The sequence below is a fragment of the Streptomyces sp. NPDC029169 genome (assembly GCF_055563935.1).
On sequence record NZ_JBVHXA010000002.1, the window covers coordinates 1 to 57,671 of the forward strand.

Annotated in this window: 48 protein-coding genes and 1 pseudogene (1 of these 49 running past the window's edge); 19 read left to right on the top strand and 30 right to left on the bottom strand. The window is 69.4% G+C overall.

Annotation, left to right across the window (positions count from 1 at the left end):
• Window positions 1–108: 108 nt before the first annotated feature.
• The 3 genes from guaB to ACZ4VI_RS03655 all read right to left on the bottom strand — a co-directional run bounded on the left by guaB (window position 109) and on the right by ACZ4VI_RS03655 (window position 3,345).
• Complete coding sequence (gene guaB / locus ACZ4VI_RS03645; RefSeq protein WP_467996304.1) at window positions 109–1,611, bottom strand: IMP dehydrogenase; 1,503 nt, start codon at window positions 1,609–1,611, stop codon at window positions 109–111.
• Window positions 1,612–1,751: 140 nt separating this feature from the next.
• Window positions 1,752–2,354 carry a sigma-70 family RNA polymerase sigma factor gene (locus ACZ4VI_RS03650; RefSeq protein WP_467467759.1) on the bottom strand — a complete coding sequence of 201 codons (603 nt, stop codon included), beginning with the start codon at window positions 2,352–2,354 and terminating at the stop codon, window positions 1,752–1,754.
• A 379-nt stretch (window positions 2,355–2,733) separates the two neighbouring features.
• Window positions 2,734–3,345, bottom strand: a complete 612-nt coding sequence (locus tag ACZ4VI_RS03655; RefSeq protein WP_003948568.1) for a response regulator transcription factor — start codon at window positions 3,343–3,345, stop codon at window positions 2,734–2,736.
• A gap of 453 nt (window positions 3,346–3,798) precedes the next feature.
• Between ACZ4VI_RS03655 and ACZ4VI_RS03660 the strand changes: the two genes are divergently transcribed.
• Complete coding sequence (locus ACZ4VI_RS03660; protein ID WP_467996306.1) at window positions 3,799–4,164, top strand: WhiB family transcriptional regulator; 366 nt, start codon at window positions 3,799–3,801, stop codon at window positions 4,162–4,164.
• 211 nt (window positions 4,165–4,375) lie between these two features.
• Here ACZ4VI_RS03660 and ACZ4VI_RS03665 read toward each other — a convergent pair whose 3' ends face one another.
• Window positions 4,376–5,281, bottom strand: coding sequence for a LysR family transcriptional regulator (locus ACZ4VI_RS03665; RefSeq protein ID WP_467996308.1), 906 nt, complete (start codon window positions 5,279–5,281; stop codon window positions 4,376–4,378).
• A gap of 140 nt (window positions 5,282–5,421) precedes the next feature.
• Between ACZ4VI_RS03665 and ACZ4VI_RS03670 the strand changes: the two genes are divergently transcribed.
• Complete coding sequence (locus ACZ4VI_RS03670) at window positions 5,422–6,195, top strand: SDR family NAD(P)-dependent oxidoreductase (RefSeq protein ID WP_467996310.1); 774 nt, start codon at window positions 5,422–5,424, stop codon at window positions 6,193–6,195.
• A gap of 31 nt (window positions 6,196–6,226) precedes the next feature.
• On the opposite strand, the gene ACZ4VI_RS03675 is transcribed toward ACZ4VI_RS03670, so the two are convergent.
• Window positions 6,227–8,059: a DUF2264 domain-containing protein gene (locus ACZ4VI_RS03675; RefSeq protein WP_467996312.1), complete on the bottom strand. Its 1,833-nt coding sequence runs from the start codon at window positions 8,057–8,059 to the stop codon at window positions 6,227–6,229.
• A 172-nt stretch (window positions 8,060–8,231) separates the two neighbouring features.
• Between ACZ4VI_RS03675 and ACZ4VI_RS03680 the strand changes: the two genes are divergently transcribed.
• The 6 genes from ACZ4VI_RS03680 (at window position 8,232) to ACZ4VI_RS03705 (ending at window position 14,389) form a co-directional block, all read left to right on the top strand.
• The gene (locus ACZ4VI_RS03680; RefSeq protein ID WP_467996314.1) at window positions 8,232–9,353 is read left to right on the top strand and encodes a LacI family DNA-binding transcriptional regulator; all 1,122 of its coding nucleotides are present in this window, start codon (window positions 8,232–8,234) and stop codon (window positions 9,351–9,353) included.
• Between the two features lie 108 nt (window positions 9,354–9,461).
• Window positions 9,462–10,778 carry an ABC transporter substrate-binding protein gene (locus tag ACZ4VI_RS03685; RefSeq protein ID WP_467996316.1) on the top strand — a complete coding sequence of 439 codons (1,317 nt, stop codon included), beginning with the start codon at window positions 9,462–9,464 and terminating at the stop codon, window positions 10,776–10,778.
• A gap of 4 nt (window positions 10,779–10,782) precedes the next feature.
• Complete coding sequence (locus tag ACZ4VI_RS03690; protein ID WP_467996318.1) at window positions 10,783–11,673, top strand: carbohydrate ABC transporter permease; 891 nt, start codon at window positions 10,783–10,785, stop codon at window positions 11,671–11,673.
• Window positions 11,670–12,578, top strand: a complete 909-nt coding sequence (locus tag ACZ4VI_RS03695) for a carbohydrate ABC transporter permease (protein WP_467996320.1) — start codon at window positions 11,670–11,672, stop codon at window positions 12,576–12,578. The genes ACZ4VI_RS03690 and ACZ4VI_RS03695 overlap by 4 nt, the downstream gene beginning before the upstream one ends.
• Window positions 12,579–12,604: 26 nt before the next feature.
• Window positions 12,605–13,633: a hydroxyacid dehydrogenase gene (locus ACZ4VI_RS03700; protein ID WP_467996322.1), complete on the top strand. Its 1,029-nt coding sequence runs from the start codon at window positions 12,605–12,607 to the stop codon at window positions 13,631–13,633.
• Between the two features lie 57 nt (window positions 13,634–13,690).
• Entirely contained in the window at window positions 13,691–14,389 is a 699-nt protein-coding gene (locus tag ACZ4VI_RS03705; protein WP_467996324.1) for an ester cyclase, read from the top strand.
• Between the two features lie 91 nt (window positions 14,390–14,480).
• Here the strand turns inward: ACZ4VI_RS03705 and groL are convergent, their stop codons facing one another.
• The 3 genes from groL to ACZ4VI_RS03720 form a co-directional block, all read right to left on the bottom strand.
• Window positions 14,481–16,109, bottom strand: coding sequence for a chaperonin GroEL (gene groL, locus ACZ4VI_RS03710; protein ID WP_467996326.1), 1,629 nt, complete (start codon window positions 16,107–16,109; stop codon window positions 14,481–14,483).
• A gap of 117 nt (window positions 16,110–16,226) precedes the next feature.
• Window positions 16,227–16,535: a co-chaperone GroES gene (groES, locus tag ACZ4VI_RS03715; protein ID WP_016434667.1), complete on the bottom strand. Its 309-nt coding sequence runs from the start codon at window positions 16,533–16,535 to the stop codon at window positions 16,227–16,229.
• 204 nt (window positions 16,536–16,739) lie between these two features.
• On the bottom strand, window positions 16,740–17,690 hold the full coding sequence (locus ACZ4VI_RS03720) for a polysaccharide deacetylase family protein (protein WP_467996328.1): 951 nt from the start codon (window positions 17,688–17,690) through the stop codon (window positions 16,740–16,742).
• A gap of 99 nt (window positions 17,691–17,789) precedes the next feature.
• Here ACZ4VI_RS03720 and ACZ4VI_RS03725 point away from each other — a divergent pair, with 99 nt between their 5' ends.
• From ACZ4VI_RS03725 to ACZ4VI_RS03735, 3 genes are read left to right on the top strand one after another with little or no spacing between them, the layout of a single operon-like run.
• Window positions 17,790–18,974, top strand: coding sequence for a THUMP-like domain-containing protein (locus ACZ4VI_RS03725; RefSeq protein WP_467996330.1), 1,185 nt, complete (start codon window positions 17,790–17,792; stop codon window positions 18,972–18,974).
• A gap of 28 nt (window positions 18,975–19,002) precedes the next feature.
• A complete protein-coding gene (locus tag ACZ4VI_RS03730; RefSeq protein WP_467996332.1) occupies window positions 19,003–19,653 on the top strand; it encodes a hypothetical protein in 651 nt (216 codons plus the stop codon).
• Complete coding sequence (locus tag ACZ4VI_RS03735; RefSeq protein WP_467996334.1) at window positions 19,646–21,118, top strand: outer membrane protein assembly factor BamB family protein; 1,473 nt, start codon at window positions 19,646–19,648, stop codon at window positions 21,116–21,118. Before ACZ4VI_RS03730 ends, ACZ4VI_RS03735 begins: the two co-directional genes overlap by 8 nt.
• On the opposite strand, the gene ACZ4VI_RS03740 is transcribed toward ACZ4VI_RS03735, so the two are convergent.
• The 7 genes from ACZ4VI_RS03740 to tsaB form a co-directional block, all read right to left on the bottom strand.
• Window positions 21,112–22,383, bottom strand: coding sequence for an RNA polymerase sigma factor (locus ACZ4VI_RS03740; protein WP_467996336.1), 1,272 nt, complete (start codon window positions 22,381–22,383; stop codon window positions 21,112–21,114). The two genes, ACZ4VI_RS03735 and ACZ4VI_RS03740, sit on opposite strands and share 7 nt — an antisense overlap.
• Before the next feature lie 34 nt (window positions 22,384–22,417).
• Window positions 22,418–22,774 (bottom strand): YciI family protein, encoded by a 357-nt coding sequence (locus ACZ4VI_RS03745; protein ID WP_467996338.1) that lies wholly within the window; start codon window positions 22,772–22,774, stop codon window positions 22,418–22,420.
• A gap of 99 nt (window positions 22,775–22,873) precedes the next feature.
• Window positions 22,874–23,674, bottom strand: coding sequence for a polysaccharide deacetylase family protein (locus ACZ4VI_RS03750; RefSeq protein ID WP_467997246.1), 801 nt, complete (start codon window positions 23,672–23,674; stop codon window positions 22,874–22,876).
• Between the two features lie 99 nt (window positions 23,675–23,773).
• Window positions 23,774–24,028, bottom strand: a complete 255-nt coding sequence (locus ACZ4VI_RS03755) for a hypothetical protein (protein ID WP_467996340.1) — start codon at window positions 24,026–24,028, stop codon at window positions 23,774–23,776.
• Complete coding sequence (gene tsaD / locus ACZ4VI_RS03760) at window positions 24,025–25,116, bottom strand: tRNA (adenosine(37)-N6)-threonylcarbamoyltransferase complex transferase subunit TsaD (RefSeq protein WP_467996342.1); 1,092 nt, start codon at window positions 25,114–25,116, stop codon at window positions 24,025–24,027. The genes ACZ4VI_RS03755 and tsaD overlap by 4 nt, the downstream gene beginning before the upstream one ends.
• A complete protein-coding gene (gene rimI / locus ACZ4VI_RS03765; RefSeq protein ID WP_467997247.1) occupies window positions 25,106–25,591 on the bottom strand; it encodes a ribosomal protein S18-alanine N-acetyltransferase in 486 nt (161 codons plus the stop codon). The genes tsaD and rimI overlap by 11 nt, the downstream gene beginning before the upstream one ends.
• 32 nt (window positions 25,592–25,623) lie before the next feature.
• The gene (gene tsaB / locus ACZ4VI_RS03770; protein ID WP_467996344.1) at window positions 25,624–26,277 is read right to left on the bottom strand and encodes a tRNA (adenosine(37)-N6)-threonylcarbamoyltransferase complex dimerization subunit type 1 TsaB; all 654 of its coding nucleotides are present in this window, start codon (window positions 26,275–26,277) and stop codon (window positions 25,624–25,626) included.
• A 130-nt stretch (window positions 26,278–26,407) separates the two neighbouring features.
• Between tsaB and ACZ4VI_RS03775 the strand changes: the two genes are divergently transcribed.
• Complete coding sequence (locus tag ACZ4VI_RS03775) at window positions 26,408–26,947, top strand: hypothetical protein (protein WP_467997249.1); 540 nt, start codon at window positions 26,408–26,410, stop codon at window positions 26,945–26,947.
• A 115-nt stretch (window positions 26,948–27,062) separates the two neighbouring features.
• Here ACZ4VI_RS03775 and ACZ4VI_RS03780 read toward each other — a convergent pair whose 3' ends face one another.
• From ACZ4VI_RS03780 to ACZ4VI_RS03835, 12 genes are all read right to left on the bottom strand, one after another.
• Window positions 27,063–27,254: a hypothetical protein gene (locus tag ACZ4VI_RS03780; protein ID WP_467996345.1), complete on the bottom strand. Its 192-nt coding sequence runs from the start codon at window positions 27,252–27,254 to the stop codon at window positions 27,063–27,065.
• A 110-nt stretch (window positions 27,255–27,364) separates the two neighbouring features.
• The gene (tsaE, locus tag ACZ4VI_RS03785; protein ID WP_467996347.1) at window positions 27,365–27,856 is read right to left on the bottom strand and encodes a tRNA (adenosine(37)-N6)-threonylcarbamoyltransferase complex ATPase subunit type 1 TsaE; all 492 of its coding nucleotides are present in this window, start codon (window positions 27,854–27,856) and stop codon (window positions 27,365–27,367) included.
• A 10-nt stretch (window positions 27,857–27,866) separates the two neighbouring features.
• Entirely contained in the window at window positions 27,867–29,042 is a 1,176-nt protein-coding gene (locus ACZ4VI_RS03790) for an alpha/beta fold hydrolase (RefSeq protein WP_467996349.1), read from the bottom strand.
• A 23-nt stretch (window positions 29,043–29,065) separates the two neighbouring features.
• Window positions 29,066–30,214 (bottom strand): alanine racemase, encoded by a 1,149-nt coding sequence (alr, locus tag ACZ4VI_RS03795; protein ID WP_467996350.1) that lies wholly within the window; start codon window positions 30,212–30,214, stop codon window positions 29,066–29,068.
• Between the two features lie 81 nt (window positions 30,215–30,295).
• Window positions 30,296–31,738 (bottom strand): NAD(P)H-hydrate dehydratase, encoded by a 1,443-nt coding sequence (locus ACZ4VI_RS03800; RefSeq protein WP_467996352.1) that lies wholly within the window; start codon window positions 31,736–31,738, stop codon window positions 30,296–30,298.
• A gap of 149 nt (window positions 31,739–31,887) precedes the next feature.
• Entirely contained in the window at window positions 31,888–32,256 is a 369-nt protein-coding gene (locus ACZ4VI_RS03805) for a holo-ACP synthase (protein WP_467996354.1), read from the bottom strand.
• A gap of 10 nt (window positions 32,257–32,266) precedes the next feature.
• Complete coding sequence (gene glmS / locus ACZ4VI_RS03810) at window positions 32,267–34,114, bottom strand: glutamine--fructose-6-phosphate transaminase (isomerizing) (protein ID WP_467996356.1); 1,848 nt, start codon at window positions 34,112–34,114, stop codon at window positions 32,267–32,269.
• Between the two features lie 39 nt (window positions 34,115–34,153).
• Entirely contained in the window at window positions 34,154–34,873 is a 720-nt protein-coding gene (locus ACZ4VI_RS03815; RefSeq protein ID WP_467996357.1) for a hypothetical protein, read from the bottom strand.
• A 108-nt stretch (window positions 34,874–34,981) separates the two neighbouring features.
• Window positions 34,982–35,746: a hypothetical protein gene (locus ACZ4VI_RS03820; RefSeq protein ID WP_467996358.1), complete on the bottom strand. Its 765-nt coding sequence runs from the start codon at window positions 35,744–35,746 to the stop codon at window positions 34,982–34,984.
• A gap of 132 nt (window positions 35,747–35,878) precedes the next feature.
• Entirely contained in the window at window positions 35,879–36,634 is a 756-nt protein-coding gene (locus ACZ4VI_RS03825; RefSeq protein ID WP_467996360.1) for a hypothetical protein, read from the bottom strand.
• 63 nt (window positions 36,635–36,697) lie between these two features.
• Window positions 36,698–36,898, bottom strand: a complete 201-nt coding sequence (locus ACZ4VI_RS03830; protein WP_467996362.1) for a DUF397 domain-containing protein — start codon at window positions 36,896–36,898, stop codon at window positions 36,698–36,700.
• A 3-nt stretch (window positions 36,899–36,901) separates the two neighbouring features.
• A complete protein-coding gene (locus tag ACZ4VI_RS03835) occupies window positions 36,902–37,753 on the bottom strand; it encodes a helix-turn-helix domain-containing protein (RefSeq protein WP_467996364.1) in 852 nt (283 codons plus the stop codon).
• Between the two features lie 190 nt (window positions 37,754–37,943).
• On the opposite strand from ACZ4VI_RS03835, the gene ACZ4VI_RS03840 reads away from it, so the two are divergent.
• The 3 genes and pseudogenes from ACZ4VI_RS03840 to ACZ4VI_RS03850 all read left to right on the top strand — a co-directional run.
• A complete protein-coding gene (locus ACZ4VI_RS03840; RefSeq protein WP_467996366.1) occupies window positions 37,944–38,417 on the top strand; it encodes an ATP-binding protein in 474 nt (157 codons plus the stop codon).
• A gap of 65 nt (window positions 38,418–38,482) precedes the next feature.
• Window positions 38,483–39,079: a Uma2 family endonuclease gene (locus tag ACZ4VI_RS03845; RefSeq protein ID WP_467996367.1), complete on the top strand. Its 597-nt coding sequence runs from the start codon at window positions 38,483–38,485 to the stop codon at window positions 39,077–39,079.
• A gap of 490 nt (window positions 39,080–39,569) precedes the next feature.
• Window positions 39,570–40,008, top strand: a pseudogene (locus tag ACZ4VI_RS03850) (tyrosine-type recombinase/integrase); the annotation flags it as partial.
• Window positions 40,009–40,057: 49 nt separating this feature from the next.
• On the opposite strand, the gene ACZ4VI_RS03855 reads toward ACZ4VI_RS03850, so the two are convergent.
• The gene (locus ACZ4VI_RS03855) at window positions 40,058–40,711 is read right to left on the bottom strand and encodes a hypothetical protein (protein WP_467996369.1); all 654 of its coding nucleotides are present in this window, start codon (window positions 40,709–40,711) and stop codon (window positions 40,058–40,060) included.
• Window positions 40,712–40,727: 16 nt separating this feature from the next.
• The gene (locus ACZ4VI_RS03860; protein ID WP_467996371.1) at window positions 40,728–47,492 is read right to left on the bottom strand and encodes a polymorphic toxin-type HINT domain-containing protein; all 6,765 of its coding nucleotides are present in this window, start codon (window positions 47,490–47,492) and stop codon (window positions 40,728–40,730) included.
• 452 nt (window positions 47,493–47,944) lie between these two features.
• Between ACZ4VI_RS03860 and ACZ4VI_RS03865 the strand changes: the two genes are divergently transcribed.
• The 4 genes from ACZ4VI_RS03865 (at window position 47,945) to ACZ4VI_RS03880 (ending at window position 57,081) form a co-directional block, all read left to right on the top strand.
• Window positions 47,945–52,273 (top strand): FG-GAP-like repeat-containing protein, encoded by a 4,329-nt coding sequence (locus ACZ4VI_RS03865; protein WP_467996373.1) that lies wholly within the window; start codon window positions 47,945–47,947, stop codon window positions 52,271–52,273.
• Between the two features lie 272 nt (window positions 52,274–52,545).
• Window positions 52,546–54,768 carry an FG-GAP repeat domain-containing protein gene (locus ACZ4VI_RS03870; protein ID WP_467996375.1) on the top strand — a complete coding sequence of 741 codons (2,223 nt, stop codon included), beginning with the start codon at window positions 52,546–52,548 and terminating at the stop codon, window positions 54,766–54,768.
• 318 nt (window positions 54,769–55,086) lie between these two features.
• Window positions 55,087–56,103, top strand: coding sequence for a type I pantothenate kinase (gene coaA, locus ACZ4VI_RS03875; protein WP_467996376.1), 1,017 nt, complete (start codon window positions 55,087–55,089; stop codon window positions 56,101–56,103).
• Between the two features lie 18 nt (window positions 56,104–56,121).
• Window positions 56,122–57,081, top strand: coding sequence for a DUF389 domain-containing protein (locus tag ACZ4VI_RS03880; RefSeq protein WP_467996377.1), 960 nt, complete (start codon window positions 56,122–56,124; stop codon window positions 57,079–57,081).
• A 72-nt stretch (window positions 57,082–57,153) separates the two neighbouring features.
• On the opposite strand, the gene glmM is transcribed toward ACZ4VI_RS03880, so the two are convergent.
• Window positions 57,154–57,671, bottom strand: the end of a protein-coding gene (gene glmM, locus ACZ4VI_RS03885; RefSeq protein WP_467996379.1) for a phosphoglucosamine mutase. 841 nt of this gene lie beyond the right edge of the window; the window shows 518 of its 1,359 coding nt (coding positions 842–1,359); the start codon falls outside the window, past its right edge — the gene reads right to left on this strand; the stop codon is at window positions 57,154–57,156.

The window sequence follows — 57,671 nt, forward strand, 5'->3', positions numbered from 1 at the left end:
CCCCCCCCCCCCCCCCCCCCCCCCCCCCCCCCCCCCCCCCCCCCCCCCCCCCCCCCCCCCCCCCCCCCCCCCCCCCCCCCCCCCCCCCCCCCCACGCGTCGGGCCGCGCTACTTCCTGCTGTAGTTCGGCGCCTCGACCGTCATCTGGATGTCGTGCGGGTGGCTCTCCTTGAGGCCCGCGGAGGTGATCCGGACGAAGCGGCCCTTGGACTCCATCTCGTCGATGGTGGCGGCGCCCACATAGCCCATGGTCTGGCGCAGACCGCCGACGAGCTGGTGCAGCACGTTGGCGAGCGGGCCGCGGTAGGGCACCTGCCCCTCGATGCCCTCGGGCACGAGCTTGTCGTCGGAGGCGACCTCCGCCTGGAAGTAGCGGTCCTTCGAGTACGACCGGCCCTGGCCGCGGGACTGCATGGCGCCGAGCGAGCCCATGCCGCGGTACGACTTGAACTGCTTGCCGTTGATGAACTGGAGCTCGCCGGGCGACTCCTCGCAGCCCGCGAGCAGGCTGCCCAGCATCACCGTGCTGGCACCGGCGGCGAGCGCCTTGCCGATGTCGCCCGAGTACTGCAGGCCGCCGTCGCCGATGACCGGGACCCCGGCCGCGCGGGCCGCGAGCGCCGCCTCGTAGATGGCGGTGACCTGCGGAACACCGATACCGGCGACCACCCGCGTGGTGCAGATCGAGCCGGGCCCGACGCCGACCTTGACGCCGTCGACACCGGCGTCGATGAGGGCCTGGGCGCCGTCACGGGTCGCCACGTTGCCGCCGATGACGTCGACGTTCACGCTGGACTTGATCTTCGCCATCCAGCTCAGGGCGTTGCTGTTGTGGCCGTGGGAGGTGTCCACGACCAGGAAGTCCACGCCGGCGCCGGCCAGCGCCTGGGCGCGCTCCAGGGCCTCCGGGCTGGCGCCCACCGCGGCACCGACGATCAGCCGGCCCTCGGCGTCCTTGGCCGCGTGCGGGTACTGCTCGGCCTTCACGAAGTCCTTGACGGTGATGAGCCCCTTGAGCACACCGGCTTCGTCGACGAGAGGCAGCTTCTCGATCTTATGGCGGCGCAGCAGCTCCATGGCGTCCACACCACTGATGCCGACCGTGCCGGTCACGAGCGGCATCGGCGTCATGACCTCGCGGACCTGACGGCTGCGGTCGGACTCGAAGGCCATGTCGCGGTTGGTGACGATGCCGAGCAGCTTGCCCGAGCCGTCCGTGACCGGGACACCGCTGATCCGGAACTTGGCGCACAGCGCGTCCGCCTCGGCGAGCGTGGCGTCCGGGTTCACGGTGATCGGGTCGGTGACCATGCCGGACTCGGAGCGCTTCACGAGGTCGACCTGGTTGACCTGGTCCTCGATGGACAGGTTGCGGTGCAGCACGCCCACGCCGCCCTGCCGCGCCATGGCGATGGCCATGCGGGACTCGGTGACCTTGTCCATCGCGGCGGAGAGCAGGGGGATGTTCACCCGGACGTTGCGCGAGATACGGGACGAGGTGTCGACCGCGTTCGGCAGCACTTCCGACGCGCCCGGCAGCAGCAGCACGTCGTCGTAGGTCAGCCCGAGTGTCGCGAATTTCTCGGGCACTCCGTCGACGTTGGCAGTCATGACACCTTCCCCAAATGGCCTTGATCGGTGCGGATGTCCATGCTAACGGGCCTCGACGGTGTCTCATTCCACGATCAAGATCAGAGAGCAGCTTTGGACGTTCCTACGTGTACGTGAGGGCCACCCGCCCTCTTCGACCCTTACTGCTCGGCCAGTGCCCGCAGCCGGCTGAGCGCGCGGTGCTGCGCGACCCGTACCGCCCCCGGGGACATCCCGAGCATCTGGCCGGTCTCCTCGGCCGTGAGGCCGACCGCCACCCGCAGCACCAGCAGCTCCCGCTGGTTCTCCGGAAGGTTGGCGAGCAGCCTCTTGGCCCATTCGGCATCGTCGCTGAGCAGCGCGCGTTCCTCGGGGCCGAGTGAGTCGTCGGGCCGCTCGGGCATCTCGTCGGACGGCACGGCCGTCGACCCCGGGTGCCGCATCGCGGCCCGCTGAAGATCGGCGACCTTGTGGCCGGCGATGGCGAAGACGAAGGCCTCGAAGGGCCTGCCCGTGTCCTTGTAGCGCGGCAGCGCCATCAGGACGGCGACGCAGACCTCCTGTGCGAGGTCCTCGACGAAGTGGCGAGCATCACCGGGCAGCCGGTTCAGTCGCGTGCGGCAGTAGCGCAGGGCGAGGGGGTGCACGCGCGCCAGAAGGTCGTGCGTGGCCTGCTCGTCGCCCTCGACGGCACGGTGGACGAGCGCACCGATCTCCCCTGGCCCTACGGGCATGGGTGACCCCATGGTCTCGTCGTCGCGCATCGCTCCATGGTGCCTTGACGCCTGAGGATCCGTAGCACCGCGTCCATAGTTGTGCACCGAAGCGTTATGAGCAGGTGCGCCGGAACTCATCCCCTGCGCCCTCCCCTTCCGCTCGATCGACTCGTCCCCGAGGAACTCCACACCTCAAGGATGCGGCATCCCGCGCGGAAGTGACACAAGCCGCCGCATCGGAGACCCGGGCCGGCCGCCGCCGCGGGACCCGGGGCACCGCGGTGACGGGCCCGAGCTGCCACCCCGTCCGCGCTCGGCGGACGGGCTCGGCGGACGGGGATGCGGCCGGTCGGCGCCGCCTGGCGGACCAGGCCCCGGCGGACCGGGCCCCAGCGGAACGGGCGCCGACGGACCAGGCGTCGGCGGCCTAGCGGACCAGGCCCCAGCGGAAGCCGAGGGCGACGGCGTGCGCCCGGTCGGATGCGCCCAGCTTCTTGAACAGCCGCCGCGCGTGCGTCTTCACCGTGTCCTCGGAGAGGAAGAGCTCGCGCCCGATCTCCGCGTTGGACCGGCCGTGGCTCATACCTTCGAGGACCTGGATCTCACGCGCCGTCAGTGTCGGCGCCGCGCCCATCTCGGCCGACCGCAGCCGGCGCGGGGCGAGCCGCCACGTCGGGTCGGCGAGGGCCTGGGTGACCGTGGCCCGCAGCTCGGCGCGCGAGGCGTCCTTGTGCAGATAGCCACGGGCACCGGCGGCGACCGCAAGGGCGACACCGTCCAGGTCCTCGGCGACGGTGAGCATGATGATGCGGGCGCCGGGGTCCGCGGAGAGCAGCCGGCGGACGGTCTCCACGCCGCCCAGACCGGGCATGCGTACGTCCATCAGAATCAGGTCCGAGCGGTCCGCGCCCCAGCGGCGGAGGACTTCCTCGCCGTTGGCCGCGGTGGTCACGCGCTCCACGCCGGGCACGGTCGCGACCGCGCGGCGAAGCGCCTCTCGGGCAAGCGGGGAGTCGTCGCAGACGAGGACGGATGTCATGGTCGCCCTCCGCAGCTGATGCGCGTCACCTTGAGCCTCCAGGGCTGGTACGTATCGTCACCTGTGCGGTTGACGCTCTCGGACACCTGCCCGAGCGCTTGTTCCTTCAACCGCCTCCGCACTCTCAACGACGGTCACTCGAAAGAGTTACGGGTCGGACGGCCGCCTTCGGCACTCTACGTGAGGAGCCGTGCGCGGAGGAGAGCGCCGCAGGTCATCCGTCCGTTGCCTGGAAGCTATGCCCCATTTAGCGGGATTTCTTCCCTTTTTGCGGTGTCTGTGGCTAGATTCGCAATGAGTCATATTTACATCTACTTAGACAGTAGTTGTAGCGTCGGGTCGGACCCGCGAGAGCGGGTACGCGCGACGCACGGGGGGTGAAGGGCCCCCGGTTCATCAGCCATCAACCCGCCCAACCAATCCGTTCGACACGGTTTCAAGGGGACAAGCGCAATGGCAGATTTCTCCCGCCTTCCCGGACCCAACGCCGATCTGTGGGACTGGCAGCTGCTCGCGGCCTGCCGCGGAGTCGACAGTTCCCTGTTCTTCCACCCCGAGGGAGAGCGCGGCGCGGCACGGAGTGCGCGTGAGAACTCGGCGAAAGAGGTCTGCATGCGGTGCCCGGTACGCGCGGAGTGTGCGGCACACGCACTCGCGGTACGCGAGCCCTACGGCGTGTGGGGCGGCCTCACCGAGGACGAACGCGAAGAACTCATGGGACGAGCCCGCAATCGCCTGATCACGGCTTCGGCCCCCGCATCGGCGTCGGCATCGGCATCGGCATCGGCATCGGGTTCGGCAGGCGTGGGGCGCGCCTGAAGGTCCGGACTCCCGAAGGCATGAAGGAACGTTTCTGCCCGTGAGGGGAAGGGGGCCGGGACCGCCTCCCACCCGGCCCCACGGGGCCGCGCCGCACGCGGCCCGGGGGCGTGCGGCGCGGAAGGGTCCGCCTGCGCCCGCGCATGAACGCCCGCCCGGCCGCCCGTGGGCGCCACGCGCGCCCGGCCGCCCGCCTTGCCGCTCGTGGACGCTACGCGCGCGTGGCCGCCCGCCCGGCCGCCCGGGTCAGTTCGTCCAAGGTCGCCGCGACCGCCGGAACCTGAGCCAGGTCCGGCAGCGTCAGGGCCACGATCTCGCGCTCCACGGCCGGTTCCACGACCACCGTCCGCGCCCCCTTGGGACGTACGGACTCGATGGCGAGCTGCGGCAGGACCGCAACGCCCAGGCCGGCGCCGACGAGCCCGACCACCGCCGGGTAGTCGTCGGTCGCGAAGTCGATGCGCGGGGTGAACCCCGCCTCCTCGCACACGTCCACCAACTGGCGCCGGCAGCGCGGGCAGCCCGCGATCCAGGACTCGTCGGCCAGTTCGGCGATGCCCACCGCCTCCGCGTCGGCGAGGCGGTGCCCCTCGGGCACGAGGCCCACCAGCCGGTCGGCGAGCAGCGGCCGGACGATCAGGTCGTCCCACTCCGCCTGCCCCGCGCCATATCGGAAGGCCAGGGCCACGTCGCAGTCGCCCTCCCGCAGCATCTCGATCGAGCGCGGAGGCTCCGCCTCCACCAGCGAGACCCGCGTGCCCGGGTGGGCGGCGCGCAGGGCGGCGAGGGCCGTGGGGACCAGCGTCGAGCTGCCGCTGGGGAAGGAGACGAGCCGGACGCGGCCGGCGCGCAGCCCCGCGATCGCGGCCACCTCCTCCTCGGCGGCGGTGAGGCCCGCGAGGATGCCCGAGGCGTGCCGGACCAGGGCCTCGCCCGCCTGCGTCAGCCGCATCTCGCGGCCGGTCCGGATCAGCAGGGGCGTTCCGGCGGAGGACTCCAGCGCCTTCATCTGCTGGCTCACCGCGGGCTGGGTGCAGCCGAGTTCGCGCGCGGCGGCGGAGAAGGAGCCGGTCGCGGCGACGGCGCGCAGGACGCGGAGATGGCGGGCCTCGATCATGCCGTCGAGCATAAGCGAGGCTTGGGTCTTTCCGCGAATAGCCCGCCGCCGCTTTGAGATCGGCTCCGTCGGGCGCCGTTGCCGCAGCTGCTCGGCTCCTGATCGCCGGTGCGGCCGCACGGGGCACTAACGTGCCGCGTATGACGACTGCACTGATTACGGGCGCGACGGCGGGGATCGGGGCCGCGTTCGCGCGGAAGCTGGCGGCGGACGGACACGATGTCGTGCTCGTGGCCCGCGATGTGAAGCGGCTGCGGGAGCAGGCGACCGAACTGCACGACCGGCACGGCATCGAGGCCGAGGTGCTGGCCGCGGACCTGGCCGAGGAGAAGGGCATCGCGGCCGTGGAGGCCCGGCTCTCGGACCCGAAGCAGCCGGTGGACCTGCTGGTGAACAACGCCGGGTTCGGCAACAAGGGCCGGTTCCTGGAAGTGTCCATGGCCGACGAGTTGAAGATGCTGACGGTGCACTGCGAGGCGGTGCTCCGGCTGACGTCGGCGGCGGCGGAGTCCATGCGCGCGCGGGGCCGGGGCGGTGTCGTGAACGTGGCCTCGGTGGCGGCGTTCGTCCCGCGGGGCACGTACGGGGCGTCGAAGGCGTGGGTGGTGCAGTTCACGCAGGGCGCGGCGCGGGACCTGGCGGGCAGCGGGGTACGGCTCATGGCGCTGTGCCCCGGCTTCGTACGGACGGAGTTCCACGAGCGCGCCGGGATGGGGACGGACAACATCCCTGGCTGGCTGTGGCTCGACGCGGACAAGCTGGTGGCCGCGGCGCTGAGCGATCTGGCGCGCGGAAAGACGCTGTCCGTCCCCGACCCCCGCTACAAGGCGCTGATGGGTGTGGTGAAGCTGGCGCCTCGCGGCCTGCTCGGCGGGGTGTCCTCCAAGGCGGGCCGCAAGTACGGACCGAAGTAGCGGGCGGCGGCCGTGGCTGGTCCGCGGTTGCTCACAGGTCCGCCAGGTCGAGGGCTTCGAGGTCGAGGGCTTCGAGGTCGAGTCGGGCCGTGGTGCCGTTCTGCCAGGTCACGTGGATCGTGTGGTCGGTGACCTGGACGGTCGCGAGGGTGGTGACGGGGGCTGGGGCCGGTTCGGCCGTGAGGGAGGCGAGGGCGACGAAGAGGGTGACCGGTCCGTTCGTGGTGCCGTGGAGGGCGAGCATGCGGTTCGCCGCTCCCTGAAGGGTTTCCCCCGTGGCGAGTTCGACGGTCCCGGCGGCTCGCGGGTAGCCGTGGACGGCGTGGAGCTGGGCGGTCGGTCCGTCCGGCGTGGTGGCCCAGCCCGTCTGGCGTACGGGTGTCCCTTCAGGGGCGCCGAGGACGAGGTGGGCGCGGACCTCGGCGCGGCCGTGGGCCAGGGTCGCGGAGAGGACCCGGATCCCGGGGAGCGGGGTGTGGAGGGAGGCGGCCCAGCCGGGGCCCGTGCCGGCCGGGGTCGCCGGGCCGCGCCGGGTGACGCGGCCGTCGACGACCAGGGCGAAGTGGTTGTCGGGGTGGTCGGGCGGGGCCGTGGGGCCGGTGCGGGTGGAGTACGCGTAGCGGGCGTAGCCGGAGTCGTCCTCGCCGGCCGGGTCACTGGCCACGTGGTTGCTGCCGTGGTTGTGGAGGCGTACGAGTCCGTCGGCGGCGGTGGTCTGGATGAGCAGCGCGGCCGGGGCTACGGGGCGCACGGTGTCGGCGCGCTCGGCGGGGAGGGGTTCCTCGGGGTCGGTCCAGGCCGGGTGGCCGGCGGGCAGGAGGAGGCCGAGGAAGCCCTTGGACGCCCAGTACGGCGAGGCGGGTCCCGAGTAGCTCTGGACGACCGGCGCGTACGGGCCGTGCCAGCCGAGCGTGAGCAGCCCGCGCTCGTCGCACGCGCCCCGGTCGAGGAAGTACCGGAGCGTGCCGGAGGCGAGGCGGCGGGTGGCTCCCGGGGTGAGCGGGGTGTGTCCGGTGAGGGCGCCGAGCCAGGGGGCGGAGGCCGCGGCGAAGCGGTAGGTGAGGGACCGGCCGTACGGGAGCGGGGCGCCGTTGGCGTCGAAGAGGTGGACGTAGTCGTCGAGGTGGGCGCGCAGCCGGGGGCCGTAGCGGGCGAGGAGGTCCTGGTCGCCGGAGAGGTGGGCGTGCAGGACGGGGTAGAAGTGCAGGGCCCAGGCGTTGTAGTGGTCGAAGGCGCGGTTGTCGCCGTCGCTGTACCAGCCGTCGCCGAGGTACCACTTCTCCAGGCGTTCGAGAGAGCGGTGGATCGTGGCGGCCGCGCGGTCCGGCTCGATACCGGCGTCCTGGAGGAAGCCGGCGACGGTGAGGCCGAAGAGCCACCAGTTGTTGTCGACCGGGGAGGGTTCGAGGGCGGGCAGCAGCCAGTCGACGGTGCGCTGCCGGGTGCGGTCGTCGAGGGTGCCCCAGAGCCAGGGGCGGGTCAGCCGGAGCGCGAGGGCGACGGAGGCGGATTCGACGACGGCCTGGCGTACGTCGGTGAGGAGCGGCCAGGCGTCGGGGCCGTCGCCACCCGCGGTCCCGGCGGCGAGGCCCTCGGCGTAGAAGGCCAGGTGACCGTGGGGGTCTGCGCCCGCCGCGCCCGCGACGCGGAGGGCGGCGAGCAGGAACGTACGGGCATGGCCTTCGAGGCCGTCGGAGCGGACGCCGGACCAGCCGGGGCGGGGGCCGGGGAGGTCGAGGCGTCCGTGGCGGGGTGAGGCGTACGGCCGTACGGCGAGGAGGAGTCGGTCGGCGGCGTCCTCCCAGTGGGCGCGGGTCCAGCCGGTGAACGGACTGAGCTCACGGTTCTCGGGCGGCGTGGGCATGATGCTCCCTGAGGCGGACGTCGTCGTCCCCCGGAATCATGAACAGGCTTCGATCGAACGTCAATGACATCGGAGCGAATGATCGAAACTCCCGCCGTTCGATCATTCTGACGTAGGCTCCGATCCTGGGTCCGACGTCCCGCCGGACCCACAGACCGCGAGGGGATGCACCGTGCGCGAGAGTGCCGCCGAACGACACGACCGACTGCTGGCCCTGGTGCGCGAGCGCGGCACCGCCCGCGTCGCCGAACTGGCCGACCGGCTCGGCGTCTCCCCGGTGACCGCCCGCCGCGACGTCGAGGCGCTGGCCGCCAAGGGCCTGCTCGACCGGGTGCACGGGCAGGTCTCCTGGCCGGAGCGGCAGGCGGCCCCGGGCCTCGGCGCAGGCGCCATGCGCTCGGGCGAGGGCCTGGTCCTAGGGCTGCTCGCGCCCTCCGCCACGTACTACTTCGCCGAGGTCATCCGGGGTGCGCACGAGGCGGCGGCGCGGGCGGGGGCCCGGCTGATCCTGCGGATCTCGGACTACCGCCCCGAGGAGGACCGCGCGCGCACCGAGGGCCTGCTCGCGGCCGGCGCCGAGGGCGTGCTCGTCGCGCCCGGCTGGCGGGGGCCCGAGGACCGGCCCGCGTACGGGAACTGGCTGGCCGAACTCCCCGTACCCGCCGTGCTCCTGGAGCGCAGGGCCGACCCCGGCAGCCCGCTCGACGCCCTCGACCGGGTGGTCTCCGACCACGGCCACGGCGTCCTGCTCGCCCTGCGCCACCTGCTCGGCCTCGGCCACGCCACCCCACTGCTCGTGGCCCGGGCCGACAGCCCGACCGCGCTCGCGGTGCGCGCCGGGTACGCGGAGGCGCTGGTCACGCTGGGCCTGACGGCGCCCGGACCGGTGATCGACTCCGTACCGGCCGACCAGAATCCGGAGGGGTTCGAGCGTGCCGTGCGGGCGCTGTACGAGGCGGTGAGCTCGGACCGGGCGAGCGCGGCCCTGGTCCACAACGACGTGGATGCGATCGAGATCGTGCAGCGCCTGGCGGAGCTGGGCGTGAAGGTGCCGGAGGACCTGGCCCTGATCGCGTACGACGACGAGGTCGCCGCGCTCGCCGACACCCCGCTGACGGCGGTCGCCCCGCCGAAGCGCCAGGTGGGGCGCCACGCCACGGAGTTGCTGGTGGAGCGGCTGACGGAGATCCAGGAGGCTCCGGACGAGGAGCCTGCCCGCCGCCATCTGAGCCTGCTGCCGCGGCTGCGGGTGCGGGCCTCGTGCGGGGCGCCCGAAGGAGCCCGCCCCGCCTGATCGATCTGATCTTTTTTCGATCAATCAATCTTTCGCTCTTGACTTCGGTCATGAACGGTCACAGGATCACGGCCACACCCCCCGTGCCGCCGTCCCAGGAGCCGTGCCGTGAGCCGTACTTGGAACAGAACATCCCGTGCCATAGCCGGCACCGCCACCGCCCTCGCCGTCCTCACGGCCTGCGGCGGGGGCGGTGACAGTGCCGAAACGTCATCGAAGGGGCCCGTGACCATCACCTTCTGGGGCTGGGCCAAGGGCTCCAAGGATGTGGTGGACGCGTTCAACGCCTCCCACACCGACATCCAGGTGACGTTCGAGGAGATCCCCTCCGGCACCGCCGGCGGCTACGCCAAGATCTCCAACGCCGTGAAGGCGGGCAACGCGCCCGACCTGGTCTCCATCGAGTACTCCTCGCTCCCCGAGTTCGTCAGCTCCGGCGCCCTGCAGGACATCGGCGGCGAGTTCACCGAGCAGGACCGGGGCAAGCTGCTGCCGCAGAGCGTCGAGCTCACCACCCTCGGCGGCAAGACCTGGGCCGTGCCCTTCGACGCCGCCCCGCAGGCCTTCTTCTACCGCAAGGACCTCTTCGCGAAGTACCAGGTCGAAGTCCCCCGCACCTGGGACGAGTTCGGGGCCGCGGCCGAGAAGGTGAGGAAGGCCGACGCCAAGGCCCGGATCGCCACCTTCTTCCCCGACGACCCGACCACCTTCGAGGCGATGGCCTGGCAGGCCGGCGCCCAGTGGTTCAAGGCCGAGAACGACACCTGGAAGATCAACACCACGGACCCGGCCACCACCAAGGTCGCCGCCTACTGGCAGGGCCTCGTCGACGCCGACCTCGTCCACAAGAACGCCTCGTTCAGCCCCGAGTGGACGGGCTCGCTCAAGAACGGCACGACCATCGGCTACCTCGGCGCGTCCTGGGGCGCGGGCGTCCTCAAGGGCACGCTGCCCGAGCAGAACGGCAAGTGGGCGGTCGCGCCCATGCCGAGCTGGGACGGCAGGGCTGCGAGCGGAATGCTCGGCGGCACGTCCTTCGCCGTGACCAAGGACAGCAGGAAGAAGGCGGCGGCCGTCGAGTTCGCCGAGTGGATGTCCACCACCGAGGCCGGCGTCAAGGCCCGTATCGCCTCCGGCACCTCCAGCGCCTTCCCCGCCGCGAGCGCCCTGCGCCCGGTCGCCAAGGCGGCCTTCGACGCGAGCTACTACGGCGGCCAGGACATCTACGCCCTGTTCGAGGAGGCCGGTGCCTCCATCAACCAGAACTGGGCGTGGGGCCCGACCACCGGCACCACCAACACCGCCATCAAGGACCAGTTCGGCAAGATCACCAAGGGCGGTCCGACGATCACCGACGCGATCAGGACCGGGCACGACGCGACCGTCGCCGAGCTGACCAAGCGCGGTCTGAAGGTCGAGGGCTGACCGGATGAACGCCCGCACCCGCGCCGCAGCGTTCCTGCTGACCCCCTTCTTCGCCCTGTTCACCGCGGTGATGGTGGTGCCGATCGGTTACGCGGTCTGGCTCAGCCTCTTCACCGAGAAACAGTCCGGACTGGGCTTCGGCGGCACCGAGTCCGTCTTCACGGGACTCGACAACTACACCGCGGCGCTGGGTGACCGGGCCTTCCGCGAGGGCTTCGGCGTGCTGCTCGGATACTGCCTGTTCTACATTCCGCTGCTGCTCGCCGGGGCCCTCGGCCTCGCGCTGCTGCTCGACTCGGCGCTCGCCCGTGCCCGCCGCTTCTTCCAGCTCGCGCTCTTCCTGCCGCACGCCGTTCCCGGCATCATCGCCGCGCTGATCTGGGTCTACCTCTATACGCCCCAACTCAGCCCGGTCGTGCAGGTGATGGAGGCGGGCGGCGTCGGCTTCAACTTCTTCTCGCCCGAGGGCGCGCTCCCCTCCGTGGTGAACATCGCGCTGTGGGAGTGGCTCGGCTACAACATGGTGATCTTCTACGCGGCCCTTCAGGCCATCGACCGCTCGGTCCTGGAGGCGGCCACCGTCGACGGCGCCGGCTCCTGGCGCGTCGCGTTCAGCATCAAGGTCCCACTGATCCGCGCCTCGCTCGTGATGGTCGGCCTCTTCACCGTCATCGGCTCGCTCCAGCTCTTCACCGAGCCGCTGATCCTCAACAAGGGCACGGGCTCCGCCGTCACCTCCACCTGGACACCCAACATGTACGCGTACACCGCGGCCTTCGACCGCAACGACTACGGCCTCGCCGCGGCGGCCTCCGTCCTGCTCGCACTGACGGCGGCACTGCTCTCCTTCGCCGTCACCCGGCTCACCGGCCGCCGGAAGGGGAAGCGCGCATGAGCAGCCCCCGGTCCCGCCCCACGTCCCGCCCCTCGTCCCGCCCCACCTCCCGCCCCACCTCCCGCCCCACGAACGTCTGGCTCTCGAAGACCGCCGTCAACGGCGCGCTCGTCCTCGCCGTCGTCTACATGCTCTTCCCGCTCGCCTGGCTGCTGACCGCCGCCACCAAGGACGCGGGCGGTCTGCTGGCCGGCAACGCCTTCTCCTTCGAGGGATTCGACCTCGGCGGGAACCTCTCCCGGCTCGCCGCGTACAACGACGGCGTCTACTTCCACTGGTACGCCAACAGCCTCCTCTACGCAGGCCTTGGCGCCCTCGCCTGCTCGCTGGTCAGCGTCGCCGCGGGGTACGCCTTCGACAAGTACCACTTCCGGGGCAAGGAGAAGCTCTTCGGCATCGTCCTCCTGGGCGTGCTCGTCCCCACCACGGCGCTCGCCCTGCCCATGTACCTCCTCGCCAGCGAGGTGGGCATCGTCAACACGTACGCGGCCGTGCTGATCCCCGTCCTGGTCAACCCGTTCGGGGTCTACCTCTCGCGGGTCTTCAGCGCCGGCTACATCCCCGACGAGGCCCTGGAGGCCGCCCGTATCGACGGCGCCGGAGAGCTGCGCACCTTCTGGTCGATCGGTCTGCGCATGATCATGCCGGGCTTCGTGACCGTCTTCCTCTTCCAGTTCACCGCGATCTGGAACAACTTCTTCCTCCCCCTGGTGATGCTCTCGGACCAGAAGCTCTTCCCGCTGAGCCTCGGTCTGTACGCGTGGAACAGCAACGCCCACGCGGAACCCGACTTCTACCCCCTCGTCGTCACCGGGTCCCTGCTCGCCGTCGTCCCCCTCGTCGTCGCCTTCGTCTCCCTCCAGCGCCACTGGAAGGCCGGTCTGGCCGCCGGCAGCGTCAAGTGAGGAGCCCGCGACCCACGATGTCCACCATGCACCCCGCCACTGACAATCGCCCGTCCCTCCTCCTGGCCATGGGCCCGGGCGTCGCCGAGCGCCTGCTCACCGACGCCCACCGGACGGGCCTGGCCGCCCTCACCCGTACCGACCCGCACCTCGTCGCCCACGACCTGAACGCCCCCACCCCCCTCGTCGCCGAGGCCCTCGCGGAGGCCGAACTCCTCCTCACCTGCTGGGGCGCGCCAGCGCTGACCGCCGACGTCCTGGACCGCGCCCCGCGCCTTCGGGCCGTCGTCCACGCGGCCGGCTCGGTGAAGCACCACATCACGGAGGCCTGTTGGGAGCGCGGCCTCGCCGTCACCTCCGCCGCGGCGGCCAACGCGCTGCCCGTCGCCGAGTACACGCTCGCCGCGATCCTCTTCGCCGGGAAGCGGATCCTCCCCTCGGCCCTGCGGTACGGCGAGGTCCGCACCGACGGCGTGTGGACGGCCGAGTCGGCGGGCTGGGGCAACTACCGGCGCACGGTCGGCATCGTCGGCGCCTCCCGGATCGGCCGCCGGGTCGTCGAACTGCTGCGCCCCTTCGACTTCGAGGTGCTGCTGTACGACCCGTACGTGACGGCCGGCGAGGCCCACGCGCTCGGCGTGGAGACGGTGGGCCTCGACGAGCTGTGCGCCCGCAGCACGATCGTCTCCGTGCACGCCCCCCAACTCCCCGCCACGTACCGGATGATCGGCGCGCGGCAGCTCGCGCTGATGCCGGAGGGCACGACGCTGATCAACACCTCACGCGGCTCCCTGATCGACGAGCCCGCCCTCCTCCCCCACCTCCGCACGGCCCGCCTCCACGCGGTCCTCGACGTCACGGACCCGGACGTCCCCGCGCCGGACTCCCCGCTCTGGACGCTCCCGAACGTCCTGCTGACCCCGCACGTGGCCGGCTCGCTCGGCAACGAGCTGCACCGGATGGCGGACCAGGCGCTGGCGGAGGTGGAGCGGTACGGGCGGGGGGAGCCGTTCGCGGATCCGGTACGGCCGTCGGACCTGACGCGCTCCGCATAGGGCGGCCCGGGGCCCCGGACCTAGACTGGAGGTGTCCCACCCGGTCCGGGAGGCGCCATGACATTCGTACAGATAATCGATTGCAAGACCAGTCGGTTCGACGATCTGAACCGGCTCATGGACAAGTGGGTCGAACAGACCAAGGGCAAGCGAACGGCCACCCACAGCGTCATCGGCAAGGACCGTTCCGACTCGGCCCACCTCGTGGAGATCGTCGAGTTCCCCTCCTACGAGGTGGCGATGACCAACTCGCAGCTCCCCGAGACGGATCGCATCTTCCGGGAGATGGTCGCGCTCTGTGACGAGATGCCGACGTTCACCGACCTGGACATCGTGCGGGACATCCAGCTGTACAAGGCCAACTCCCGCCGGTACTTCGAGCTCATCTCCGCCGAGGGCGAGCTTCCGCCTCTCGACGAGGTCCTCGCGGAGGGCTACCACGACCACGATCCGACGAACGCGCAGGACGTCATCGGCATGGACGCGGTCCGCCGCGAGGCCGAGATGTGGCGGAGCGGGTTCGACTTCGACGTCACCGTCAACGACCAGATCGCCGAGGGCGACCGGGTGTGCACACGGTGGACCTGGGTGGGGACGCACACCGGCGACTTCATGGGGCTCCAGCCCACCGGCATGAAGGTCACCATGACCGGCACGACCATCCACCAGTTCCGTCAGGACGGCAAGATCGCGGAGGGGTGGTGGCAGTACGACATGCTCGGGCTGATGGGGCAGCTCGGCGCCGTGGAGGCGTAAACACTGAGGTCCGAGGCGTAAACACTGAGGTCCGGTGTCCCCTCCTCGGGGACACCGGACCTCAGTGATCAGCTACGCGGCTACAAGCGCGTCAGTGCGAGTGACCGTGGCCGTGGCCGTGGCCCGCGTCCGTCGGCTCCTCTTCCTTCTTCTCCACCACGAGGGTCTCGGTGGTGAGGAGGAGGGAGGCGATCGAGGCGGCGTTCTCCAGCGCGGAGCGCGTCACCTTCACCGGGTCGATGACGCCGGCCTTGACCAGGTCGCCGTACTCGCCGGTCGCGGCGTTGAAGCCGTTGCCCTTGTCGAGCTCCGCCACCTTCGAGGTGATGACGTAGCCCTCGAGGCCGGCGTTCTCGGCGATCCAGCGCAGCGGCTCGACGACCGCGCGGCGGACGACGGCGACACCGGTGGCCTCGTCGCCGGTCTTGCCGAGGCCGCCCTCGAGCACCTTCGCGGCGTGGACCAGAGCGGAGCCACCACCGGAGACGATGCCCTCCTCGACCGCGGCGCGGGTCGCGGAGATGGCGTCCTCCAGACGGTGCTTCTTCTCCTTCAGCTCCACCTCGGTGGCGGCGCCGACCTTGATCACGCACACGCCGCCGGCCAGCTTCGCGAGGCGCTCCTGGAGCTTCTCGCGGTCCCAGTCGGAGTCGGTGGACTCGATCTCGGCCTTGATCTGGTTGACGCGGCCCGCGACGTCCTCGGACTTGCCGCCACCGTCGACGATGGTGGTGTCGTCCTTGGTGATCGTCACGCGGCGGGCGGTGCCGAGCACGTCCAGACCGGCCTGGTCGAGCTTGAGGCCGACCTCCTCGGCGATGACGGTGGCACCGGTGAGGGTGGCCATGTCGCCGAGCATCGCCTTGCGGCGGTCGCCGAAGCCCGGGGCCTTGACGGCCACGGCGTTGAAGGTGCCACGGATCTTGTTGACGACCAGGGTCGACAGGGCCTCGCCCTCGACGTCCTCGGCGATGATCAGCAGCGGCTTGGAGGAGCCGGCCTGGATGACCTTCTCCAGGAGCGGCAGCATGTCCTGGATCGAGGAGATCTTGCCCTGGTGGATCAGGATGTACGGGTCGTCGAGGACGGCCTCCATACGCTCCTGGTCGGTCACCATGTACGGGGACAGGTAGCCCTTGTCGAAGGCCATGCCCTCGGTGAAGTCGAGCTCCAGGCCGAAGGTGTTGGACTCCTCGACGGTGATGACACCGTCCTTGCCGACCTTGTCCATCGCCTCGGCGATGAGCTCGCCGACCTGCTGGTCCTGCGCGGAGAGCGCGGCGACGGCGGCGATGTCGGACTTGTCCTCGATCGGACGGGCGGTCGCGAGCAGCTCGTCGGAGACGGCCTTGACCGCGGCGTCGATGCCCTTCTTCAGGGCGGCCGGGGAGGCACCGGCGGCGACGTTCTTCAGGCCCTCGCGGACGAGCGCCTGGGCGAGCACGGTGGCGGTGGTGGTGCCGTCACCCGCGATGTCGTTGGTCTTGGTCGCCACCTCCTTCACCAGCTGGGCACCGAGGTTCTCGTACGGGTCATCGATCTCGACCTCGCGGGCGATCGTGACACCGTCGTTGGTGATGGTGGGGGCGCCGAACTTCTTGTCGATGACGACGTTGCGACCCTTGGGGCCGATCGTCACCTTCACCGTGTCGGCAAGCTTGTTGACGCCGCGCTCAAGGGCGCGACGGGCGTCCTCGTCGAACTTCAGGATCTTCGCCATGGGAGCGGTTCAGCCCTCTCGGAAATCGGGTGGAACGAACCGCGCCCCGAGGCGCCCGGAAGGGGCCTCGGGGCGCAGCTCAAAGCATCTGCTTCAGTACTTCGGTACTTCGGTGAACTACTTCTCGACGATCGCGAGCACGTCGCGAGCCGAGAGGACGAGGTACTCCTCGCCGTTGTACTTCACCTCGGTGCCGCCGTACTTGCTGTACAGCACGATGTCGCCGGTCTTCACGTCGAGCGGCAGGCGCTCGCCGTTCTCGAAGCGGCCCGGGCCCACAGCGAGGACGACGCCCTCCTGGGGCTTCTCCTTCGCGGTGTCCGGGATGACCAGGCCAGAGGCCGTGGTCTGCTCGGCGTCGAGCGGCTGGACCACGATGCGGTCCTCGAGCGGCTTGATGGCAACCTTGGAGCTGGCGGTCGTCACGATCCGACCTCCCCCTTCGGAGATCTCACGGGGTTAACTGTCTGAGGTGGCGACCAGGTGGATCCGTCGTCGCGGGTGCCGGACCTGCCCGTCGCTGTGTTGGCACTCTCCAGTGGGGAGTGCCAGAGCCGAGACTATGACTGCGATTAGCACTCGGTCAAGCGGAGTGCCAATTCAGTGCGACGTGGCGCGCCCGGGAGCCGCTCACACGTAGTCCTCGAGCTTCGCGACCGCGTACCCCTTGGCCGTGATCGTCTTCATCACCTGGCGGATCATGTCCGGCATCGTGCCCTTCCACTCCCCCTTGCCCCGGAAATGCGTGAGCACGATGTCGCCGGGGTGCAGGTCCCGGTCCCACTCGCGCCACTCCATCCGGTCCGGGAACGCCTCCGCGGCCCACAGCGGGACCGCCTTCACCCCGCACGCCTCGGCCGCGCGCAGCGTGTCCTCGTTGTAGCTGCCGTACGGCGGGCGGAAGAGCGGGGGCCGCTTCCCGTACCGCTTCTCGATGGTGTCCTGCATCCCGCAGATCTCCCGCTTCTGCGCGGCGTACGAGAGCCCGCGCATATAGCGGTGATTGAGGGTGTGGTTGTGCAGGGAGACACCGCGGTCCTGCATCTTCTCGAAGTACCCGTAGTCCTCCTTGACGAGGTAGTCGCTCAGGAAGGCGCTGTACGGGATCTGGAGGTCGTTCATCATCCGCAGCAGTTCGGGGTCCTTCTCCGCGCCGTCGTCGATCGTCAGGAAGACGACCTTCTGCTTGGTCGGCACGGTGGTGAAGACCGGTGGCAGGCCCTCGCCGTCGGTCTCGAAGCCCTTGCGGGTGGTGATCTTCGGCTTCACGGCGGGCGGCGCCGGGGCTTCGAGAGGAGGCCGGTCGAGGCCCCACTTCTTGGCGGCGCGCACCCGAGCGGCGCGCCGCTCGCGGACCTTCTTGACGTAGGCGTCGAGCGCGGCGGACGCGCCCTCGGCCTGTTGCTGACCGGCGGCGGGCCGCGCGGGGCCCTTCTTCCCGCCCCCGCCGCCGGAGCTCTCGCCCGAGGGGCCCGCACAGGCGGATCCGAGCGCGGCGACGACCAGCGCCGCGCCCACCGACCGACGGATGAGCACGGCCTTCTTCGACAGGATCTGTTCCTCTTGTCGTACTAGCTGCATGGCGCCGCATCCTGTCAGCGCCGAGCCCCGCACGGACGTCGACACCGCCGTCCGGCGGCCACCATCCCCCGGCCGGCCCACACCGGACCAGGGCCCACAATGGGACGGGTGACCGACCTCGCCGCCTTCACCGCCCTGCTCTCCCCCGAGGGCCAGGCCCTGCTCGCCGCCCTGCGCGACTACGACCCCGCCCAGGAGCTGGCGGTCGCCTCCCGGCTCCGCCGCGAGCATCCCGCCGAGCTGGTCTCGGCCGCCCTCGGACAGGCGCGGCTGCGCCAGCGGGCGGTGGCGAAGTTCGGCGCCGAGGACGCGTACCGGATGTACTTCACCCCCCACGGCGTCGAGCAGTCGACCCGGGCGACGGTCGGGGCGTACCGCGCGGAACAGCTGCGCGGGCTCGGGGTGCGGAGCGTGGCCGATCTGTGCGGCGGCATCGGCGGGGACGCCCTCGCGTTCGCCCGGGCCGGGATCGCCGTCCTGGCCGTGGACCGCGACCCGCTGACGGCCGAGGTCGCCCGCGCCAACGCCACCGCGCTCGGGCTCGCCGACCTGATCGAGGTGCGGTGCGCGGACGTGACGGAGATCGACACGAGCCCGTACGACGCCGTCTTCGTGGACCCGGCGCGGCGCGGCGGCCGGGGCAGGATCTTCGACCCCGAGGCGTACTCGCCGCCGCTCTCCTGGGCCGTCGAGGCCGCCCGCAAGGCCCCGCACGCGGCGCTGAAGATCGCCCCCGGCATCCCGCACGAGGCGGTGCCGGAGGAGGCCGAGGCGGAGTGGATCTCGGACGGCGGGGACGTGAAGGAGGCCGTCCTCTGGTTCCGCACCTCCCCCGGCACCCGCCGCGCCACGCTCCTGCCCTCCGGCGCGAGCCTGACGGGCCGCGGCCTGCCCGACCCCCCGGTCCGCCCGGTCGGCCGCTACCTCTACGAGCCGGACGGCGCGGTCATCCGCGCGCACCTGGTCGCCGAGGTCGCCGAGGAGCTGGCGGGCGGCCTGATCGACGAGACGATCGCCTACGTCACGGCGGACACGCTCCGGGAGACCCCCTACGCCACCGCCTATGAGATCACCGACGAACTCCCCTTCAACCTCAAGAAGTTGAAGGCCCTGCTGCGCGAGCGCGCGGTCGGGACGCTGACGGTGAAGAAGCGCGGCTCGGCGGTCGAACCCGAGGAGATCCGCCGCCGGGTCAAACCGAAGGGCCCGAACGCCGCCACGGTCTTCCTCACCCGGGTCGCGGGCGCCCCGACCATGCTGATCGGGGCCCCGGCCTCTGGCTAAAGTGCCAGGAGCGACAAGGGGGGAGATCATGGCGCTGCACCCGGAAGGCATGTTCACCAGCGGTCCGCTCGCGCACCTCGTCGGACTGGCCGCCGACGGGCCGGACCCGCTGGAGTGGGAGGTCCTGCGGCTCGCGAGGGGCATGCGGATCAACCACTGGGACGCGGCCTGGCGGAGCACTCCGCAGACGCTCGCCTCCCAATTGGACTACCTGGCCGTCGCGTTCACCGAGGAGTTCTTCGCGACCTGCCCCGAGTCGGCCCGCCGTTCCTGGCGGGCGGCGGCCGGAGCGAAGAGCGTGCCCGCGTTCATGACCGAGCTGGCGATGCTGCTGCGGCTCGCGGACCGCCAGGGGGACGCCTCGTACGAGGACGTGCCGCTCGCCGCGTGGGAGGTGCGGGCGCAGTTCCCGCTGCTGCTTGCGCTGGACACCTGGGCGTACGACGGCGAGTACGCCTCGTACGAGGAGAGCCTGCGCGCCTTCATCGAGGCCGAGCACCCGTACTGCTTCTACGAGTTGATACCGCGGCTCACCCAGGCCCTGGAAGTCCGGGCGCTCCGCACCGAGTCGGAGGCCTTCGCCGCGTCCTTCCGGACCCTCGTACCGGAGGCGACCCCGGAGGTCCTGGACACCCTCGCCCGCATCACCTTCGCCCACATGACGGAGCACCATGGCTGAGCAGACGACCGCGCGAACCCCGTTCCACGACGAGCCCTTTCCCGAACTGCGTGGCGGCAGCACGGACCAGGTGGCCGTCAGCGCCGACGAGCAGTGGATCGCGGTCAGTTCGGTGATGTACCGCCTGAGCCGGGTGGCCGTCTTCCGTGCCGACGACCTCTCCTGCGCGCACCTGATGACGTTCACAGAGGAAGCCGAGTCGATCTCCTTCCACCCCACGCTCACCCTGCTCGCCGTCGGCCTCGACAACGGCGACGAGTTCAACCGCGCGGGCGGCCTCACCCTCCTCGAACCCGGTACGGGCCACCGCGTCGACTTCGCCGACCCCGAGTGGGGCATCTATCCGGTCCGCTGGCTGGACGCCAGTACCCTCGAACTCACCGGCCTCAGCGTGGACCCGCACGACGAGTACACGCACTACGTGTCCCGGGCCACCGTCGTACGCGACGACTGGCTGGGCCTCACCCCCGACGCCCTCGACCTGACCACCCTCGACCGGCAACCGCTCGACCCGGACGCCCCGAACCTGTACCCCGACCCTGGGCTCGCGCGGCCGGTGCTACAGGCGATCGCCGAGCGGGCGGGCCGGAGCTACAGCGGCCACGGCCACGTCCGTAACGTGGCCGGGCTGAGCGACGGCCGGGTGCTCGCCACCCGCGCCCACACGGCGGTGGAGTGCTGGGCCCCCGACGGATCGCTGCTGTGGAGCGTGCCCGCGCCGTCGGCGATCGGGGGTACGCGGATCGAGGTCGCCGCCGACGAGCGGACGGTACGGGTCGCCGTCCCCGGCCACGACAGACGCACCCGCACCGACTTCCCGCTCGTCGCCACCTCCGACGGCACGGTCCTCGACCGCCCGTCGGTGCCCTTCTCGGCCGCGCTGTCGGCCCGTACGGACGGGGTCTGGGCGATCCGGGACACGTACGACCGCAGCTCGGAGGCCGAACCCCCCGCCCCGCCCAACACCCGGATCTTCGCCGCTGACGGCACCCCGCTCGGCACGGTCCACGAGCCGGACCGCTACGACCTCGTCCCGCTCGACGTCCGCCGCTGCCCCGAGCTGCTGTACGCGCGGCGGCGCCGCGAAGTGATCGCCCTCGACCCCCGCTCGGGCGCCGAGACAGTGCTCTTCGCCGTCGACGCGCCGCTCGGCCCGGCGGTGTACGTCACCGACGCCGCGGGCCCCGCGCTCCTGCACGGCCGCACGGAGCTGGTCCGCCGGACGTTCCCCGCCGGGGACGTCGTCTGGACCCTGCCCCTGGACGCCGTGGTCGCCGACGTCGACGCGCACGACGGTGTCCTGCACGCCGTGTGCGCCGACGACACCCTCGTCTCGGTCGACACCGCCGACGGCGCCGTCCTCGACCGGCGCCCCCTGCCCCCGTACGGACCGCAGTCGCTGCATGTGGCCCCCGACGGCACGGTCCTCGTCGGCACGGCGGCCGGCCAGATTCTGCGCTACTGAGCCCCTGTCTCCCGTGCGCGGCCGAGAAGCAATTCCCGCTCCCGCTCATTCCGGGTCAGCGACGCCGCCCGCTCGAACTCCGCCCGCGCCTCCGCCGTCCGCCCCAGCCTGGCCAGCAGGTCCCCGCGGACGCTCGGCAGCAAGTGGTACCCCGCCAGGGCGCGTTCGTCGGCCAGGGCGTCGACGAGGGCGAGGCCTGCCTCCGGGCCCTCGGCCATCGACACGGCGACCGCGCGGTTCAACTCGACCACCGGGGAGGGCGCGACGGCCGCAAGGCGTGCGTACAGCGCGGCGATCGTCCGCCAGTCCGTGTCCTCGTACGTGGGCGCCTTCGCGTGGCAGGCGGCGATGGCGGCCTGGAGGACGTACGGGCCGTACGTACCGCCCTCGCCCGCCCCCGCCGACGCCCCCGCCAGCGCGAGTTCCAGCGCGTCGAAGCCGCGGCGGATCAGCCGCCGGTCCCAGCGCCTCCGGTTCTGGTCGGCGAGCAGGACCGGCCGCCCGTCCGGACCGGTCCGGGCCGCCGCCCGGGAGGCCTGGATCTCCAACAGGGCCGCCAGACCGTGGACTTCGCCCTCCTTCGGCATGAGCCCCGCGAGCACGCGGGCCAGCCGCAGCGCGTCCTCGCACAGCGCCGGCCGCAACAGGTCGTCGCCCGCCGTCGCCGCGTACCCCTCGTTGAAGATCAGGTAGATGACGTCCAGGACCGAGCCGAGCCGGGCCGCCCGATCCTCCCCGTACGGCACCTCGAACTCCACGCCCGCCTTCGCCAGCGTCCGCTTCGCCCGCACGATCCGCTGCGCGACCGTCGCCTCCGGTACGAGGAAGGCGCGGGCGATCTCATCCGTGCGCAGCCCGCCGACAAGCCGCAGGGTCAGCGCCGTCCGCGCCTCCGCGGAGAGCACCGGATGGCAGGCGGTGAAGATCAGCCGCAGCAGGTCGTCGTCGATGTCGCCGGGCCCGGACGGCTCGGGGTCGTACGACTCCTCCGTCAGCTCACGCCCGACCTCGGCCAGCTTGCGCGCGTACGTCTCGCGCCGTCGTACGAGGTCGACCGCGCGGTTCTTGGCGGCGGCCGTCAGCCAGGCCCCCGGCCGGTCCGGCACGCCCGTCTCCGGCCACTGCTCCAGGGCGGCGACGAGCGCGTCCTGGGCGATCTCCTCCGCGATGCCGACGTCACGCACGATCCGCGCGACGGCCGCGATGATCCGCGGCGACTCCATCCGGAAGACCGTCTCGACGGCGGCAGGGGCGGGTGCGGTCATGGATCCACCATGACAGCACCCGCCCCGGCGGTGCCTACATCTCTTCGATCTCGCGGACCTCGCAGGTCACCTTCCACTGCGGCGGGTGAATCTCCAGGAACCGCTTCGACCACTCGATGGCCTCGGCCATGTCCTTGCACTGGGTGATCGAGTAGCCGCCGACGACCTCCTTGGTCTCGGTGAACGGCCCGTCGGTGTAGGAGATCTTCCCGCCCTCCCAGACCACGCGGGTGGACTCGGAGGTCGGCTTGAGCCCGGCCGTCTCCAGCATCACGCCGGCCTTGGTGATCTCCTCGAACAGCGCGGCCATGCGCGTGTCGAAGCCGGGGTCGGCGTCCTCCAGCTGGAAGGCGCCCTCTTCGATGCGGATCAGGGTCATATAGCGGGGCACGGTCTGTCTCCCTTGCGTGGCGGGCGGGGCCGTTCCCCGCCTTTCACTCATACGTCGAACGGGCGCGGCCCGCATCGACACGAGAGTCAGAGAATTTCTCTAGACGTAGTCCTCCAGGCGGGCCACCGTGAAGCCCTGCTCCTGGATGTGGCGGAGCATGTTGGCCGTCATCTCAGTCATCGTCGTGCCCTTGAGCTCGGACGGGCCGCGGAAGTGGGCCAGGATGATGTCGCCGGGGTGCAGCTTCCGGTCCCCGCGCTGGTACTGCATGTTCTTGATCTGCATCGACTCGCGCCACAGCACGATCGCGTCCACGCCGCACTCCCCGGCCGCCGCGCGGGTGTCCTCGTTCCAGTTGCCGTACGGCGGGCGGAAGAGGCGCGGGGTCGTCCCGTACTGCTTCGCCAGCTTCGTCTGCTGGCCGCATATCTCCTGGCGCTGGGCGGACCGGCCGAGGGTGCGCAGGTTGGGGTGGGTGAGGGTGTGGTTGGCGACGCCGTTGCCGAGGGCGGCGAGCGGCTTGAAGTAGCCGTAGTCGGTACGTATGGCGGAGTCGGTGAGGAACATCGTCACCGGGACCTTGAGCTCCTCCATCATCGTCACGAACTCCGGGTCCTTCTCGGCCCCGTCGTCGATCGTGATGAAGACGATCTTCTCCGTCGTCGGTATCTCGCTGATGACCGGGACGGGTCCGCCGACCGCCCGTCGTACCGGCTTCGTCCTCGGCGGGGCGGGCGGCGCGGCGAAGGGCTTCAGGCCCCACTTCCGGTACGCCGCCGAGGCCTCGGCGGCCTGGTCAGGGGCCTGGTCAGGGGCCTGGTCGGGGGCCTTCGGCGCCTCGGGGGCAGGCGCCGCCGTAGGAGCGCTGTCCGCCCCCGCCGTACCGCCGCATCCCGTCATCAGCAGAGCCGCGACGGTCAGCGCCGCCCACGCCACGATCTTCTTGTCCACGCCGAATGTCACGCCGTGGATGATGCGACAAACAGACCGGAGGTTGCCTCAGTCCACGGACTCGAAGCGCCAGCGGTGCACCGGACGGGTGACCAGGTCCGCCGCCGGCTCGGGCAGTTCGGGCAGCTCGGCGTCGAGAGACTCGGCGTCCCACCAGGTCAGCACGAGGACGCGGTCCTGCGGCGCGCGGAAGGTCTCGCGCCGCAGCGGCTCGTACGGCAGGATCTGCGCCCGCGCCCACTCCAGGAGCTCGGTGCCCCGGCCATGGACCGCGCGCGCCTCCCACATCAGGGCGACCCTCATGAGTAGAGGTTCTCCTTGCTGACCTCGTGGACGTGATCGTGGTTGCCCGGCACGTGCGGGTCGGTGACCGGCAGCGAGGAGTCCGCCGACAGCTCCAGGTCGGAGGCCGCCCTGCCCCGCGCGACCATCTCCGCGCCAAGGGCCGCCACCATCGCGCCGTTGTCCGTGCACAGCCCCGGCCGCGGCACCCGCAGCCGGATGCCGGCCCGCTCGCACCGCTCCTCGGCCAGCGCCCGCAGCCGCGAGTTGGCCGCGACTCCGCCGCCGATCATCAGGTGGTCGACGCCCTCGTCCTTGCAGGCGCGCACGGCCTTCCGGGTGAGCACGTCGACGACGGCCTCCTGGAAGGACGCCGCCACGTCCCGTACCGGCACCTCCTCGCCCGCCGCCCGCTTGGCCTCGATCCAGCGGGCGACCGCGGTCTTCAGGCCGGAGAAGGAGAAGTCGTACGCGGGGTCCTTGGAGCCGCTCAGCCCGCGCGGGAAGGCGATCGCCTTCGGGTCGCCCTCCCGGGCGAGCCGGTCGATGACCGGGCCGCCGGGGAAGCCGAGGTCGAGCACGCGCGCGATCTTGTCGAAGGCCTCGCCGGCCGCGTCGTCGATGGTGGCGCCCATCGGCCGGACGTCGGCGGTGATGTCGGGCGCGAGGAGCAGGGAGGAGTGGCCGCCGGAGACGAGGAGCGCCATCGTCGGCTCGGGCAGCGGGCCGTGCTCCAGCTGGTCGACGCAGATGTGCGAGGCGAGGTGGTTGACGCCGTACAGCGGCTTGCCGAGCGCGTATGCGTACGCCTTCGCCGCCGAGACGCCGACGAGCAGCGCGCCTGCGAGCCCGGGCCCTGCGGTCACGGCGATGCCGTCGAGGTCGCGGGCGGAGATCCCGGCGTCCTTCAGGGCACGTTCGATGGTCGGGACCATCGCCTCCAGGTGGGCGCGGGAGGCGATCTCGGGGACGACGCCTCCGTAGCGGGCGTGGGTGTCGACGCTGGAGGCGACGGCGTCGGCGAGCAGCGTCGTGCCCCGGACGATGCCGACTCCGGTCTCGTCGCAGGAGGTCTCGATACCGAGTACGAGCGGTTCGTCAGCAGCCATCGGGATCAGTCTCAGTTTCAGTTTCGGTCTCGGTTGCTTGCACGGTCAGTCGCATCACGAGCGCGTCGACGTTGCCCGGCTGGTAGTAGCCGCGCCGGAAGCCGATGGGCTCGAAGCCGAAGCGCTCGTACAGCTTCTGGGCCCGGGTGTTGTCCACCCGTACCTCAAGGAGCACTTCCTCGCACTCGAACGCGGTGGCGTGCTGGAGGAGGTCGGTGAGCAGCCGGGCGCCGAGCCCGGTGCCCCACTGGTCGCGGGCGACGGCGATCGTCTGGACGTCGCCGAGGCCGCCGGCGGAGGCGAGTCCGGCGTAGCCGACGAGCTTCCCGTCGGCCTCCGCGACGACGTACCGGCGGGTGGCCCGGGGCCCGCGGGCGTGGGCCAGCTCGGACCAGAACATCCCCTCGGACCAGGCGTCCTCGGGGAACAGCTCGTGTTCGAGGGCGAGCACGGGCTCGATGTCCCACCAGCGCATCTCGCGCAGGGTCGCGGCGGTGGTCACGGCGGTCACTTGGGGGTGACCACCTTGTAGTTCTTCGGCACCTGGGCGTCGGGGCGGCGCAGGTACATCGGCAGCGGGTCGAGGAACTCCGCCCCGGCGGCGAGCCGTTCCGCCGCGAGGGCGGCCAGAGCGCCTGCCGACTGGTGCTCGGGGTCGCGGGCGTCCGGGAAGACCTCGGGGTACAGCCGCGCGCCGGCGCCGACGACGGGGAGTCCGGCGACGTCCCCGGCGATCTCGGCGGGCCTGTCGACGGCCGCATCGGTGACGCGCGTACGGAAGTTCTCGTACCGCGCCCAGTAGACCTCCTTGCGGCGCGCGTCCGTCGCGACGACGAACGGCTCCTCGATCCCGGAGGCGTACGCGAGCCCGTCCAGGGTGCACAGGCCGTGCACGGGAACGCCCAGGGCGGAGGCGAAGGTCGAGGCGGTGACGAGCCCGACCCGCAGACCGGTGTACGGCCCCGGTCCGACGCCGACCACGACGCCGGTGACCGCGTCGAGCTTCAGCCCGGCCTCCTTGAGGACCCGGTCGACGGCGGGCAGCAGCAGCTCCCCGTGACGGCGGGCGTCGACCTGCCGCGACTCGGCGACGAGGGAGTCGCCGTCGTGGAGGGCGACGGTGACGGCGGGTGTGGCGGTATCCATGGCGAGCAAGAGCACGCAAACAGCCTACGGCTCCCGGCCGCAAGGCACGGCGCCCCGTCCCGCGCCCGCACGGCTGCTACCGTCACCATCCGATACGTACGTACGAGAGGTGGGCGGCAGGGTGGCACGGAGCAGCTCGGGATTCGTGGCCGGGCTCACGGCGGCGGCGGTCGCCGCGGTCGCCTTCCTCGCCTACCAGGCGTCGGCGAACGCGCCGGCCGATGTCTCGGCCAAGCCGCGGACCCCCAGCACGGCCCCTTCCGCCGCCGCGACCGGTGGCCCCGCGAAGCCGGTCAGGGACCCGCTCGCCGTCCCGGCGAACTCGGGCAGCGGGGCGCGCGTCGTGTACGCCCTGGCCGAGCGCCGGGTGTGGCTGGTGGACGCGAAGGGCCAGGCCACGCACACCTTCTCGGTCCAGCCGAGCACGGTCCACCCGGTACCGGGGGCGTACAGGGTGACGTCCCGCTCGGGCACGGTGAAGGGTTCGGACGGCGTGCAGATCGAGCACGTGGTGCGGTTCACGACCGTGCAGGACGTCTCGATCGGCTTCAGCGCGGCGGTCGACGGCACGCTCCCAACGCCGGACCCGACGCGGAAGACGGGCGGCATCCGGATGAAGCGGGCGGACGGGGACGCGATGTGGACGTTCGCGTCGATCGGCGCGAAGGTCGTGGTGGTCGCGTAGGAACGGGCGCGGGCGTGTAGTACAGGCGCCTGTACGGGCCCTCCGCACATGGGCGCGCCCACGCCCACGGGGGTCTCGTGCGCGGCGCGCACCATCCCTCGTACGGGCTACAGGGCTACGCGGCCTCGCGGCGCTCGGCGTCGTACGGCGCCGCTTCCGGCCGCACCGCCCCCGCCACGTCCGCCTCCTCGGCCTCCGGTTGCGTCTCGCGCGGGGGTGTCGACACCGCGTTCGCCGCGGCACAGGACGCCAGCAGCTCACTCATCGAGATCCGCGCTTCCGCGCGCTCGCGCTCTGGCGTCGCCATGCATGCCTCCCGTAGGTTAGGTACACCTAACCAGCTCGTGCATCCATGTCACCACGTCCCGTACGGCCGATGCAACATCTTCCCGACACCTTGTCGGAATCTACGTACGGTCAGCTCAGCGCGAGGTTCTCGTCGGCCCACCGCGCGCCGATCCCGTGGAGCAGGACCGTGCGCCGGTCGTCGTCCGTGTCGCCCGCGACGCGGTGGATCAGGACGTGCAGCCGGTCGTCCGTGAGGTCCTCGACCTTGCCGTCGCCCCACTCCACGACGACCACCGACTCGGGCAGCGAGACGTCCAGGTCGAGGTCCTCCATCTCGTCGAGGCCGCCACCGAGGCGGTACGCGTCGACGTGGACAAGGGCCGGCCCGCCGACGAGCGACGGGTGGACGCGGGCGATGACGAAGGTCGGGGAGGTGACGGCGCCGCGCACGCCGAGGCCCTCGCCCAGGCCGCGGGTGAGCGTCGTCTTCCCGGCGCCGAGCTCGCCGGTGAGCATGACGAGGTCGCCGGGGCGGAGCAGCTTGGCAAGCCGACGGCCGAGCTCCTGCATCTCCTCGGGAGAGTCGATGGCAAGGCTGGCGGAGGAGTGCGGTTCTTCCATACAGCCCAACCTAACCGCTGCCGGCCCCCTCCTTCGAAGCCGCCGTCGCGGGCACCGCTCCGACTTTCGCGAGCAGGTCGGCGAGCCGGTCCGTGACGGCCTCGGGGTGCTCCAGCATCACCAGGTGCCCGGCGTCGGGCACGATGACCAGCTCCGCCTCCGGCAGCAGATCGGCGATCGCCTCGGTGTGCGCGCTGGGGGTGACGAGGTCGCGGTCGCCGGCCAGCGCGAGCACGGGCAGCTCGCGGAGGACGGCGAGTGCCGCCGCCTTGTCGTGCTCGGCGAAGGCCGGGTAGAACTCCGCCACCACGTCGATCGGGGTGGACTCGATCATCCGTTCCGCGAAGCGGGCGACGGCAGGGTCCACGTCCCGGGACGAGAACGAGTACTTCTTGATCAGCCCGGCGAACAGGTCGGCGGTGGCTCTGCGGCCGCGCTCGACGAGCTCCGCCTGCGCGCCGAGCGCCTTCAGGACGCCCGGCAGGACCCGCCGCACCACGTTGACCCCGGCCGTCGGCAGCCCGTAGTTCACCTCGCCCAGCTTCCCCGCCGACGTACCGACGAAGGCGACGCCGACGACGCGCTCGCGGACGAGTTCCGGGTACCGGTCGGCGAGGGCCATGATCGTCATGCCGCCCATCGAGTGCCCGACCAGGACCAGCGGACCCTCGGGCGCGGCCGCGTCGATGACGGCCTTGAGGTCGCGGCCGAGCTGGTCGATGGAGACGGGCACGCCGTCCGGCCCCGACTGGGCGACCCCGCGCCCGGACCGTCCGTGGCTGCGCTGGTCCCAGTACACGGTACGGACCAGTCCGCGCAGCGCCGCCCGCTGGAAGTGCCAGGAGTCCTGGCCGAGGCAGTAGCCGTGGCTGAAGACGACGGTGACGGGCGCGGGCGCCTTGCGGCCGAAGAGCCTGCGGCGGCGGGGCGCGGGCGCGTCCGACTCGACCTCGTCGGTCTCGTAGTAGAGCTCGGTGCCGTCGTCGGCGGGCGCCTTGCCGGGGGTGCCGCGCAGGGAGCCGTAGGGCGCGGAGGCGTCGATGGCGAGCCGCGCCCTCTGGCGCATGCCGCGGCCGACGGTGAGCCGCTCGACGGCGACACCGGCCGCCGCACCGGCGGCCAGGACACCTATCGCGGCACCGGCGAGCCCGGCACGCCGCCAGTTGTCGGTGCTGGACTCGCTCACTGCCGCTCCCCTGTGGGTCGTGCCTACTCGTTGATGTAGACGCGCGGGACGCGCGCGCCGATGCGGGTGACGATCTCGTACGCGATGGTGTCGGCGGCCTCGGCCCAGTCCTCGGCGGTCGGCTCGCCCCGGTCGCCGGGCCCGAAGAGCAGCGCTTCGGCGCCGGGCTCGACGGTGTCGCCGCCGAGGTCGACGACGAACTGGTCCATGGCGACCCGTCCGGCCACCCGCCGGACCCGGTCACCGACGAGGACGGGACCGCGGCCGGAGGCGTGGCGCGGGATGCCGTCGGCGTAACCGAGGGGGATGAGGCCGAGGGTGGTCTCGCCCTCGGTGACGTAGTGGTGTCCGTAACTGACGCCGTGCCCGCCGGGGACCTGCTTGACGAGCGCGACGCCTGCGACGAGGGACATGACGGGCCGCAGACCGAAGTCGGCGGGGGCGCCGAGCTCGGGGCTGGGCGAGACGCCGTACATGGCGATACCGGGACGGACCAGGTCGAAGTGGGTCTCGGGGAGGGTGAGGGTGGCCGGGGAGTTGGCGATGTGCCGGACCTCGGGCTCGACGCCGGCCTTCTCGGCGTAGTCGAGCATCGTGCGGAAGACGTCGAGCTGGGAGGCGATGGAGGGGTGGCCGGGCTCGTCGGCGCAGGCGAAGTGCGACCAGAGCCCGGTGATCTTCAGCAGGCCTTGGCTCTCGGCCTTGAGGGCCTCGCCGACGAGTTCGGGCCAGTCGGCGGGCTGGCAGCCGTTGCGCCCGAGCCCGGTGTCGCCCTTGAGCTGGACACGGGCGGTGAGCCCAGTCTCTCTGGCCGCCTGGACGACCTCGCGGAGGGCCCACAGGCCACTGACGGTCATGTCGAGATCGGCCCGGATGCCGTCCGCCCAGGGGTCGCCGGGGGTCCAGAGCCAGCACAGGATCCGCGCGTCCGTGATCCCGGCGGCGCGCAGGGCGAGCGCCTCGTGCGGGGTGGCGGTGCCGAGCCAGCCGGCGCCCGCCTCGAGCGCGGCGCGGGCACAGCGGACGGCGCCGTGTCCGTACGCGTCCGCCTTGACCACGGCCATGACCTGGGCGTGGGGCGCGACGCGGGCGCGCAGCGTGCGGACGTTCGCACGCAGCGCACCGAGGTCGATCTCGGCGCGGGCTCTGCGGGGCGGCGGTGTCTCAGTCATCGCGCCCAGTCTCTCAGGTGTCAGCTCCCCGGCCGCTCTCCGGCCGCTCTCCGGCCGCCGACTGGGGTGAGATGGGGGAATTCAACGCCCGGCGACAGACGTCACGTCGCGCCACGCGCCCGGCAGGGCCGACGCCACATCCCCCGCCGCGATCGGCGCGCCCCCCGACGCCCGCCGCGCCGCAAGCCCGTGGAGGTACGCGGCCACAGAGCCCGCGTCCCGCGCCGGCAGCCCCGCCGCCAACAGCGACCCCGCGAGGCCCGACAGCACGTCCCCGCTCCCCGCCGTCGCCAGCCACGACGTGCCCGTCGGGTTCACCCGTACCGGCCCCGAGCCCTCCGCCACCAGCGTCGTCGAGCCCTTCAGGAGCACCGTCGCCCCGAACCGCGCCGCCAGTTCCCGTACCGCCGTGAGCCGCTCCGCCTCCACCGACTCCCGCGAGGCGCCGAGCAGCGCCGCCGCCTCCCCGGCGTGCGGGGTGAGCAGGGTCGGCGCCCCCCGCCCCCGTACCGCCGACGCCGACAAGTCCCGCAGCCCGTCCGCGTCCACCAGGACCGGTACGTCCGAGGCGAGGACGTCCGCGACCGCCGCACGTTCGTCGCCGAGGCCCGGCCCGACGACCCACGCCTGCACCCGGCCCGCCTTCCCGGGCGGCCCCGCGTGCACCAGCGTCTCCGGGTGGCTCGCGATCACCGCGTCCCCGGCCGGCCCCACGTACCGCACCGCACCCGCCCCGCCCCGCAGCGCGCCCGTCACCGCGAGCACCGCCGCGCCCGGGTAGCGCGCGGAGCCGGCCACGACGCCCACCACACCCCGCCGGTACTTGTCGCTCTCCGCGCCCGGCACGGGCAACATCCGTGCCACGTCCTCGTGTTGCAGCGCCTCGATGTCCGGTACGGACGGCAGGACATCACCGAGCCCGATGTCGACGAGCCGCAGCGCCCCCGCGTACTCGCGCGCCGGGTCGATGAGCAGCCCCGGCTTGTACGTCCCGAACGTCACCGTCGCGTCCGCCCGCAGCGCCTCCCCCGTGACCTGCCCCGAGTCCGCGTCCACCCCGCTCGGCAGGTCGACGGCGACCACGACCGCGTCCGAGCCGCGCGCCGCCCGCGCGACCGGGACCGCGTCCGCACGCAGACCGCCCCGCCCGCCGATCCCGGTGATCCCGTCCAGGACGAGGTCGGCCACGGCGAGCGCCTCGTACGGGTCCTCCGCCACCCGCCCGCCGGCCGCCCGGAACGCCGCGAGCCCGCCCTCGTGGGCCCGCGAGCCGAGCAGGACGGCCGTCACACCCGCCCCGCGCCGCGCGAGCCGCACCCCCGCGTAGAGGGCGTCGCCCCCGTTGTCCCCGCTGCCGACGAGCAGGACGACCCTCGCCCCGTACACATGGCCCCGGCCCAGCAGCGAGAAACAGGCGGCGGCGAGCCCGGCGGCCGCCCGCTGCATGAGCGCGCCCTCGGGCAGCACCGCCATCAGCTCGGCCTCGGCGGCCCGTACGGTCTCCACGCGGTAAGCGGTACGCATGTCCCGCAGTCTGCCGCACGACTCAAGCGACGGCCCGCAGGCGAGGGCTGACGCCCTTTCATCACCCCACGAAGGGAACGCGCCCGAAGGGCCGCCGTCCCACTGGGCGGTGGGCCCGCCCCGGCCTACCCCTCCCGGGCCACCCCGGTCTACCCCTCCGCGATCACCACCGCCGACGCCACCCCCGCGTCGTGGCTCAGCGACACATGCCAGTGCCGGACGCCCAACTCCGCGGCCCGGGCCGCCACCGTGCCGCGCACCCGGAGGCGCGGCTGGCCGGTGTCCTCCACGTACACCTCCGCGTCCGTCCAGTGCAGTCCGCCCGGCGCGCCGAGCGCCTTGGCCACCGCCTCCTTCGCCGCGAACCGCACCGCGAGGGAGGCGGTGCCGCGCCGCTCGCCGCTGGGCAGCAGCAGCTCGCGCTCGATGAAGAGACGCTGGAGCAGCCCCGGCGTACGTTCGATCGACTCGGCGAAGCGGTCGATCTCCGCCACGTCGATCCCCACCCCGATGATCATTCGCTCATCCTTACTCCACGGTCACGGATTTCGCCAGGTTCCGCGGCTGGTCCACCTCGTTGCCCCGCGCCGTCGCCAGTTCGCAGGCGAACACCTGGAGCGGCACGGTGGAGACCAGCGGCTGGAGCAGCGTAGGCGTTGCCGGGATGCGGATCAGATGATCGGCGTACGGGACGACCGTCTCGTCGCCCTCCTCCGCGATCACGATCGTCCGCGCCCCGCGCGCCCGGATCTCCTGAATGTTCGACACGATCTTGTCGTGCAGGACCGACCGCCCGCGCGGCGACGGCACGACCACCACCACCGGCAGGTCCTCCTCGATGAGCGCGATCGGCCCGTGCTTCAGCTCGCCGGCGGCGAAGCCCTCGGCGTGCATGTACGCGAGTTCCTTGAGCTTGAGGGCCCCCTCCAGAGCCACCGGATACCCCACGTGCCGCCCCAGGAACAACACCGTGTCCTTGTCGGCGAGCGAGCGGGCAAGGGCCCGCACCGGCTCCATCGTCTCCAGGACCCGCTCGACGTCGTCGGCGATCCGGGCGAGGTCCCGGATGACGGCGTGGATCTCGTCGCCCCACTTGGTCCCGCGCACCTGCCCGAGGTACAGCGCCAACACATAGCAAGCCACGAGCTGCGTCAGAAAGGCCTTGGTGGACGCGACGGCGACCTCAGGCCCGGCGTGCGTGTAGAGAACGGCATCGGACTCCCGCGGAATGGTCGACCCGTTCGTGTTGCAGACGGCAAGCACCTTCGCGCCCTGCTCGCGCGCGTGCCGCAGCGCCATCAGGGTGTCCATCGTCTCGCCGGACTGCGAGATCGCGATGACCAGCGTCCTCTGGCCGAGGATGGGATCGCGGTAGCGGAACTCGCTGGCGAGCTCCACCTCGCAGGGGATCCGCGCCCAGTGCTCGATGGCGTACTTGGCGATCATCCCCGCGTGGAAGGCCGTACCGCACGCGATGATCACGATCTTGTCGGCTTCACGCAGCACGGCGTCGGGAATACGTACCTCGTCGAGCCGGAGGCGCCCCTCGGCGTCGATCCGCCCAAGAAGAGTGTCGGCAACAGCCTTCGGCTGCTCGGCGATCTCCTTGAGCATGAAGTAGTCGTAGCCGCCCTTCTCGGCGGCCGAGGCGTCCCAGTCCACGTGGTACGCGCGGACGTCGGCGGGGGTGCCGTCGAAATCGGTGACGACGACGCCCTCGCGGGACAACTCGACGACCTGATCCTGCCCCAGCTCGATCGCGGACCGGGTGTGCGCGATGAACGCGGCGACGTCGGAGGCAAGAAAGAACTCTCCCTCCCCCACCCCCACCACGAGCGGCGAGTTCCGCCGGGCACCGACCACCACATCGGGCTGATCGGCGTGTACGGCGACCAGCGTGAACGCCCCTTCGAGCCGCCGGCACACCAGCCGCATCGCCTCCGCCAGGTCGCCGCAGGGGGAGAACTCCTCGGCGAGCAGATGGGCCACGACCTCGGTGTCCGTCTCGGACGCGAGATCGTGCCCCCGCTCTTCGAGTTCACTTCTCAGGGCGGCGAAGTTCTCGATGATCCCGTTGTGGACGACGGCCACGCGCCCCGCGTTGTCGATGTGCGGGTGCGCGTTGGCGTCGGTCGGCCCGCCGTGGGTGGCCCAGCGGGTGTGTCCGATGCCGGTGAAGCCGCTCGGCAGCGGCCGGTCCACCAGCTCCTTCTCCAGGTTGACGAGCTTGCCCGCCTTCTTCGCCGCGGCCAGTCCCCCATCGGAGAGCACCGCGACGCCGGCCGAGTCGTAGCCCCGGTACTCGAGCCGCTTGAGGCCCGCGATCACCACATCAAGCGCCGACTGCCCGCCGACGTAACCCACGATTCCGCACATGGCGGCAGCCTACGACCGAACCCGCGCCGCGGCCCGGACTCAGCCCAGCTTGGCGACCTGCGCGTCGATGACGGCCTTGGGGTGCTCCTTGACGTCGCCGACGCGGCTGACGGTGGCGAAGACCGCCATGTTGTTGTCCTTGCGGAACACCGCGAGCCGCGTGGTCACCGGCGCTCCCTTCACGTCCGCAGTGATGCTCCACGCGAGCGCCTCGTCACCGGCGGTCAGGCTCTCCGGTACGACCTTCGAGACCTTCGTCTTCTCGGTCGCCTCGGTCGCCGTGAACCCGTTCCCGCACGCGGCCCCCGCCGCCTTCAGCGAGCCGAACCACTCCTTGGCTCCACGACCGTCGTACGTCCCGAGCGAGACGGCCGTGGTCGGCGCACCCGTTGCCTCGGCCACCACCATCCGTCGCCAGGTGGTCGTCGCACCAGTCGGCACGGCGGACATGGCATCGGCGATCGGCTTGCAGGCGGGGTTGTCGGTGCTGATGGCGGTCGCCGCCAGCACCTCCAGGTCCACGTCCCCGAGAGTCCGGTACCCCGTGCCCTTGAGGTCGCTCTCGCCCACGAGAAGCTCGGCGAGCTCCTCGGCGCCCAGCGCCTTCGCCTCGGGTGAGGCGGCCGTGGTCGCGGACGCCTTGGGAGCGTCCGTGCCCGTGCCCTTGGCCCCTCGCTCCTCCACGGCGCCCCCACAGGCTGTCACGAGCACAGCCATGGTGAGGGCGAGGGCGGTACGGCGAAGGGCGGTGGCTCTCATGTTCAACTCTCTGTCAACGACACGTGATTTCGCCGCATCGTACGCACACGATCAACCCGCTGATCAGGCCCTTTACCCATCGGTACGTGATCGCAACGTCAACCCCGCTCAGCCCAGCTTGGCGACCTGCGCGTCGATGACGGCCTTGGGGTGCTCCTTGACCTTGCCGGCCAGGCTGATGGTGGAGAAGGAGGCCAGCGTGTTGCCCTTGCGGAAGGCGACGACATTGCTGATCCACGGCGACCCGTCCACGTCAGTGGTGATGGTGAAGGCGACCGCCTCCTCGCCGGCCGTCACGGTCTCCGGGGCAACCTTGACGATCTTCGTCTTCTCGCCGCCGCCGATGAGCGTGAAGCCGCCCGCGCACTCCGTACCGGCCGTCTTCAGCGAGGCCAGCGCGGCCTGCGCGCCACCGCCGTCGTACGAGCCGAGCGTGACGCCCGTGACCGGGTTCTCCAGCATGCCGAGGGCCTCCTCCGGCGACGCCGTCGCGCCCTTCGTCTTCGGCACCTCGATGACCTTGCGCTGCGCGCTGGCGGCCGGGCTGCCGGTCGCGAGGTACGACATGGCCTCGGCGAGCGGCGTGCAGGCGGGCTTGTCCGCGGAAACCGAACCCGGCTTCACGACGTCCGCACCCTCGACCTTCTGAACCAGGTAGCCCTTGAGGTCCACCTGCTCCACGATCAGCTTCTCCAGCTCGGCGGCCGACAGCGCCTTCGCGTCGGGAGCGGCGGAGGCGGACGCGGACGCCTTGGGCGCGTCCTTGCCCTTGTCCCCGCTCTCCTCCTTCGCACCGCTACAGGCGGTGACGAGCAGCGCCAGAGACACGGCGGTGGCGGCGACGACGGAACGGCGAAGGGCGGGGGCTCTCATAGTTCAACTCACTTCTCAGGCAGACGAATCTGTGAGCACCCTATGCACAGGTCAGCCCGGTGATCACGACATTTTCAACCGGTACGCGATCGCAACCTGCGAACAGCGCCTCGTCGGCGCGCCGGCCCGGACTCAGCCCAGCTTGGCGACCTGCGCGTCGATGACGGCCTTGGGGAGCGCCTTGACCTGACCGCCGAGGCTGATGGTGGAGAGGGACGCCAGCGTGTTGCCCTTGCGGAAGACGACGAGCTTGGTGACGAACGGCTCGCCCTCCATGTCGACGGTGACGGTCCAGGCCTGCGCCTCCTCACCGGCGGCCACGGCCTCCGGGGCGACCTTGGTGACCTTGGTCTTCTCACCGCTCGCGCTGACCGTGAACCCGGCGGCACACTCGGTCCCGGCGGCCTTGAGGGAGGCGAACGCCTTCTGGGCGCCCTGACCACCGTACGAACCGAGGGTCACGGAAGTCACCGGGGCCGCGAGCGCGCCCATGACGTCGTCCGGCGAAGCCGACGCCTCCTTGCGCGCCTCGATCGCCTTGCGGTGCACGCTGACGCCCGGGTCTCCCGGAGCGACGGACGACACGGCCTCGGCGAGCGGCTCACAGGCCGCCTTGTCGGCACCGACGTCCCCGGTGTTCAGGACCTCGGCCGCCTTGACCTTCTGCACCTGGTGGCCCTTGAGGTCGGCCTGCTCCACGATCAGCTTCTCCAACTCCGCGGCGGAGAGCGCCTTCACATCGGGAGCCGCGGCGGCGGACGCGGAGGCGTCGTTCTCGCCCTTCGGCTTGCCGTCGTTCGTGTCCCCGCTACAGGCGCTGACGAGCAGCGCCAGGGACACGGCGGTGGCAGCGGCGACGGCGGTACGGCGAAGGACGGTGACTCTCATGGTTCATCTCTCTGCTCGGGCACACGAATCTGTGTGCACCCTATGCGCAGGCCATCCCGGCGATCACGGAGTCCTCAACCGTCCCTCCCCCACGGCCTGGACAAACTCCCGCAGAGCGACGCGACTGGCGGCGACCACGACCGCGGGGACCTTGCTGTCGCGGAGCCGTACGGTCCCGTCGGGGGCGAGGGCGACGCAGACGCAGTTGGCGGCCTCGGCGCTGTACGAGGACTTCCACCAGTCGAGCTCGGCTGCCATGGACATCCCTTACACCTCTTGAGCGATACGGCGGATGAGATCACGCGACTTCCCAGGGGTGAGCGCACGCGCCTCCATCCGGTCCAGTACAGACCGATAGCGCTCCAACTGAGCCTCCGCGTCCAGAAACTCACACCCGTGATCGGTGTCGAGCACCACGGTGTCGAGCTGCGCCACGGGCCCTGAGGCGTAGGTGATCGACTGCCCGGAGGACGGGAACGACGCCTCACCGAAGGGCACCACCAGGATGTTCACGTTGTCGCGTTCCCCGTTCTCCAACAGGGCGTCGAGCTGCTCGCGGACGACCGCAGTGCCGCCGAAGCCCATCCGCAGCGCCGCTTCGTGAACGATGGCCGTGTACGGAGTCGGACTCTCCTCGTAGAGGACACCCTGCCGCTTGATCCGGTACGAGACCCGGTGCTCGATCTCGTACGGCCGCAAGGGCGGAACGCTCTCCGCCATCACGGCGCGCGCATGGGCGGTCGTCTGGAGCAGGCCAGGCATGTGGATCACGACGGCGACCCGCAGAGCGGCGGCATGGTGCTCCATCTCGGCAAGGTCGAGCAGCCCGGGTGCGAGCTGATCCTGGTACTCGTCCCACCAACCCCGAATGCGGGCCCCTGTCATGGAGGCGAGGGCCTCGACGTACGCCTCATCCGCACAGGCGTAGTTGTGCGCCATCGTGCGTACTCGCTCGGCGCTCACGGCGTACCGACCGGCCTCGATGTTGCTGATCCGGGACTGCGGCCCGCCGAGCAGAGCGGCGGCCTGGGTGGAGGTTAGCCCCGCCCGCTCACGCAACTTGCGCAACTCGACGCCGAGGCGCTGCTGTCGCAGGGTCAGGGATGGGCGAGCAGACATCGGATTCGCTCCAAGGGTCACCCACACGGGTGGAGATGTAATAGCTTCCCGGATTCGATGTAAGACCTTACAACTGAGCCGCTACGGTGTGACTCACGCCAAGCCGGAAGCGCACCGCGTTCGCGCGGCAATGCCACCGCACGGTCTCGTAGTCGAGTGATCCAACTCCACCTCCCCGCAGGAGACTTCCTTGACCACCGTATCCCCGCACGCCCCCTGGTCGTACGTCCTCCACCTCCCCCACGACCCCCGCGCACCCCGCGTCGCCCGCATGACCCTGCGCGCGACCCTCGCCAGCCACGGCATGGCCGACCGCCTCGACACAGCCGAACTCCTCACCAGCGAGCTGCTCACCAACGCCTACCGGCACTCCCACGGCCCGGCGATGCTCCGCCTGCGCCACATGGACGGCGGCTGGCTCCGCATCAGCGTCTGGGACACGAACCCACTGATCCCGCCCCCGTTCGACCGCCCTCCGGGCGCACTACGGGCGGTCCCCACCCACCCCCCGACCGACATCGCCACCGGCCGCGGCCTCCACCTCGTCCAACACTGCGCCGACAACTGGGGCGGCTACCCCCTGGCCGACGACCTCTTCGGCCGCGGCGGCAAACTCCTCTGGTGCGAACTCGCACCCCCATCGGACCTCACCCAGGCGGCCTGAGCCACGGGCCCGGTACGGCTGCCGTCGGCTCGCTACGCTGGCAGGGGCCTACCTGGAGGACACCCATGACTGACCTCACCCCCGACGAGAAGCGTCGCCTGCACGACTTGACGGAGCAGATCGCGGAGCTCGCCGAGCACCACGAAGGCCAGTGGAAGGTACAGACGACCGACGGCATGATCCTCGTGGCGATGATGAGCCCCACGGCCCCCCACGGACTCAACGTGGTACGGCTGCGGCGCCAGATCGAGGCCCAGGCGCCCGAGGTCATCGCGCTCAATGACACCAACATGCACGACCCGGTGAGCGGCCTGACCAAAATCCCGGATCTCATGGTCATCACGGAGGCGGACGCCGACGACACGGCGAAGGTCGTGAACGCACGCGACGTCCTCATGACCGTCGAAGTCGTCTCGCCCAGCAACTCTCTGGACGACATCCACAAGAAGCTGAAGGACTACCCGAAGATGGGAATCCCGGTCTACGTCGTCGTGGACCCCAGGGAGAAGAAGCAGACCATCACCGTCCACTCCGAGCCGACAGAGGGCCCCGACGGAACGAAGTACCGCCGCTCCGTCCCGTACGCGTTCGGCGACACCGTCACCGCCGGCCGCTGGACACTCGCCACCAACACCCTCAAGAGCTACCCCGCCAACTGGTAACCCCTCGCGCCCCTCGACCGCCCGCCCGCATGACCGTGCGAACCGGAAGGGTAGCGCCGTGATGCAGGTCCTCGACCAGGCGGTTCCTGCTGGTCGCACGGCCCTGCCCGCTGCTAGCCACTACCTGCGGCCGCCTGCGCGAAGCCAGACCAGCCGGACCGCCGCCGACCAGCCCACACAGCCGGAGCCAAGCGTCACCGCGTGACTCACGGTCATGAGCCGTGACGGCGAAGGCCCGGCCAATCACCGCATTTGAACAGCAGATCCCGCACGAGTGAGTGCACCAACAAATCCGGGTACTCCCGCTCCAACGCTCGAATCTCGCGTCGCGCGAACGAGCGCAATTCGAGCGAGGACTCTTCAACCAGAACCGTCACGACAGCCCTTGCGAAGCTACATTCAATACGCAGGACATCGCCATCTCTTTGGAAGAGTATGCGATCGTCAGTCTCCGTAAGATTGTACGTGCACGTCGATTTAGGGTGTGGAGCCAGGGCGTGTCTGGCCGCTCACCGCCGACGAGGCGCCTCAGTTCCTGGCCGCTGACCACGGCCACCGGCTTCAGGCGCTGTTCGAACTCGCCCCACACACTGGGCTCCGCAAGGGCGAACTCCTCGGCCTGCGCTGGGAAGACCTGGATCTCGCAGGCGGCACTGCCAGCATCTGCAGCGCACTAACACACTGGTGGCCTAATCCCTCTTCCGACGAAGACCCAGAGCTCCGAGCGGCGGATCGCTCTGCCGAGCCCGTGCCTGCTCTCACTCATACGCCACCGTTACCAGCAGCGCCAGGAACGCGAGACGGCGGACCCGAGCTGGCTGAACAGCGGCTACCTATTCACCCGGCCCAACGGGGCCCCCATCGAAGGGGCCACACTCACCCGGCACTTCACCGCCCTGCTCCGCCGGGCCGGGCTCCGCCGGATCCGCATTACATGACCTCCGCGTAGCGCCTCGGGGGAATATCGGAGGTCGCCAATTAGGCCTTTTGGAGGCCCTCAAGATACGAGAAAACAGAGTCATACTGCGCACGCAGATTCGGATTCTCTGAATATGCCAGACGAACCAGATCGAGAGCCTCTGAGACTTTTCCGATCGAAACAGCCAGAGCCGCTCCGAGCGCGGCACGATTTCCCGCACTGTAGCCCAGAACGGAGGCAGCCTTCTGGATGCCATCCCGACACATCGCAAATAGTCCGTCCGCCGATGAGGCGCCCTCCAGATATGGGAGGACAGAGTTGGAGACAGCTCGCAGCACATTGTCTTCCAGCGACGCCGCTGAAACCTCATCCTTGAACAGCCACATACTCACCCGCTCGCGTGCAATTGACTCAAGGGGAGCAGAGATACGACACGAGTCCAGCGGATCCGGATCGCTCGGAAGCATCTCCCTGTAGATCTCAATTACGCCCGTCGGCGAGATGTGAGTGTTGAGAACGAGTTGGGCGCTATCCCTAGCATGCTTAGGCCGAACGAACAGGCCAAACTCCACCTCTTGGTTCACGTCGCCGATCGAGCGAACGAACGACAGGGGGCCCCCGGCGAAGCCCTTAGCCTTCAGGATGGCAGCTGGGCCGCCCTGAATGACAGGCTGGATAAGGCGCAAATAATCAGACTTCGACGGGGGCTTCACTGTCGCTACACCTCGACTATGGAGTAATGGCGTCGAAAACGCCGACTATATTGAATCCCTTTGACTGCCCGATGCCAGTTGGAATATTGCCCTGACCGACCCAGTCATCAAAGTCGCGCTGCTCGGCGGTGCGGGATGCGCCGCCCGACTTTACCTCAATCCCGAGGTAGTTACCACCTCCGAGGTCGATAGCCCCGTCGTAGTACCTAGTCTGGCCGTCATTGCCAGTTACAGCAACCGTGCGCCTGACTACTGTGTGCCCCTCTGTCTCAAGGTGATCCCACACGTTCGCCTCAGCAGAGGCGCCAACACGGGCGCCAGTCGAGCTCGCAAAATGACCCTTCACATCTCGAATCGAACCATCCGAGTGAAGGTAAGTCCCATTCCCCAAATCAACAGGGCAACTGCTGTTATGCACGAGAATTGGTGTCGCGCCGGCGAGTACATAGTACGTGTTCAGGTCGTCCACAGTCAGGTTGTAGGTGCGCTCGCGCGTTGTGAAGGCGCGGTTCTTCAGCACGTTGACGATGGAGCCGTCGTCGCTCAGTAGCTGCATTCCCGGTTTGAGGTTTCTGGCCTCGACCCAGCGCCCTTCGGAGGGGGACCAGAACGGGTGCTCGTGCGTCGCTATGAGTTGCTCAGGCCCATCCTCGGTCGAGACGATGAGCCGATTGAACTCCCTATCGCTCTCCGTAGTGATCAAGCGAGTTACCCTGCGGGCGCCGGTCTCGCCGGTCAGGGGATCAGTCGCAAGGACCTCATCGCCGACAGTAATGTCTTCGATGTCCTTGGACGATCCATCCGCCATCTTTACATCGGTGTCGGCAAGGAAGCATTTACAACCCGGCGCCCAGGGTATTTGCTCCAGCCCCTCTTCGATCAGCTTGCCTATAGCCCTGATCTTTGACATGAAAATGGCATCTTTAGTGAGGTCAGCGCAGGCCCAAAGGTCACCATTCTTGCAGTTCTCATATTCAGCGATCCCGAGAAGTTCTTTCTCCATTTGCCATGCTTTGTTGGCCACCTTCTCGAGAGCGGGCCCCAGCAAAACGATGTCACAAATGACGGGATTATGCTGACACCAGCGAACAGGATTGTCGACCGCTTCGCAGCCGACCACACCGCACCTGTACAAGTCCCTTGCCTGCTTGCCAGCATCGTCTACGTACTTCTGGGTGGCGGTCTTCTTGGGGGTACTGGGAGGCTCAACACCAGGAGTGGTGTTCTCGCAGTTTGGGCAGGGCCGAGTTGGGCAGTCTATTTCGGCGCAGAGTCCAGTTGGGTCTGCGAAGGAGACAGGATTGTTTCCCCCGTAGGTGTAGCCATTCAACGACTGGACCGAGGTCAGGTTCAGGACGGGATCGACGCTGATGAATCGCCCGATGGACGGGTCATATTCTCTGGCGCCAAGGTGAGTGAGTCCTGTAGTGGCGTCCTTCGTGCCCCCGACGAATCCCTTGTCGCCTGTCCACTGGGTCGGCTGGGCTCCGCGTGGGGCGCCGAAGATAGTCGTCTTACGCCGAATGACGGTCTGGACCGCGTCAGCGGAGACCTGCGTTGTGTTCGTGCCGTTCTGGTCGCTCAGGAGGAAAGTGAGTTTGCCTCCGGTGCGCATCGCGCCGGCAGCGTAGTAGCGAGTGCCGGTGACGAGACCGACCTTGTCGCTCCGAAGCTCGTTGCCCCCTGGGAGGTAGAGCGTGGTGTTGCCGTCGGGATCGCGGCTTATGAGCCGCTGGCCGTCGGTGTCGTAGAGGTACGAGGTGATTTTGGTGCCCTCGGTGACACTCTTGAGGTGGCCTTCGTCGTTCCACGCGAGTGTCTGGCTCAGGGTGGTAGTTGAGCCCTGCTTGTGGACTCTGTTTCGGGTGTTGCCATTGTCGTCGTAGGTGTAGGTCTCGGTGCGCGGGTCACTGCCGGTCTGGGTGACGGAGGGCAGGTCGTGCTTACCGGGGGTCGGGTCGGTGTAGGCGCGGATCGTGTCGCTGGCGGGACCGGACGGGGTCTTGTGCTGGGTTTCGGTCTTGCGGTTGCCGACGGCGTCGTAGGTGTAGCTGGTCCAGTAGGCGTCCTGGCCGCCGACGACCGTGTCCGTGGGAGCCGTCGCGCAGGCTTCCCCGCTGTTGGTCCAGGCTTCGGTGATACGACGCAGGGCGTCGAGGGTGAAGCACTGGGTGTCGGTGGTGCGGGTGGCGTCCTGGCCGTAGGCGGTGGCGATCTGGGTGATGTTCCCGGCCGGGTCGTACGTGTAGCGGGTGTCTTCGACGCGCTGCGGTGCGACTTCTCGGTCGGTGTAGGTGCGGGTGAGGTTGCTGGTGTGGTCGTCGTATTCGTTCGTGACGAACAGCAGCTGGGCGAACTTGCCGTACTCCTGACGGATGCTTCGGCCGTAGTGGTCGTAAGTGACGTTGGAGATCAGCGGGTCGCTACCGGCGTGAAGCGTGCTCAACTGGCCGCTGGCGTTGTAGCTGTAGGAGATGATTTCGGCAGGCAGTCCGCCCACGGCCGGCAGCTCGGTGGACATGAGCTGGCCGGTGTTCTCGTTGTAGAAGTTGAACCACTCGTACGTGCCGGCGAGCGGCCCCTCAACTTCAGGGATAGTGACCTGGTTGCCGACGGCTCGGCCGAGCTCGTCGTAGTAGGTGACTTCGCTGGTGTAGGCGTTGCCGTTGTCGTATCGGGTTGCTGCCGTGGGCAGGCCCTTGGCGACGCTGTCATAGGTCCAGGCGGCGAGGGTGTCGCTGCCCTTCTTGAGGGCGGTACGTCGCCCGAGCTTGTCGTAGTCGGTGTGCAGGGTGATCGGCGTCGCGCTGGGCCGCAGGGTGGTGACGTCGACGACGCGGTCGCCCTTGTCATAGGTCACCTTGGATGTTCCCTTGTCGGGATCGTCCGCCTGGACCTGCCGGCCACGAATGTCGTACGCGTACGACCAGATCGCTTGTGAAGGATCGGTGACCTGGTCGAGCCGACCGTGCTTGTTATACCGATACTGCGTGGCCTGGGGTGAGGTGAGGCCGACGCCCGCGTATTCCTTGAGTGCGGTCGTACGGCCGAGCGCGTCCACCTCGCTAGTGGTTGCGGTGCCCCCAGTGGGCGGGACGACGGTGGTGGTGTCGCCGGTGTACGTGATGGTGGTGCGCTTGGTTTCGCCAGTGAATCGCTTCGCGATCACAGCGGTGACACGCCCGGCACCGTCGAACTCTGTCTCGGTGGATGCCGGGTACTTCGTTTCCTGCCCGGTGATCAGCACAGTGGAGGGCTGCTGGGCTGTGAAGAAGACGCCGGAGTTGAGCCTTGCCTCGCCGCGGGAGTTGTAGAACGTTTCGGTGACGAGCGCCCCGGCGCTGTCCGGTGACTTGGTCTGCGTCTGACGGGGCCGCAACAGGCCGTCGAAGAACTCGTATGTGCTCTGGTACTCGGAGTTGTGGTCGAGCACCTTCTTCGTGACGACGGTGGCCTCGTTGGAACGGATCAGGTAGTCGAAGTCTACGTTTGATGCGTTCGGATACGTCGCTTGCGGCCGTGTGGGAATCCAGACCTTGTCGGTACGCCCCAGTGCGTCATAGGTCGTGGAGGTGACCTGGCCGTTGGCGTCAGTGACCTTGGTGGCCTGCCCACGCAACGGCTCGAACTCGGTGATGACGGTGTGTTGCAGAGGGTTGGTGACCGTCATCTTGGTGGCCACCTCCCCGGCCGATGCCGAGGTGTACTCGATGTAGCTGACCTCCCCGTACGGGTCAGCAGTCGCTCGCGCGCGCCCGTACTCGTCGTAGCAGAGCTGGTCCTTGCTCAGGCCACAGACGCTTGGAACCGCGGAGATCGTGTCGTAAGAGCCCTGACCGTTGATCCGCTCCGTTCGAGTGATCAGGGCCTTGGTGGGGGCGGCGCCAAAGGCTGCTCCGTCGTAGGAAGTACGAACGTCGTCGATGATGTCGGCGGGCCGGGAGATGGCGGTCGAGTTGCAGTCTGCAGCCACCTTCTCTTCGCGCGACACTGCGTTCAACAAGTTGGCGCCGGTGTTGCGGACGTAACTGGTGAGAGTGCAGGTCTCGTCGCCGGTCTTGTTGATGTCGCCGAGGGCCGAGGTTGAGGTGACCATGCCGTAGGAGTCAAACTCCCGGACCAGTCGGGTCGTCCGCTCCCCCGTGCTGATCTTGGTGCGGACCTCTTCGATCTGGGTGCCGGTGTGGTACGCCTCCAGGTCGCCGACGGCGGCGGGCCGGCTACGGGAGGCTGTGACTCCGGAGCGCCAGGGCGTGTAGGAGGTGGCTGTCACGAGGGGCCCGCCGACGCCGTTATAGGTGGCGGTCTCGCGGAGCATGCCGGCGAACTGTTCGCGGTCGGTGACCGCGGTCCCGGCCGAGTTTTCGACCGCGGCCCCGTCGATGCCGCGGAAGTAGCGGCTTTCGGTGAAGGTCTTCGCCGTGGTGACATCACCCTTGCGTGTCTCGACCTTGTGGTAGCCACGTGCGACGGAGTAGGTCAGGTCTTCGGGCTTGGTGAACTCGTCCTTGCTCTTGGCCCACTTCGCACCGCCGACATAGCTGTACTCGGTGATGGTGTTGGGAGTGGCGAGGATGTTGTCGTCCTCGATGACACTCTTGACGGCGTAGGAGTTGAACCAGTCGGTCTTGGCCGTGTCGCCTTCGAAGGCCCACTTCACCGGGTAGCAGCGGGTCGTGTTCGTTCCGTCAGCCGGCGGCAGATTGGTGGGGGAGCACTCGGGGTCGAAGTAGTCGATCCCGATTGCGCCCCCGGTCTCCGTGATGATGCTCGACATACGCAGACGGATGAACGGCGCCAAGCCGTCACCGAGCGCGTCCACGCGGTTGGCCTTCTGGACTCCCCTGAACGTCACTGCGGGAAGCAAGATCGGTATGGCTCCGGCCTTACCGGTCCGGGTGATCGTGTCCAGCCACATCGGTGTCGAGATGCCGTCACCCGAGCCGGGCGGGAAGCTCTGCTGCAGCGCCCAGCTGTCGACATCCTTGTAGGCTCCGCCGGTCAGGACCTGTGTGCCGATGCTCTTCAGGCGGGTGCGGGACCAGAAGGACGGCGAGGAGTTGCCCGTGCATTGGGTGGCAGCGTCCTTGCAGTACAGGTCGAATGGGACATCGGGCCAGTTCTTGGCGTTGGTGGCGTCGAACGTGCCGCAGGAGGACAGACACCGTTCGTCGACGGTGAAGTTGACCTTCGCCATGGCCTTCGACCGGTACGGAGCCGCACCGTTCAGACCGTACTCGATCCGCTCCAAAGAACCGCCGCGGTGGTACGGGGTGCTGATCGAGGTGCCGGTGGTCTGATTGAAGTTGCGGCCGTAGTGGTTGGCGTCCTGCTTCCAGTAGTACGCCATGGCGTTGCCGCGCGGGTCGACGACGTAGTCGAGGTTCCAGCGCCAGGTCTGCTGGCACCATGCGGCGGCGAAGGACGCGTTGTAGCAGGGCTCACCGGAGTGATTACCGAAGACGGGGACGTTCCAGGCGGAGTTGGTGAGGGGATCGTCGGCGGCCGTGCCGTTGTTCTGCCAGTCGGGGAGCTTGTTCCGGCCGAAGAAGTACTGGGTGCCGTCAGCGGTGGTGATCTTCCAGTGCTCACCCATACCGTCGACGCCGGCCGTGCCGCCGTCCTGGTTGTCCGCGCCCGTCAGCTTCTCGACCTTTTCGGCTGCGTCGCTCGCGGCATGCCATCCCTTGGTGGCGTCGAAGACGAGATCTGTCGTCTTACCCCCCAGGGACAGCACGGCGTTGTTGGTGTACCAGCACAGGTCGCCGACCTTCGTGGTATTGGTTCCGCCGGTCTTGTCGTCCTCGCACGACTTGTAGCGGCGCTCGATGTGCCCGGGGTTCCAGTCCCAGCCGTCTCCGATCCAGCTCGGCTGACTGTTCGACGCCGCTGTGCGGCCGTCCACAGACTGCGAGTTATAGGAGAGGCTGATCGATGGCTGGAGACCGCCCGGAACGGCCGGAGTAGAGATCGGATACGACCAGTTGAAGGCCCCCGTGGACCCACCCGCGGTCCAGGACCCGGAGGGCTGAAGCGAGCTCGCCTTGTAGTTTCCCGTAGGACCGCTGTCGCCGGCGGTTGCGGCGAGAACCGTCATGCCGGAGCCGGCGCTTCGGGCAGGTGCCGCGCCCGTGACCGGGGCAAGGGAGACATCGGCGGAGAGTGTGCGAGCCTCAGTGTTGTTCTCGGTTGCCAACGGCTTACCCGTGCGACAGATCGGCTTCTCCGGTGTGGTCAGAGCACACTCCGGCAGCTGGACCAGCCGCAGGCGCGTCGCCCAGCCACCTCCGTACGCGCCGCGGAACGCGTCGTAGCTGACGGTGACTCGAGTCGCCCCCACGGACGTTGAGCCATCGGCTCTCGCCACGGAGAACACCACGCCCTCCACGCCAGCCCGGGCAGCAGCGCCCTGGTCAGCAACGGACACCTTCACCTTCGACGCCCGCTCAGCACCACCGCGGGCGCGAGAGGTGGGCGCGATCGACAGGGGAAGGCCCTTGGCGCGCTTGGGGTTTGCAGCGGTCCCGACGTCAACCGTCTCCGTCCCGGCCTGCGGCCACGCCACCTTGGGAGCAGCCCACTTCCGGGCCGCAGCATTGGAACGCACGCCCTCACGGCCGAATCGCATGTCCTTCACGGCCACCGTCGGCGGCTGCTTCAACTCCGGCAGTTCAACCCCACTGCTGACCAACGGTGCTGCAACTGCAGTCGCGGGCAATAGCCCCGTGATCAGTGCAGCCGAAACCGCCCCGGCCCAACCACGCTCGCCAAACAGGCGCACGTCCCCACCCCTCGCCCATGAAGAGAAATCCGCCGAACGATACCAACGCGATCAAGGGGCCGGTAGATGCGTAACCCATTGACCCTTGAATTCGATAATTGGCAATGGAATGTCCGATAGATCCAATCGTGCGCGCAGGTCTCCATCCGCCAACGTCCGCACAGTTCACGCGATTTGCTGACGCCAATGACGGGCATCCGAGTGCAGGACGCTGGGCCCTTTGCTCGCCGGGGACCGGGAAATCCCAGACACTATTGGCCGGGAGGGGCTATAGAGTCAGCGAGAATTTCAGATGCTCATTCAGGGAGGGGAACGTGTCCATGACACGCGGAGGGATGCTTCCAGGCAGACGGTGGAGACGTCTGTTGGTGGGAGCTCTGGCCGGCGGGCTTCTTGCACCCGCCTTGGGCGTGGCGCCAGTACACGCTGCCCCCGCTGGGGGCTTGCCGCTGTTGGCAGAGTCAGACCCGGTCGCCGACGGCTCTATGACGGAGGCTGAGAAGGCTTCACAGGACGCCACCGCGACCGGTCAGCCCGTCGAAGTGATCTCCCGGCGCCAAGAAGCTGCCGACACCTGGGCGATGCCCGACGGATCATTCTCAGTCAGGCAGTACGGATCGGTGGTGCGGGTTCTACGTGACGGCGCATGGGTTGCCGCGGACCCGACTCTGGTCATCGCCACCGACGGCTCCGTCCAGCCGAAGGCAACTTCCGTCAGTGTGAAGTTCTCCGGCGGCGGCACCGGCCCCATGGTCACCGGGGTCCAGGACGGGCGGACGCTCAGCCTTACTTGGCCCAAGCCGCTCCCGACCCCGACTCTTGCCGGTAACGTGGCCACCTACGCTGAGGTCCTACCCGGGGTGGATCTGCAGCTCAAGGCCGAGGTGGAGAGCTTCTCTCAACTGTTGGTCGTCAAGTCGGCTGAGGCGGCTGCTAATCCAGAGCTCGACCAGCTTCACTTCGCCACGAACACCGTCGGTCTCAGCCTTACCAAGGACACCGAGACGGACATGCTCATCGCCACTGACCCGGCTGGGCAGGCGGTCTTCACCAGCTCCGCACCCGCCATGTGGGACTCAGCCCCGGCATCCGGTGCAGCCATGTCAACGATGGCAGAAGGCACAGAGGCCGGCGAACCCACGAATCCCTTCGAACCCAGCGTCGGCGCCACTGAGGTCGAAATGCCGACCACCCTCAATGGCGACACCCTCACCATCACGCCGGACCAGAACCTCCTCCAGGGCCCGGACACCACCTACCCCGTCTACATCGACCCCGAAGTCGACTACGGGGAGTGGAACCACTGGACCCGCGTTCACAGCCTGTGGCCTGACAACTCGTACTGGGACAAGAAGGAAGTCGTCCGCGTCGGCTACGAAGCCGACACCAAGGGCACCTCTCGGTCCTTCTTCCAGATGAACACCTCCGGCGTGAGCGGTGCAGACGTCGTCAGCTCGACCTTCCGCATCCGCAACGTCTGGTCCTGGTCCTGCGAGGACCGGCCCGCGCAGCTGTGGGAGGTCGACAGCATCTCCCGCGCGACCACGTGGAGGAACCAGCCCGACAAGATCGGGACCACGCCGCTGGACACGGTCAACGACGCCAAGGGCTGGAACTCTTCCCTGTGCGGCGCCGGCAACCTCGAGTTCGACGCCACCCGCGCCGTACGCACCGCGGCCAAGAACCAAGAGAGCAGCGTCACGCTAGGCCTCTACTCCCCCGACGAGACCGATGAGTTCGGCTGGAAGAAGTTCGATCCCAAGACGGCGATTCTTGAGACCCGATACAACAACCCGCCGGACACTCCGAAGCGACTGGGTACCAACCCGAGCACGTCGTGCGCCGTGGGCGGGACTATCGGCAATGTCTCCATCAGCCTCTACGCCTACGTAAGGGATGAGGAGAGCGGCAACCTCACCGCCGAATTCGAACTGGACAAGTCAGACGCCACACCGCCGGTCACCTACAGGATCAACGCCGTCAACCAGCGCATGGCCAGCGTTCTGCTCCCGGCGGCCGACACCTCTAGCGGCCAGTACACCTGGAGAGTCCGCGCCCACGACAAGGACAACGCTCCCTCAGCCTGGAGCCAGACCTGCAAGTTCACGGTTGACCGGACACGCCCCGCGTATCCTCCGACGATCAGCTCGGCAGGCAACCTTTACCCGCCCGGCGACAAGGGATGGCCCAACCCCACAGGCCCCTCGCGGACAGAGGCTCGGTTCACGTTCGGCAACGGCGGCGTAGCGGATGTCAAGAGCTACTACTGGTGGACCGACACCGACCCCACCGTCACAGAGGCTCCTGTGAGCGTGGGGTGGGCGGACACCTACGTGGCCTCGTACGGGCCGCATCTCATCTACGCCTACAGCGTCGATGCCGCTGGCAACAGGTCGGACACCGCGACATATCTGTACTACGCCACGCGGTCGCAGACGCGTGACGAGCCCGGTGACCTCAACGGCGACAAGTTCAAGGACATCTGGAGCGTCGACAGCAACGGCACTCTCCTCACCTACGCCGGAGGTGGCAAGGCCCAGTTCTCGGCTGCCACTAACGGTGGCGCGGTCTTCGCTGACCGACGAGTGGCCTACAGCGGCGACTGGACCGAGGACGGCGGATACAACGACCTGATCTCGCTGGAGCTGAACCCGAACGACAACAAGAACCAGCTGCGCCGTTACACCAACGCAGACGGCAAGGGAGTCATCAACGCAAGTGAGTTCGTCCAGCTCACGGTCCAGTGCCCCGTACCCAAGCCCGTCGGGTCCTGCAAGGCCAAACCGGGCGAGTCGTGGACTGGTAATGACCACTGGCACAACGCCGAGCAGATAGCTGTCACAGACGCCAACAGCGACGCGAACCCCGACCTGCTCGTCAAGCAGGGTAATCATCTGTGGGCCTACCTTGGCGACCGCTCCACCAACCTCTCCAAAGTTCGGCCTCGCCCTATTCTCGTGGGGCAGGCAGATTGGAGCCAGTTCACGGTCGTCGCCCCCGGCGATTTGAACGCCGACAAGGTGCCGGACTTGCTCCTGCGGCACAACACCACCGGAGATATCTACCGTTCCTACGGTGTGATGTCGGGCAACGAACTCGACTACTCGCAGTGGGGAGCCGCCGGCAGTCGCGTGAAGATAGCCTCGGGGCTACTCCCAGCCAGCACGTACCCCGATTTCGGTTCGCCCGGCGACCTCGATGGCGACGGCGACCCCAACAATCCTGACCCCACGCTCATCGGCGACGGCATCATCGACGTATGGGCGCGCAAGTCCGACAACACCATGGTCGGATGGCACGGCACCGGAACCAAGACCAACCTGACTGGTCTCGCAGGCCAGTTCACCATCGATGGAATCGTGGGAGGCAGTCGCCTCGTGGCGGGTAGCCGGCTTACGTCGGGGCAATCCGTCTCGTCCCGCTCCGCCACGCTGACCATGCAGAGCGACGGCAACCTCGTCGTCACCTCCAAGGCCAACAAAATCCTTTGGTCGTCAAAGACCGGAGGCAACCCCGATGCCACAGCCCGAGTCGAAGACAACGGCAACCTCGCCGTGTACAGCGCAGACGGCTCGACGATACTCTGGACCACAGGACTGACGGCAGCGGGCACTCCCGGCCTCACAGGCGCGGGATACGCCCTTCTCCAGGACCGGGGCAACCTCGTCGTCTACAACGCCAGAAGTGAGTCCCTCTGGTCCAACGGCAGTGCCATCCGACACGACTACAACGGCGATGGACGCAGCGACATGGCGGCCTGGTACCTCGCGCCCGACAACAAGTCGTCGTTGAACTCATTCCTGGCCAACGCCGACGGTTCCTTGGCGGGCCCGGCAAAGTCGTACGAGTCGCTAGCCGGAAGCTGGAACGTCAACTCGATGAAGTTCGCCACCGGCGACTACAACGGTGACGGACGAGGCGACATGGCCACCCTGTACGACTACGGCAGCGGCGTGGTCAAGCTGTTCACCGCACTCGGAAAGGCCGACGGCGGCTTCAGCGCCCCCTTCATCCAATCCTGGTCCTCCCAGAAGGGAGGCTTCTACTCCCCCTCCATGACCATGGAGTCAGGCGACTTCAACGGAGACGGCCGCGACGACTTGATGGCCTGGTACTCGTACTCGGCCGGGAATGACACCCTGTTCACCTTCACTGCGAACGTGAACGGCGGCTTCAACCCACCGTTCCCCTCCTACCAGCTCCTCGCCGGCTGGTGGGACGTCACGGATAGCAAGTTCGCCACCGGTGACTTCAACGGAGACGGCCGGGACGACATCGCAGCTCTGTACGGCTACGACAACGGCGACCTGAAGATGCACACCTTCCTCGCCCTGCCCTATGGCGGATTCGCGAGCAGCGTCACGTCCTGGTCGGGAAACGCGACCACGTGGGGAGACTGGGACCGCACGTACCTGCACTCCGGCGACTTCAACGGAGACGGCATCGACGACGTCATGTTCTGGTACGACTACGCCGACGGCCACGACGCCATGTTCCTTTCCGGTTCCTCCCAGCGCGATGGCAAGTTCGGCACTCCGACAGAGGGCTGGGTGGGCAAGGTCGGCGACTGGAGCTACTCCCAGATGAAGATCGTCCCCGGCGACTACAACGGAGACGGCCTCGACGACATCGGCAGCATGTACGGCTACAGCAACGGCTCGGTCGGGATGTTCACCCACACCGCCAAGGCGACGGGCGGCTTCAACAGCGCCACCACGGGATGGAGCACCCCAAGCGGGTGGGTCTGGTCACGTGGCACCTTCCTCCGCCACTACAACTAGGCAAACCCTGTAGCTCACTCGCCTTCTGACGGGTCGCCGGACATTCCGGCGACCCGTCACGGCCCGTCCTGGCTGCAGATAGGTCAACGCTCTCAAAGGCCGGCCTTCGAATGCGGAGACTATCCGGCCGGAGGAGCCACCGGCAGCAGGTTGATCGGGCCCCAGCCACGCGCCCAGAGCACATGGAAGCGCGTACCACTTTCATCACTGATCGTCCGTCGGACCCGGCGCAAACACGTTGTGCGCATGGACTTTCCTGAGGAGAACACATCTTGTCCCACACACGTCCAGGTCGTCGCCGACTGGCTGCAGCCGTCGTAACCGTCGTCACCGTCACCGTCGGTGCCACCGCGTTGCCCGCCCCCTCGATCGCCGCCCCGGCCGGCACAACGGAAGCTGCAGAGACCACGACGGACGTCGCCCCCTACCCCAAGAACAGCTACATCCTCGGTGCCACAGCAACGGGCTACCTGACGCTCACCGAGACATCGCTCGTCGGCGGTGGCGGCTCCACCTCCGCGCGGCAGTGGGTTCCGGCGGACGGCTCCCCCGCCAAAGATCTGAACGGGGCCACCAAGATCGATAGCACTGGCTCAGGCGACCTCATCGCCTCCAGCTCGGACTCGGAAGCCGAGCTCATCGACATGGCGACCGGGCAGACCCTCTTCACGGTGCCCCTCGACGGCGATGACGTGTACGCGGGGGCCGCGGGCAAGGCCCTGTTCACCTACACCCCCAACATGTTGGGGGACCGACCCCTCCACATGCACACCACGACCACTGGCACGGCCACGGTGACGACCGGTCTGCCGGGCGACGCCTGGAACGTCGAGGTCAAGGCCGGCACGACCGATCACGCCCTGCTGACCTACACCATCGCGACGGACACGACGACCACGTCGTACGCGGCCATGCTCGACCTCGCCACCAACACGGTGACAGAGACGTACGAACTCCCCAAGACCCATGGCGACATCGCCGTCTCGCCGACTCACCTCGCCTGGGCCGAGTACGACGGGGCGGCCAACGCGACGGTGGTGGCCGTCGACCGCGCGACCAAGGCAGCGCAGAAATTCGCGGTCGGCACCGCCGGGGCGCGCGACGTCGAGGTGGGCCTCGTCGGCGACTGGGTCACCTACGGCACACGCAGCGGCCGGTCCTCCTGGGAGCCGAACTCGCTGAACGCTCTGACCGCGCGCAGCCTGAAGGACGGGACCACCACCCGCAAGCTCCTCGACCACACCATCTCGGCCGCCGTCGCACCCGACGGCGCCCAGGTGGTGCGCGGTGGCACGGTCGAGCAGGGAGAGGGCCTCTACCGGATCGCGCCTGGGGCGGACGGGGCCCCGTCCGTCACGCCCGTCGCGAGCAGCGGCGAATCCACGAAGGTCACCCTGCTGGACACCAAAGTCCCCGCCACGATCGCCCTCGACCAGAACCGCGGCCAGGCGCAGCTCCAATGGCAGCTGTCCCACGACAACGTCCGGGCCACGGCCACCCTGCGCCACGTCCGAACCGGCAAATCCATCTCCTGGGAGTTCTTCCGGCCGACGAACGGGATCGTGCCGCTCGACTGGAAGGGCGATCTCGGCGACCACGACCAAACCGCGTACAACGGCGACTACACCTGGCAGATCAGCGCCGAGCCCATGAGCGGCATCGGTCCGGCCCTGACCGCCTCCGGCACGTTCACGGTCGTCCGCAAGCCCGCCCCGCACGACTACAACGACAACGGCGCCCCGGACGTGCTCCTGCGCGACGGGTCGGGCCGACTGTGGCGCGCCGATTCGCACTACGACCTCCACTACAAGCCCTGGATGGGATTGGGGGAGCAGAAGCTCATCGGCAGCGGCTGGGGCGTGTACAACCAGATCGAGGCCACCGGCAACATTGCCGGAGCCGCCCATGCGGACCTCGTCGCCCGCGACACCTCCGGCGTTCTGTGGCACTACCTGGGCAAGGGAGACGGTACCTTCGCCCCCCGCACCAGGATCGGCGCCGGCTGGGGCGTCTACACCAAGATCGCCGCTGGCAGCGAACTCAACAGCGACGGCAAGCCCGACCTCGTCGCCACCGACACCTCAGGAGCCCTCTGGCTCTACAAGGGCACCGGCAGCTGGCGCACCCCTTACACGACCCGCGTGAAGATCGGCACAGGCTGGCAGGGCTACAACCAGATCACCGCCACCGGCAACATCGCCGGAGCACCCGCCGGAGACCTCATCGCCCGCGACTCGGCCGGCGTCCTCTGGCTCTACCTCGGCAAGGGAGACGGCACCTTCGCCCCCCGCACCAGGATCGGCGCGGGCTGGGGCGGGTACAGCCACATCGTCGGCGTCGGCGACGCCGACCGCGACGGCCGCCCCGACCTGTTCGTGACCAATGCTGGCGACACCAACACGTACCTCTACAAGGGCACAGGAAGCTGGAGTGCCCCCTTCGCCACACGACAGACCACCAGCATGCCCAATAACAGGCCCACCTCCGTCGCCTGATCCGGCGACGGAGGTGGCCCGGGCCCGACATGGCGACCGAGGGCGGTGGTGCGCGGATGATGCGGTAGAGACGGCGTCCCCGACCTCCGGACGCCGGACCGACCATGGCGCCCCGACCGTTGTCGGCGAATCAGGCTGTTCCGGCCTCCTCACCCTCGGCTGACCTCAGCCGACACCCGTAGATCCGTACGACCTCTGGAGGCCCGTGAGTGCCCTGCAAGGGCCTTACGGGCCTCCAGCACGCTCCGCCCAGGTGTCACACCCCCACGTGACCCACCCCACCCCCCACAACCGCCCCGTACCCGAGACAATGGCGGGGTGATCACTTCGCCGCCACGGAGCCCCCACGGCAATGGCAACCCCAAGGGGAACGGCAACGGCCAGCGCCGGTCGGCCGAGGCCTCGCCCTATGTCGACCTCACGCGGGACGAGTGGAGCGCGCTGCGGGACAAGACGCCGTTGCCGCTCTCCGCCGAGGAGGTCGAGCGGCTGCGGGGGCTCGGTGACGTCATCGATCTGGACGAGGTGCGGGACGTCTACCTGCCGCTGTCCCGGCTGCTCAATCTGTACGTGCAGGCCACCAGCGGGCTCCGCGGCGCGCTCAACACCTTCCTCGGGGAGAAGGCCGAGCAGCGCGGCACGCCGTTCGTCATAGGGGTCGCCGGGTCCGTCGCCGTCGGCAAGTCCACCGTGGCCCGGCTCCTCCAGGCGCTGCTCGCCCGCTGGCCGGAGCACCCGCGCGTCGAGCTGGTCACCACCGACGGGTTCCTCTACCCGATGGAGGAGCTGAAGGCGCGCGGGCTGACGTCCCGCAAGGGGTTCCCGGAGTCGTACGACCGCCGCGCCCTGACCCGGTTCGTCGCCGACATCAAGGCCGGCAAGGAGGAGGTCACGGCGCCGGTCTACTCACACCTCATCTACGACATCGTCCCCGGTGAACGGCTCGTCGTGCGCCGGCCCGACATCCTGATCGTCGAGGGGCTGAACGTCCTCCAGCCGGCCCTGCCCGGCAAGGACGGCCGGACGCGCGTCGGGCTCGCCGACTACTTCGACTTCTCCGTGTACGTCGACGCCCGGCCCGAGGACATCGAGCGCTGGTACCTCAACCGCTTCCGCCGACTGTGCGAGACCGCGTTCCAGAACCCCTTCTCGTACTTCCAGAAGTACACCCAGGTGTCCGAGGAAGAAGCCCTGGAGTACGCCCGCACTATGTGGCGGACGATCAACAAGCCCAATCTCCTCGAGAACGTGGCTCCTACGCGCGGGCGGGCCACCCTCGTCGTCCGCAAGGGGCCCGACCACAAGGTGCAGCGGTTGTCCCTGCGCAAGCTGTGATCCCGTTAGGGTGCGGCCATGCTGCATCTGCGGATCATCACCCCGTCCGTCCGCACGGACGCCGTTCTCGACCTCATCGACACGACCGTGGGCACGACCCATCTGGCGGTGCTCCAGGGCGTCGCCCGCGAGCCGGCGGGCGACATCGTGCTGGTCGACGTGGCCCGCGAGGCCGGCGAGGAACTCCTTCACGGACTGCGGGAGTTGGGCATCGACAAGGAGGGGTCGATCGCCGTCGAGACCATCGACCTGTCGATCTCCGAGCGCGCCGACCACGCCGAGGAGGAGGCTCCGGGCGAGGCGGCGGACGCGGTGATCTGGGAGCAGCTGTCCGAGTCGACCCACGAGGAGTCCACCCTCACGATCACGTACGCCGCGTTCATGATCGTGGCGACGATGATCGCGGCCTGCGGTGTGGTCCTCGACAACGCGATCCTGATCGTGGGCGCGATGGCCGTCGGCCCGGAGTTCGGACCGCTCGCCGGTATCTGTACGGCGGTGGTGCAGCGCGCCCCGAAGCTCGCCGCCCGCTCGCTGATCGCGCTCCTGGTCGGCTTCGCCGCGGCGATCATCGCGACGACCATCTTCAGCCTGGGGATGGACGGGATCGGCCAGTTCCGTCAGGACATGCTCGACGACCCGCGCCCCAACACCAGTTTCATCTGGCAGCCCGACCCGTTCTCCTTCGTCGTGGCGCTGCTGGCCGGCGTGGCCGGCATGCTCTCCCTGACCTCGGCCAAGTCCGGCGCGCTGGTGGGCGTGGCGATCTCGGTGACCACCGTCCCGGCCGGCGCGAACGCCGCCGTGGCGCTGAGCTACGGCGAGTTCGGCCAGATGTGGGGCTCCGTCGAGCAGCTGCTGCTCAACCTGGGCGGGATCATCCTGGCCGGCATCCTCACCCTGCTGGCCTGGAAAGCGCTGTGGCGCACCCAGCGGGGACGGATGACCCGCCCGCCCGGTGCGCCACGCGTCCGGTAGGACATAGCAGGACCCAGCAGGACCCAGCAGGACCCAGCAGGACCCAGCAGGACCCAGCAGGACCCAGTAGGCCTAGCCCAGTGCCGACTTCACCACATCCGCCAGCCGGCCTGCCACCGACCGCGCCTGCTCGATGTCAGCGGCCTCGACCATCACCCGTACGAGCGGCTCGGTGCCCGAGGGGCGGAGCAGTACGCGGCCGGTGGTGCCCAGTTCGCGCTCGGCCGCGCCGACCGCCGCAGCCAGCTCGGCCGAGGTCTTCACCCGGGACTTGTCCACGTCGGGCACGTTGATGAGGACCTGCGGCAGGCGCTCCATGACCCCGGCCAGCTCCGCGAGGGACTTGCCCGTGGCCGCGATCCGCGCCGCCAGCATCAGGCCGGTGAGGGTGCCGTCGCCTGTGGTGGCGTGGTCGAGCACGATGACGTGCCCGGACTGCTCGCCGCCGAGCGCGTAGCCGTGCTCCTTCATGGACTCCAGCACGTACCGGTCGCCGACCGCCGTCTGCACCAGCTGGAGGCCCTCGCGCTCCATGGCCAGCTTGAAGCCGAGGTTCGACATCACGGTCGCGACGACGGTGTCGCCGCGCA

Excerpts from the sequence above, each read along its gene's own strand:
- ACZ4VI_RS03830 (WP_467996362.1), bottom strand. The coding sequence starts at position 36,898 with ATGTCCATGGCAGCCGAGCTCGACTGGTGGAAGTCCTCGTACAGCGCC.
- ACZ4VI_RS03655 (WP_003948568.1), bottom strand. The coding sequence starts at position 3,345 with ATGACATCCGTCCTCGTCTGCGACGACTCCCCGCTTGCCCGAGAGGCG.
- ACZ4VI_RS03735 (WP_467996334.1), top strand. The coding sequence starts at position 19,646 with ATGGCTGAGCAGACGACCGCGCGAACCCCGTTCCACGACGAGCCCTTT.
- guaB (WP_467996304.1), bottom strand. The coding sequence starts at position 1,611 with ATGACTGCCAACGTCGACGGAGTGCCCGAGAAATTCGCGACACTCGGG.
- ACZ4VI_RS03730 (WP_467996332.1), top strand. The coding sequence starts at position 19,003 with ATGGCGCTGCACCCGGAAGGCATGTTCACCAGCGGTCCGCTCGCGCAC.
- ACZ4VI_RS03690 (WP_467996318.1), top strand. The coding sequence starts at position 10,783 with ATGAACGCCCGCACCCGCGCCGCAGCGTTCCTGCTGACCCCCTTCTTC.
- groL (WP_467996326.1), bottom strand. The coding sequence starts at position 16,109 with ATGGCGAAGATCCTGAAGTTCGACGAGGACGCCCGTCGCGCCCTTGAG.
- ACZ4VI_RS03825 (WP_467996360.1), bottom strand. The coding sequence starts at position 36,634 with ATGAGAGTCACCGTCCTTCGCCGTACCGCCGTCGCCGCTGCCACCGCC.
- ACZ4VI_RS03675 (WP_467996312.1), bottom strand. The coding sequence starts at position 8,059 with ATGCCCACGCCGCCCGAGAACCGTGAGCTCAGTCCGTTCACCGGCTGG.
- ACZ4VI_RS03845 (WP_467996367.1), top strand. The coding sequence starts at position 38,483 with ATGACTGACCTCACCCCCGACGAGAAGCGTCGCCTGCACGACTTGACG.
- rimI (WP_467997247.1), bottom strand. The coding sequence starts at position 25,591 with ATGCGCTGGTGGGACATCGAGCCCGTGCTCGCCCTCGAACACGAGCTG.
- ACZ4VI_RS03780 (WP_467996345.1), bottom strand. The coding sequence starts at position 27,254 with ATGGCGACGCCAGAGCGCGAGCGCGCGGAAGCGCGGATCTCGATGAGT.
- ACZ4VI_RS03800 (WP_467996352.1), bottom strand. The coding sequence starts at position 31,738 with ATGCGTACCGCTTACCGCGTGGAGACCGTACGGGCCGCCGAGGCCGAG.
- ACZ4VI_RS03805 (WP_467996354.1), bottom strand. The coding sequence starts at position 32,256 with ATGATCATCGGGGTGGGGATCGACGTGGCGGAGATCGACCGCTTCGCC.
- ACZ4VI_RS03725 (WP_467996330.1), top strand. The coding sequence starts at position 17,790 with ATGGGACGGGTGACCGACCTCGCCGCCTTCACCGCCCTGCTCTCCCCC.
- ACZ4VI_RS03750 (WP_467997246.1), bottom strand. The coding sequence starts at position 23,674 with ATGACGGGATGCGGCGGTACGGCGGGGGCGGACAGCGCTCCTACGGCG.
- ACZ4VI_RS03650 (WP_467467759.1), bottom strand. The coding sequence starts at position 2,354 with ATGCGCGACGACGAGACCATGGGGTCACCCATGCCCGTAGGGCCAGGG.
- tsaE (WP_467996347.1), bottom strand. The coding sequence starts at position 27,856 with ATGGAAGAACCGCACTCCTCCGCCAGCCTTGCCATCGACTCTCCCGAG.
- alr (WP_467996350.1), bottom strand. The coding sequence starts at position 30,214 with ATGACTGAGACACCGCCGCCCCGCAGAGCCCGCGCCGAGATCGACCTC.
- ACZ4VI_RS03820 (WP_467996358.1), bottom strand. The coding sequence starts at position 35,746 with ATGAGAGCCCCCGCCCTTCGCCGTTCCGTCGTCGCCGCCACCGCCGTG.
- glmS (WP_467996356.1), bottom strand. The coding sequence starts at position 34,114 with ATGTGCGGAATCGTGGGTTACGTCGGCGGGCAGTCGGCGCTTGATGTG.
- ACZ4VI_RS03755 (WP_467996340.1), bottom strand. The coding sequence starts at position 24,028 with ATGAGGGTCGCCCTGATGTGGGAGGCGCGCGCGGTCCATGGCCGGGGC.
- ACZ4VI_RS03660 (WP_467996306.1), top strand. The coding sequence starts at position 3,799 with ATGGCAGATTTCTCCCGCCTTCCCGGACCCAACGCCGATCTGTGGGAC.
- tsaD (WP_467996342.1), bottom strand. The coding sequence starts at position 25,116 with ATGGCTGCTGACGAACCGCTCGTACTCGGTATCGAGACCTCCTGCGAC.
- ACZ4VI_RS03665 (WP_467996308.1), bottom strand. The coding sequence starts at position 5,281 with ATGATCGAGGCCCGCCATCTCCGCGTCCTGCGCGCCGTCGCCGCGACC.
- ACZ4VI_RS03700 (WP_467996322.1), top strand. The coding sequence starts at position 12,605 with ATGCACCCCGCCACTGACAATCGCCCGTCCCTCCTCCTGGCCATGGGC.
- ACZ4VI_RS03835 (WP_467996364.1), bottom strand. The coding sequence starts at position 37,753 with ATGTCTGCTCGCCCATCCCTGACCCTGCGACAGCAGCGCCTCGGCGTC.
- ACZ4VI_RS03880 (WP_467996377.1), top strand. The coding sequence starts at position 56,122 with ATGCTGCATCTGCGGATCATCACCCCGTCCGTCCGCACGGACGCCGTT.
- ACZ4VI_RS03705 (WP_467996324.1), top strand. The coding sequence starts at position 13,691 with ATGACATTCGTACAGATAATCGATTGCAAGACCAGTCGGTTCGACGAT.
- ACZ4VI_RS03720 (WP_467996328.1), bottom strand. The coding sequence starts at position 17,690 with ATGCAGCTAGTACGACAAGAGGAACAGATCCTGTCGAAGAAGGCCGTG.
- ACZ4VI_RS03740 (WP_467996336.1), bottom strand. The coding sequence starts at position 22,383 with ATGACCGCACCCGCCCCTGCCGCCGTCGAGACGGTCTTCCGGATGGAG.
- ACZ4VI_RS03670 (WP_467996310.1), top strand. The coding sequence starts at position 5,422 with ATGACGACTGCACTGATTACGGGCGCGACGGCGGGGATCGGGGCCGCG.
- ACZ4VI_RS03815 (WP_467996357.1), bottom strand. The coding sequence starts at position 34,873 with ATGAGAGCCACCGCCCTTCGCCGTACCGCCCTCGCCCTCACCATGGCT.
- ACZ4VI_RS03695 (WP_467996320.1), top strand. The coding sequence starts at position 11,670 with ATGAGCAGCCCCCGGTCCCGCCCCACGTCCCGCCCCTCGTCCCGCCCC.